This is a genomic window from Actinoplanes sp. NPDC049599 (assembly GCF_044465625.1).
Classification (GTDB): Bacteria; Actinomycetota; Actinomycetes; order Mycobacteriales; family Micromonosporaceae; genus Actinoplanes.
In genome coordinates this window covers 230687-285878 of record NZ_JBITLX010000006.1, presented here as the reverse complement: position 1 = coordinate 285878, position 55192 = coordinate 230687, and the positions used below count along the sequence as shown (strand labels likewise).

Below are 55192 nucleotides of genomic sequence, written 5' to 3'. Positions count from 1 at the left end.
ACAACACCGTCCAGCTGGCCCGCCGGCACGTCGCGGCCGGCCTGGACGCGGCCAACTTCTTCCTGGTGATGCCGTTGCCGGGCACGCCGCTGTACGACCTGGCTTGCGCCCGCGGCCACCTCGATCCCGACTTCGACCCGGACACGATGAACTGGACGCGGGCCAACATGCGCCGCACCGTCGTCCCGCCGGAGGAGCTCGAGGAGATCCGGGACCGGGCCTGGGAGGAGATCAACGACCCGGCCTTCAAGCGGTACAAGCGGACGATGGTGGTCAGGACCCCGACGGCGCGGGGCGCGCCGTGGTGAGCCGGGTCTTCGTCTCGGGCGTGGCCGGATTCCTGGGCAGCCACCTCGCCCGGCACTACCGGGACCGCGGCGCGGCGGTGGCGGGCATCGACAACATGCTGGGCGGCAACCTGGAGCACGTCCCGGCGGGCACCCGTTTCCGGGCCGTCGACTGTGTGGCCCCCGACGACTACCGCGACCTGCTGCGCGGCACGCAGGTCGTGTTCCACTGCGCGGCCGCGCCGTACGAGGGTCTGAGCATCTTCTCGCCGACCCTGGTCTACCAGCACACCCTGCAGTCGACGGTGGCCCTGGCGACCGCCGCCGTCGAGGCCGGCGTGACCCGGTTCGTCCTGTGCTCGTCGATGGCGCGGTACGGCAACGGCCCCGCCCCGTTCACCGAGGACCTCGAGCCCGCGCCGGTCGACCCGTACGGGCTGGCGAAGGTCGCCGCCGAGCAGCTGGTGGCGAACCTGGGCGACCGGCACGGCATGGAGTGGGCGATCGCGGCGCCGCTCGCGCAGCTGGCCGAGCGCCCGGCGGCGAAGGCCCGGCGGCTGCTCGGGTACGCGCCCCGCTGGTCGCTCGAGGACGGGCTGCGGCGGACCATCGCCTACATCCGGTCGCACGGCCCGAAGCCGTTCGAGTACCACCTGCCGATCGAGATCAGTTCCGAGCTGACGCCCGCCGTCTGGGCCGAACGGCTGATGTAGCCGTGGGGGCGGACATGCGACTCGTGATCATCGGCTGCGGCGGTTTCATCGGCAGCCACCTGCTCGACCGGCTGCTGGCCGACGAGACGGTGTCCGTCCGGGGCTGGGACCCGCAGGTCCGGAAGATCACCCGGCACCTGGACAACCCGCGGCTGCGGCTGCACCGGCACCCGGTGCACGAGCCGGGCCGGCAGGACGAGCTGCGCGACGCGGTCCGCTGGGCGGACGCGGTCATCAACCTGGCCGCGATCTGCAACCCGGCCGAGTACAACACCCACCCGATCGAGGTGATCCGGGCCGGCTTCCTGGACGTGCACCCGCTGGTGGAGCTGTGCGCCGCCGAACGCACGTGGCTGATCAGCTTCTCGACGAGCGAGGTGTACGGGCGCACGCTCGCCGGCTACCTGCCCGGCAACACCTACGACGACCCGGACCTGTACGAGCTCGACGAGGACGAGACCCCGCTGATCATGGGGCCGGTCCGCAACCAGCGGTGGACGTACGCCTGCGCCAAGCAGATGCTGGAGCGCTACATCTACGCGTACCACCACGAGCACGGCCTGCCGTTCACGATCGTGCGGCCGCTCAACTTCTTCGGCCCGCGGATGGACTACCTGCCCGGCCGCGACGGTGAGGGCGTGCCGCGGGTGCTGGCCTGCTTCATGAACGCGCTCATCGAGGGCCGCCCGCTGCAACTGGTCGACGGCGGCCGGCGGCACCGCACGATCGTCTCGATCCACGAGGCCGTCGACGCGCTGCTGCTCATGCTGGCCCGGCCGGAGCGGGCGCAGAACCAGTTCTTCAACATCGGCAACCGGGACAACGAGGTCACCATCGCCGAGCTGGCCGACCTGATGCGCCACTGCTACGCCGAGATCACCGGCGACCCCGGCTACCGCGACCACCCGATCGAGGTGATCGACGGCGAACGGTTCTACGGCGCGGGCTACGAGGACTGCGACCGCCGGATGCCCAAACTGGACCGGGCCCGGACGCTGCTCGGCTGGACGCCGCGGATCGGGCTGCGGGAGATCCTGCTGGAGACGATGAGCTCCTACCACGATCAGTACGCGAAGTCGCCCACCCGGCCGTGATCGCCGGCCGGCGCCCGCCAGCGCAGCAGATCCCGGACGGCGGCGTCGAGGGTCAGCTGCGGCCGCCAGCCGAGCTGCTGGCGGGCGAGGTGGCTCCGGGTGAAGCAGCCCGCGATGTCCCCCGGTCGCCGCGGGCCGGCGGTGACCGCCACCGGGCGGCCCAGGACGGCCTCGATGACGCGGATGAGCTCGGCGACGGTGGTGCCCGTACCGGTGCCGAGGTCCAGCGGCAGATAGCCGTCCGCGGTGGGTGCGGACGTCAGGGTGTCGAACTTCTGCAGCGTGAGCAGGTGCGCGCGGGCGAGGTCCCAGACGTGCACGTAGTCGCGCAGGGCCGTGCCGTCACGGGTGGGCCAGTCGGTGCCGGTGATGGTGAACGGCAGGCCGGCCACGGCGGCGTCCAGCAGGCAGTCGAGCACCCGCGCCGAGCCCGCGGGCGGTGGCCCGGTCCGCAGGTGCGGGTCGGCGCCGACGACGTTCTGGTAGCGCAGCGACACCCCGCGCAGCAGCCGGCTCCGGCAGCAGTCGTGCAGGATCCGCTCCAGCATGGCCTTGCTCCAGCCGTACGGGGTGGACGGCCCGATCGGGGACAGCTCGTCGACGCCGAAGTCGCGTGCGGGCTGGTAGACCGCGGCGCTGGAGCTGAAGATCAGCCGGCGGCAGCCGGCGTGCACCAGGGCCTCCACGAACGCCAGCGACTTCGCCACGTTCTCGCGGTAGTACCGCAGCGGATGCTGGACGGAATCGGGCGCGGCGAGCACGGCGGCGCAGTGCACCGTGACGGTGATGCCGGGATGGTCGTCGAAGATCCGCCGGACCAGGCCGTCGTCGTTGATGTCGCCGGAATAGAAGATCCGGTCGCGGACGAAGTCGGCGCGGCCCGTGCTGAGGTTGTCCAGGACGATCGGCGTGATGCCGTTGTCGAGGCAGATCGACGCGATGGTGCTGCCGATGTATCCGGCGCCCCCGGCGATGAGAACCTTCATCCGGTCGCTCCCCCAGCCCGACGCAGCCGATCTCCGCGCGTCTGGGCCGATCGTAGGACCGATCCGGCGGCAGCGCTGTCGGCCACCATCGGGATCAGCGGCTCCACCCGGGATTGCCGGATCGGAGCACACATGTTTCCCCGATCCTGGGCATCCGGTAACCGAGCCACCCGCCGCCCCGGCGGGCCCGCTCGATCGGAGGACCGGATGCGCATGATCGTGGACGGCGTCAGCATCTACTTCGACGTCGAGGGCGCCCAGCTCGCCGTCGAGGGGGACACCCTGGCCGAGCGCCCGACCGTCGTGGCCCTGCACGGCGGTCCCGGCTTCGACCAGGGCTACCTGCGGCCCGGCCTGGCCGGCCTGAGCGCGTACGCCCAGGTCGTCTTCGTCGACCTGCGGGGGCAGGGGCGTTCGGGGCGGCCGCCGGTGACCACCTGCACGCTCGAGCGGATGGCCGACGACGTGGCCGGGCTCTGTGACCGGCTGGGCATCACCGCGCCGGTGGTGTTCGGCCATTCCGGCGGCGGATTCGTTGCGCTGCACCTGGCCCTGCGCCACCCCGGCGCGGCGGGCGCCCTGATCCTCTGCGGCACCGCCGCCGCGCTGAGCCCGCTCGACGACGACGATCCCCCGCCGAGCCTGGCCGACCGGACCTCGCCGGAGGCCGCCGCGCTGGCCGCGCGGATGTTCGGCGGCGACTTCTCGGCGGCGACCATGCGGGCCTTCGAGCGGCACGTCGCACCCGCGTACGCGGGCCCGCGGCACGTCGACGTGCCCGGCCGGCTGTTCGCGCTCACCGACTTCAACGCCGAGGTCGCCCGGCACTTCTTCGGCACCCTCGCGCCCGGCTACGACGTGCGTCCCCGGCTGGCGGAGATCGGCGTGCCCGCGCTGGTCGCGGTCGGCCGGCACGACTGGGTGGGCCCGCCGGCCGCCGGGCGCGTCCTGGCCGCCGGCCTCCCGCGGGCCGAGCTGGTCGAGTTCACCGAATCCGGCCACTTCCCGTTCTCCGAGGAACCGGCGGCGTTCCAGGCCGCGGTCGGCAAGTTCCTGGCCCGGCTCGACAACGGCGGCACGGCCGGGTGACGGGAGGTCGCCATATGTCGATCCATGAAGGACGGGCCAGCCATTGACTATGACGAATCTGTGTACATTATTAACAGTGATCCCAAGTGCTTCCACCGCACGGAGGTGTCACGATGCGCCACCCCTGGATCGCCGCCCTCACCCTCACCCTCGCCGCCACCGCCACCGCCCTGCTCCAGGTCCAGTCCGTCGCCGCCGCCCGGGCAGCCACCGTCTGCAACCGGTACTGCGACGGCCGCGACCCGGCGCTCTCCCCCGGCGACCGGGTGGCCGCCACCGGCACCCTCTACGGCCGTACGTTCAAGGTGCACGTCAACGACGCCGACGCGATGAGCTGGGCGACCGTCGAGAACGGACAGCCCGGCGACCAGGTGTGGCTGGACCGCTCCTTCGACGGCGGGCGCACCTGGGCGGGTGACAGCCGGCTCGGCGACACCACGGTCCCGGCCGGCTCCGGTGGTGCCCGCACCGCCATGTTCAACGTCGACAACTGGGTCTCCCGCGGGGTCGGCGTGCTGCGCGCCTGCGGCAAGGCCGGCGACCGTCCCGAGCTCACCTGCACCGGCTGGGCCCGGAGCACCTGGAACGCCTGGGACCGGCGGACGGCCGCGGCCACCGCCCTGATGATGCGCTTCGACCAGGGCGCCGGCCGGTTCGACGGCAACGGCTGGTGGACCGGGGCGAACGCGCTCACCGCGCTGATCGACACCAGCCGGATCAGCGGCATGCGCAGCTACGACTACGTGATCGCCGCGACGTACGACAAGAACGTCAACGCCGCGCAGGGACAGTTCCGCAACGAGTACCTGGACGACACCGGCTGGTGGGCGCTCGCCTGGGTGGCCGCGTACGACCGGACCGGCGACAGCCGCTACCTGAACACCGCCCGGGCCGGCGCCGACCACATGTTCAGCTATTGGGACACACGCTGCGGCGGCGGGGTGTACTGGCGTACCGACCGGACGGTCAAGAACGCCATCGCCAACAGCCTCTACATCCAGCTCAACGCGGCCCTTTCGCAGCGCATCAGCGGCGACACCGTCTACCGCGGGCGGGCGCAGGCCGGCTGGGCCTGGTTCCAGGGCACCGGCCTGATCAACGGCGCGAACCTGGTCAACGACGGCGTCAACCTGGCGACCTGCCGGAACAACGGCGACGTCACCTGGACCTACAACCAGGGGGTGCTGATCAACGCGCTGGTCCAGCTGCACCGGCTGACCGGCGACGCCACCGCGCTGGCCGTGGCGCGCCGGGTCGGTGACGCGGCCACCACCAGCACGTACCTCAACAGCAACGGCATCCTGCGCGAGCCCAACGAGCCGGACCAGTGCGGCGGGGACGGGGTGTCGTTCAAGGGCGCGTTCGTCCGCGGGCTCGGGGTGCTCAACGCCGCGACCGGCCGGCCCTACGACGCGTATCTGCGGCGGCAGGCCGACTCGGCGTACGCCAAGGACCGGACCGGCTTCGACGCGTACGGCAGCCACTGGGCCGGGCCGTACGCCGGCACCAACCACTCCTGCCAGCACAGCGCCCTGGACCTGCTCAACGCCGCGCCTTAGGACCGGCCGCTCGCCGGGCTGTGCCATGATCACAACCATGCCCGTCGAAGTCATGGTGCTCGGCACCGTCGGACTCCGGGACGGCGGCGAGTGGCGCGCCCCGCCGACCGGGCTGATGCGGGCGCTGCTGGCCACCCTGGCCCTGGCGACCGAGGAGACCAGCGCCGCCGCCCTGATCGAGGCGGTGTGGCGGGGCGGCGAGGGTTCGGCCCGCGAGGCGACGGTGGCGGTGGCCATCCACCGGTTGCGCCGCTGGCTGGCGGCCACGGTGGCCGGCCCGGTCCAGGTGACCCGGCCGACCAGCGGATACCGGCTGGAGCTGCCGGGCGGCGGCACCGACGTGCAGCGGTTCCGGGCGCTGGCCGCCGGGGCGATGTGCCCGGACCTCGACGAGCGGGGCCGGGCCGAGGGGCTGGCCGGCGCGCTGGCCGTGTGGCGCGGGCCGGCGCTCGACGACGTGCCGTCCCGGTACGCCCAGGACGCCGTGGTGTCGCAGCTGGAGGGCGAGCGGCTGGCCTGCACGGTGGAGCTGGGCCGCACCCTGCTGCGGCTCGGTGAACCGGTCCGGGCGGTGGACCTGCTGGCCGTGGCGGCCCCCCGCCACCCGCTCGACGAGCTGCTCCAGGGTGTGTTCATCGAGGCCCTCGGCGCCGCCGGACGGCAGGCGGCCGCGCTCGACGCGTACCGGCTGCTGCGCGACCGGCTCGTCGAGGAACTCGGGGTGGAGCCCGGCCCGGCGCTGCGTGGGTCGTACCTCAAGGTGCTCCGCCAGGACGCCGTGACGCCGCCGGATCCGCCCGCGCCCGCGCCGCCGGTGCCGGTGCCGGCGCAGCTGCCGGCCGACGTCGGGCACTTCACCGGACGCGAGGACGCGCTGCGCCTGCTGGACCTGCACACCGGGCGGCACGGCGGCACCCCGGCCGGGGTCTCGATCGTGACCGGCACCGCGGGGGTCGGCAAGACGGCGCTGGTCCGGCACTGGGCGCACCGGGCCCGGGACCGCTACCCCGACGGGCAGCTCTTCGTGGACCTGCGCGGCTACGCCGACGACGAGCCGCAGCAGCCGCTCGACGTCCTCGGCACGTTCCTGCGGGCGCTGGGCGTGGCCGCGGACCGGGTGCCGGCCGCGCTGGAGGAGGCCGCGGCCGCCTACCGGACCCGGCTGGCCGAGCGGCGGATGCTGATCGTGCTCGACAACGCCCGCTCGGCCGCCCAGGTGCGCCCGCTGCTGCCCGGCGGCCCGCACTGCCACGTCGTGGTGACCAGCCGGGACAGCCTGACCGGGCTGGTGGCGGTCGACGGCGCCCGGCAGGTCGTCCTCGAGCCGCTCACCGCCGCGCAGGCCGGCCGGCTGCTCACCGGCCTGCTCGGCGAGCGCCGGGTGCGTGCCGACGCCGCGGCGGCCCGGGCGCTCGCCGAGTCCTGCGCCTACCTGCCGCTGGCGCTGCGGATCGTCTGCGCCGAGCTGAGTTCCCGGCCGGGCGCGAGCATCGCCGGCAAGGTCGCGGCGCTGGGCGCGGGTGACCGGCTCGCCGCGTTGGCGCTGCCCGGCGACGACCGGCCGGGGGTGGCCGCGGCGCTGCGGCACTCGTACGAGGCGTTGCCTGCCGGCGCCCGGCGCCTGTTCCGGCTGCTCGGCGTCGCCCCGGTGCGGGACGTGACCGCGCCGGCGGCCGCCGCGCTGGCCGGTCTCGACCCGGACGACGGCCGGCGACTGCTGGCGATCCTCGCGGACGCCTGCCTGCTGGAGGAGCAGCGGCCGGGCCGCTACTCCTTCCACGACCTGCTCCGCGAGTACGCGGCCCGGCTGCCGGACCCCGAGCGGGATCAGGCGCGCACGAGGCTGCTCGACTGGTACCTGGCCCGGGCCGGCGCCGCCACCCGGCTGCTGTACCCGCACGTGTGGCGGATGGAGCCGGCACCGTCCACCAAGGAGTGGACCGACCGGGAGGCGGCGCTGCGCTGGCTGGACGACGAACGGCCCAACCTGGTCGCCTGCGCCGGGCACGGGCCGTACGCCTGGCGCATCGCCGACACCGTCCGGGGCTACCTGTGGCACGGCGCCCACCTCGCCGAGTGGCGGGTCCTCGCGGAGGCCGGCCGGGACGCGGCGGTCCGCCTCGGTGACCGGCACGCCCAGGCGGCGATGGCGCAGAGCCTCGCCCTGCTGGCCACCACCCGGCACGCCCCCGACGCGGTCGAGCGGTATCACGTCGCCCGGGACCTGTCCCGGCGGGCGGGCTGGCCCGAGGGCGAGGCGCTGGCCCTGGGCAACCTCGGCCGCACCTACAACGACCTGGGCCGGCTCACCCGCGCGGTGGAGTGCCTCGAGGAGTCGCTGGCGATCGCCGGCGAGGACGGCAGCACGTCGCGGCGGGCCGCCGTCACCGGCAACCTCGGCATCGTGCTGGCGGAGCTGGGCCAGCTGCACCGGGCCGCGCAACTGCACACCCGGGCGCTGGAGTTGTTCCGGGCGATGGGTGCCCGCCCGGCCAGCGCCACCGCGCTGAACAACCTCGCCATGGCGCACTGGGCGATGGGCCGGCCTGCCGAGGCGTTGCCGCTGGTCGAGGAGTCGATCGCGCTGCACCGGGAGGCGGGCGCCCGGGTCGGTGAGGCGTACGGTCTCGGCCTGCTCGCCACCGTCACCCGCGACCTCGGCGACCCGGAGCAGGCGCTCGGGCACGCGCGGGCCGCCCTGGTGCTCATCCGGGCCGCCGGCGACGACCGCAACCAGGCGGAGATCCTCAACGTGCTCGGCTCGCTGCACCTGGCCCGGCACGACGACCGGACCGCGCTGGACTGCTACCGGCAGGCCGAACAGTGCGCGGCGCACGCGGTCAGCCCGCTGCCCGGGGTGCAGGCGCTGGTCGGGCTGGCCGCCGCCGAGCACCGGCTGGGCCGCTGGGCCGAGGCGGAGGGGCTGGTCCGCCGGGCGCTGGCGGTCAGCGAGGAACACGGGTACCGCCTGGTGACCGGGCACGCCTGGACGGTGCTGGCCGAGCTGGAGCTCAGCCGGGGCCGGCCGGCCGAGTCCCGCGCCGCCGCGGACCGGGCGCTGGCCGTACGCCGGGAGACCGGGCACCGGATCGCGGACGCCGACCCGGACCGGATCCTGCGCCGGCTGAACCGGGTGCAGCCGCAGGCAGTTGCCGGCTGACCTGCGATTCTGGAACCGGCGCGGCTCGACCGGGGCGCGCCGGAAGGAGTCCGACGGCGCCCGGGGCGCAGACCGCCGAGCAGCGGCGCCAACGCTGGGAACAGGGGCTGCGGGACTTCGCGGACCGACCGGCCGGGCGGGGCTGTCCCCCGTGCGAGCTACCCGGCATTGTCCACCGCACGGTGACGACTCCGGGCCGGCGCGTCCCTAGCGTCTTGACCAGGCCGTGGCGCTCCCGCCGCGAGCCCTCGTCAAGGGAGTCGTCATGCGCTTGTTGAAGCAGTTCCTGGCCGTTGCGGCGGTCACCTTCGCCGGTGGCCAGGCCGTCGCCGCGGTGTCGGGTAACCCCTGGCTCACGCTGGTGCTCGGCATCACCACGGCCGTGCTCGCGGTGCTCGTGTACGCGTGGGTGGTCCGGCGCACCGAACGCCGCGCGCCCACCGAGGTGGCCCGGGCCGGCGCCGGCGGCCGGCTCGTCCGCGGGGCGCTGATCGGCGCCGCGATGTTCGCCGCGGTCATCCTGAACATCGCCCTGCTCGGCGGCTACCACGTGCACGGCCTGGGCTCGGTGACCGGCGCGGTCGGGCTGGTCGGCTTCATGGCCGCCGCCGCGACGACCGAGGAGCTGCTGTTCCGCGGCGTGCTGTTCCGCGTCATCGAGGAGCGGACCGGCACCTGGATCGCGCTGCTGCTCACCGGCGTGGTGTTCGGCCTGATGCACCTGGCCAACCCGGACGCCACCCTGTGGGGTGCGACCGCCATCGCGATCGAGGCCGGCTTCATGCTCGCTGCCTGCTACGCCGCCACCCGCAACCTGTGGGTGCCGATCGGCCTGCACTTCGGCTGGAACTTCGTCGCGGGCGGCGTGTTCAGCGCCGTGGTCTCCGGCAACGGCGACTCCCGGGGCCTGCTCGACGCCACGACCTCGGGCCCGGCCCTGCTCACCGGCGGCGCCTTCGGCCCGGAGGGCAGCCTCTACACGGTGGCGGCGGGCCTGGCGCTGACCGTGGTGTTCCTCTGGCTGGCCCACCGCCGCGGCCACCTCGTCCCGCGGCGCCGACGCGCGGCCGACCCCGCGGCGACCGCTACAGTTTCCCGATGATCGACCTCCGGCGGGTCCCGGACCCGTGGCGGCGGTGGGACGTCACGGTCCGGGACCTCCCGATCGCTCTGCTGCTCGTGCTCGCGTCGGCGGTGCCGGCCCTGCACAACAAGGGTACGCAGCTCGGCGACCTGCCGGGCCGGCCGTTCGACGCGCTGACCGTCGGGGTGGTCGCGCTGGAGTGCCTGCCGCTGGCCGTCCGCCGGCGCTGGCCGGCCCTCTGCCTCGCGCTGGTGTCGCTCGGCTTCGCGATCGACCAGCTCCGCGGCTACCACCTGGTCGCGGGCACCGCGCTGCCGATCGCGCTGCTGAGCGCGGGGGCGCACCTGGAACGCCACCGGCGCACCACCATGGTCCTGGCCTCCGCCGCGTACGTGCCGCTGGCCGTCGCCCTGGACCGCGGCGGCTCGGGCGAGGGCGTCGCCGGGTTCGTGACGTTCTACCTCGTGCTGGCACTGGCCTGGGGCACCGGGGCGTGGCTGCGGACGTCCCGGGCCGCCGAGGCCGAGCGGCGTCACCACATCGCCGCGGCAACCCGCGCCGCCGAACGCACCCGGATCGCCCGCGAGCTGCACGACGTCGTGACCCACCACGTGACGGCGATGGTCGTGCAGGCCGAGGCGGCGCGCTACCTGACCGCCGCGCCGGACCGCCTCGACCAGACCCTGACCGCCATCACCGACACCGGCCGGCGGGCCGTCGGCGACCTGCGCCACCTGCTGGACCTGCTCAACCCCGACCACAGCACCGCGCACCTCACCCCGTCCGCCGGCGAGCTCCGGGCGCTGGTCGAGCAGACCCGGCTGGCCGGCCAGCCGGTGGAGTTCACCGAGGACGGCAGCCCGGCGGAGACCACCGGCAGCGCCGAGGTCGCGGCCTACCGGGTCGTGCAGGAGGCGCTGACCAACGCCCTCAAGTACGCCCACGGCAGCCGCACCACCGTGCACGTGCGCCACGGCGAACGGGAGACCACTGTGGAGGTCAGCACCGACGGCTCGGCCCCGCACCCCGCGTCGCCCGGCGGCGGCGGGCGGGGCCTGGCCGGGCTCCGCGAGCGGGTCGGCGTGCTCGGCGGCGAGTTCAGCGCGGGACGGCGCGCGGGCGGCGACTTCGTGGTGCGGGCCCGCATCCCGTCCGGGAGCCCGGTGTGACCGCGCCGGTGCGGGTGCTGGTCTGCGACGACCAGGCGCTGATCCGTACCGGATTCGCCACGATCATCGACGCCCAGCCGGACCTGGCGGTGGTGGGCGAGTGCGGCGACGGCCGCGCCGCGGTCGACCTGGCCGGCCGGCTGCGCCCGGACGTCGTGGTGATGGACGTCCGGATGCCGGTGCTCGACGGCATCGCGGCGACCCGTCTGCTGGCCGGCGCCGGCGTGGCCGAACCGGTCAAGGTGCTGGTGGTGACGACCTTCAACCTCGACGAGTACGTGTACGAGGCGCTGCGCGCGGGCGCCAGCGGCTTCCTGCTCAAGGACGCCCCACCGGCCCAGCTGCTGAACGGCATCCGCACCGTCGCGACCGGCGCCGCGCTGCTGGCGCCCGAGGTGACCCGCCAGCTGGTCGGCCGGTACGCGGCCCGGATCCGCCCCGCCGACCAGGGGCCGGCCGACAGCACGCTGACCCCGCGCGAGCTGGAGGTGCTGCGCCTGATCGCCGACGGCCGCTCCAACAGCGAGATCGCCGCGACGCTGGTGCTCAGCCAGGAGACCGTGAAGACGTACGTGTCCCGCATCCTGACCAAGCTCAACCTGCGCGACCGGGTGCAGGCGGTGGTCTACGCCTACCGCCGCGGCCTGGTGACCTGACCGGCCCACCAGGTGCGGAAGTCCGGGCTCTTGACGGTCAGCTCCCCCACCAGCTCGGCGCCCTTGCCTAAAGCTATTAGGTTATTGCATAGTTGCTTTAGGAAGAGGGAGGCGGCCGTGTCACGAGCAGGTCTGACGCCGGAGCGGCTGGTCCGGGCCGGCGCCGAGCTGGCCGACGAGGTCGGTTTCGACCAGGTCACCGTCTCCGCGCTGGCCCGGCACTTCCACGTCAAGGTGCCGAGCCTGTACTCGCACGTCCGCAACTCGGGCGACCTCAAGACCCGGATCGCCCTGCTCGCCCTCGACGAGCTCGCCGACCGCGGCGCCGCGGCCCTGGCCGGCCGGGCCGGCAAGGATGCCCTGACCGCCCTGGGCTCGGTCTACCGCGACTACGCCCGCGCCCACCCCGGCCGGTACACCGCCACCCGCATGCGGCTCGACCCCGAGACCGCCGCCGCCGGCGCCGGGCCCCGGCACGCCGAGCTGACCCGGGCCATCCTGCGCGGCTACCGGCTGGGCGAGCCGGACCAGACGCACGCCGTACGGCTGATCGGCAGCACCTTCCACGGCTTCATCAGCCTGGAGCTCGCCGGCAGTTTCGACCACAGCAGCCCCGGCCCGCAGCAGTCCTGGTCCCGCATCATGGCCGGCCTGGACGCGCTGCTGCGCCACTGGCCCGCCGAGTGAACCCCGCCCCTGGAAGCCGAGGTGCCGTCATCACCGCCTGGATCACCACCCCGATCACCGCCGCCCTCGTCCGTGGCGCGCCCGAGCTGGAACCCACCGCGCACGGCCTGCGGCCGCACCGGCTGCCCGCCCGGGCGCGGGCGCAGACCCCCGATCCGCAACTGGCCATGGTGGAGGCTCAGCCCTCCGGCGTACGGCTGTGCTTCCGCACCACCGCCACGGCAATCGAGCTGGACGCCCTGGCCACCCGGCGGGCGTACGCGGGTGTCCCGTCCCGGCCGCCCGGCGTCTACGACCTGCTCGTCGACGGCCACCTCACCGGCCGGCAGAGCGTGCCGGGCGGCGACACGCTGACCATCACCATGGCCACCGGCGCGGTCGAGCACCGGGCGGGTCCGGTCGGCACGGTGTCGTTCACGGGCCTGCCGGGCACCGCCAAGGACGTCGAGATCTGGCTGCCGTACGACGAGATCACCGACCTCGTCGCGTTGCGCACCGACGCCCCGGTCGTGCCAGTGACCGGCGACGGGCGGCCGGTGTGGCTGCACCACGGCAGCTCGATCAGCCACGGCTCCAACGCCGCGAGCCCGTCCACCACCTGGCCGGCGCTCGCCGCCGCGCGCGGCGGGGTGGAGCTGGTCAACCTGGGGCTCGGCGGGAGCGCGCTGCTCGACCCGTTCACCGCCCGGACCCTGCGGGACACCCCGGCCGACCTGATCAGCGTCAAGATCGGCATCAACCTGGTGAACGCCGACCTGATGCGGCTGCGCGCGTTCATCCCGGCGGTGCACGGCTTCCTCGACACGATCCGGGACGGGCATCCGGACACCCCGCTGCTGGTCGTCTCGCCGATCCACTGTCCGATCCACGAGGACACCCCGGGTCCCGGCGCGTTCGACCTGGCGGCGCTGCGGGAGGGGCAGGTCCGGTTCACCGCCACCGGCGACCCGGCCGAGCGGGCCGCGGGGAAGCTGACGCTGCGGGTGATCCGCGACGAGCTGGCCCGGATCGTGACGCAGCGCGCCCCGGACGATCCGCATCTGCACTACCTGGACGGGCCGGCGCTCTACGGCGCGGCCGACTTCGCCGAGCTGCCGCTGCCGGACCGGCTGCACCCGGACGCCGCCACCCACCGCCGGATGGGCGACCGCTTCGCCGACCTGGTCTTCGCCGGCGACGGCGCCTTCGCCCGCGTCGGGGCCTGACGGTCCTTCTCGGCGCGCTCAGCAGATCCGGTCGAGCAGTTCCTGCAGCAGCAGCCCGCGGCGCACGTCCAGCTCGTGCGGCACCCCGGAGCGGACGGCGGCGGCGAACTCGGCGCGCAGCACCGGCCAGCACTGCGCGTGGTCGACCGTGCCGAAGTCGAGCACCAGCGTGCCGGCCGGGCCGTACAGGGTGATGCCCGCGTCCGAGGACGGCAGCGCGACCGCGCCGGACAGCGACAGCTGGCTGACCGCGCCGCCGCGGTGGGTGCAGGTCAGTTCGATCCATCGGCGGCTGTCACCGGCCGCGCGCAGCTCCTCCACCGGACCGAGCGCGGCGTCGACCAGGTCCAGCAGGTGCGGGCCGAGGTCGTCCAGCGCGCCGCGGGTCAGCCGCCAGCCGGTGGCCATCGCGCCACCCAGGAACGCGCCGTGCAGATACCGGGCCCGGGCGCCGGACGGCTCGAACGCCGCCGCCGCGGCGAGGAAGGCCCGGGTGCTCGGGTGGTAGCGCTTGGTCAGCACGAGCTGGGTGACCACGCCGTGCTCCGCGGCGGTGTCGGCGAGCGCGCGGGCGCTGTCCAGGTCGAGGGCGAGGGGCTTCTCCAGCAGCAGCGCCTTGCCGAGCCGGGCGGCACGGGGCGCCAGCGTGGCCTGGATGTCCGGCGGCACCGCGAACGCGACGGCCTCGCAGCGGTCGAGCAGCTCCTCGTACGAGCCGGCCGCGTGCGTGCCCAGCTGAGCGGCGAGCCGCTCGGCGGCCTCGGGGCGGCGCGCCCAGACGGCCGCGAGCCGGGTCTCCGGGCCGGCGGCGAGCACCGGTCCGTGCATCGCCGACGCCCACGGCCCGGCGCCCACCAGCCCGACCGCGACCGGCGCCCCGGCGTTCGTCGATTCCATCGTGGTCCCTTCTCAGCAGGTGGCGGCGGCGGGCATCGTGCGGGCCAGGTCGGCGTCCACCTCGGCCGGGGCGTACACCTGGTCGACGACCATCGCGTAGCCGCCGATCACCGCCGACTGGGGTCCCAGCCGGCTGGCGCTGACCTCCAGGTGACGGGTCGAGCGCGGCAGCGCGCTCTGGTAGAGCACCTCGCGCACGCCGGTGACGAAGTGGATGTCGGCCAGGTCGCCGGCGACGATCAGCACCCCCGGGTTGAGCATGCAGACCACCGTGGACAGCACCTCGCCGACCAGCTTGCCCGCCGTCCGGGCCAGGTGCACCGCCTCGGCGTGCCCGGACCGGATCCGCTCGACCAGCTCGGAGCCCGACGAGGTGGGCGTGCCCGCGGCGGTGAGCCGCTGGGCCAGCGCGAGGCCGCTGGCCACCGCCGCCAGGCAGCCGTAGAGCCCGCACTCGCAGCGGGCCTCGGGATAGTCGTGCAGCCGGATGTGGCCGATGTCGCCGGCGCCGCCGTCGATGCCGCGGTACACCTGGCCGTCGATGACCACGCCCGCGCCGATGCCGGTCGCCACCTTCACCAGCACCAGCGTCGGGCAGCCGGGATAGTGCACGGTCTGCTCGCCCAGCGCCATCAGGTTGGCGTCGTTGTCCACGAACACCGGCCGGTCCCAGGTGCGGCGCAGCCGCTCGGCGATCGGGTACCCGTCCCAGCCCGGCATGATCGGCGGCTGGGTCACCACCCCGTCGAACTCGACCGGGCCGGGCACGCCGACGCCGATGCCGCGGACCCGGGCGGCGTCCCACCCGGTCCGGGCCAGCACCCGCCGGAACGCGCCGTCCACCCAGCCCAGCACCGACTCCGGCCCGGTGCCGATCTTGATCGGCTCGTGCTCCTCGGCCAGCGGCCGCCCGCCGAGGTCGACGACCGCGGCCCGGGCGTGGTTGCCACCGAGGTCGGCCACCAGCACCACGCCGTGCCCGGTGTCGACCTCCAGCAGCTCGGCCGGCCGGCCGCCGGTCGAACCCTCCACCCCGGACGCCCGCAGGTAGCCGGTCGCGCGCAGCAGGTCCAGGCGCTGGGTGATGGTCGACCGGGACAGGCCCGTGTAGCTCTGCAGCTCACCCCGCGTACGGGCGCGCCCGGTGCGCACCAGCCACAGCAGGTGACCCGCCGAGTTCTGGTTGCCTTTCGCGGCGATCATGAACGGGTCAACGCGCAGGCCGCCCCGCAGGCGCGGCCGACGGGACCGGTTCGTCCGCACGAGGTGCCGCACTAATGCCCGGCGGTCACGCATAAGGGGGTCAATGATCGGGCGAAAGATCGCGCGTTCTGCCACATTCCCCGCGAACCTGGGGTGAAATGTCGGGGTGCCGCAGACAGTGCAGATCACCTCCCCGCACCGGGTCGAGGTCATCGACCAGCCCACCGCGAAGCTCGGCCCCGGCCACCTCCGCGTCCGCACCAGCTACTCCGGGATATCCGCCGGCACCGAGCTGACCGCCTACCGCGGGACCAACCCGTACCTGAACAGGTCGTGGGATCCCGACCTGCGGCTGTTCGTCGACCGGAGCAGCGGCGTCAGCTACCCGCTGGCCGGGCTGGGCTACTCGGAGGTCGGCGAGGTCGTCGAGGTCGCGCCGGACGTCGCCGACGACCCGGGCCTGCCGGCGGTCGGCACGCAGGTGTGGGGCATCTGGGGGCACCGCGGCGAGGCCGTCCTGCCCGCCGAGAAGCTGCGCGGCTGCACGGTCCCGGACACCCTCGACCCGGTCGCGGCGACCTTCGCCCGGGTGGGCGCGGTCGCGCTCAACGCGGTCCTCGCCGCGGACGTGCACCTCGGCGAGACCGTCGCGGTGTTCGGCCAGGGCGTGCTCGGCCTGCTCACCACCCGCCTCGTGCGGCTCTCCGGCGGCACGGTGGTGGCGGTCGACGCGGTGCCCGGCCGCCTCGAGAAGGCCCTGGAGTACGGCGCCGGCGCCGTGGTCGACGCCCGCGCGGGCACGGTGGGCCCGCAGATCCGGCAGCTCACCGAGGGCCGGGGCGCCGACGTGGCGATCGAGATCAGCGGCTCCTACCCGGCGCTGCACGAGGCGATCCGCGCGGTCGCGGTCAACGGGCGGGTGGTCGCCGCCGGCTTCTACCAGGGCGACGGCGTCGGGCTGCGGCTCGGCGACGAGTTCCACCACAACCGGGTACGGCTGATCTGCTCGCAGATCGGCGGGGTGCCGCCGGACGTCGCCGGCCGGTGGGACCAGACCCGGCTCAACCAGACGTTCCTGCGGCTGGCCGTCGACCGCCAGATCGACCCGGCCGGGCTCGTCACCCACGTCATTCCGGTGGAGGAGGCGGCGGCCGCGTACCGCATGCTCGACCACCGTCCCCACGAGGCCCTCCAGGTGGTGTTGAAGTTCCCGTGATCAGGATTTCCTGCCAGGAGCAGTTGCTGCCCGGCCAGACGCTGCAGGAGAAGTTCGAGTTCGCCCGGGAGGCCGGTTACGACGCCATCGAGCTGCGCGGCCGCGGCGGCTTCGCGTTCCGCGACCGGCTGCCCGAGCTGCGCCGCGCCGCCCGCGACGGGGTGCCGATGCCGTCGGTGTGCGTGGACATGGCGCACTTCCTCGGCGCCTTCGACGCCGGCCTGCGCCGCGACGCCGTCGACCAGCTCAAGTCCCAGCTGTCGGTGATCGCCGAGGTGGGCGGCCCCGGCGCGGTGGCCTGCACCCCGGCCTCGTACGGGATGTTCTCCCGCCGGCTGCCCCCGTTCGAGCCGCCGCGCAGCGAGGAGCAGGACCGTGCGGTGCTGCTCGACGGCCTCGCCGAGCTGGGTGAGCATGCCGCCCGCGAGGGCGCGACGCTGGTCCTGGAGCCGCTCAACCGCTACGAGGACCACATGGTCAACCGGCTGGAGCAGGCGGTGGAGCTGGTCGCTCGGGTCGGCCTGCCGTCGGTGCGGGTGCTGGCCGACACCTACCACATGAACATCGAGGAGGACGAGCCCACCTCGGCCCTGGTCGGCGCCGCGGCGTGGCTGGGCCACGTGCAGGTCAGCGACTCCAACCGGTTCCAGCCCGGCGCCGGGCACCTGGACTGGGCGGCGCTGCTGAGCACCCTGGACGCGGTGGGCTACGACGGCTACCTGGCGCTGGAATGCCGGCTGCGCGGCGAACCGGCCGCGGCTGTGGCGGCCGTGCCCGGTTTCCTGCGCCGCCACGACCTGACCGTCCTGGCATGACCGCCCGCACCGGGACGCGCCCGTCGGCACCGGGCACCGTCCTGACCGGACGGGACGGTGAACTGGACCGGGCGGCGCGGCGGGCACTGGCCGGCAACTGGCGGTTGTGCGCCACCGTGCCGGCCGCCGGGCTCTATCCGCACCAGTGGAGCTGGGACTCGGCCTTCATCGCGATCGGCCTGCGCCACCTGTCCCCGGTCCGGGCCCAGCGCGAGCTGGAGTCGCTGTTCGGCGCGCAGTGGCGGGACGGGCGGGTGCCGCACATCGTCTTCGACCCGCACGTGCCCGCCGACGCCTACTTCCCCGGCCCCGCGTTCTGGCAGTCCGCGACGGCGCCCGGCGCGCCGGGCGTGCCGACCTCCGGCATCGTCCAGCCGCCGGCGCACGCCCTCGCCGCCTGGGCCACCTTCCGCGCCGATCCGGAGGCGGCCCGCGCCCGCGGCTTCCTGCCCCGGATCTACCCGCGGCTGGTCGCGTGGCACCGCTACCTCACCACCCGGCGGGACCTGACCGGCAGCGGCCTGATGGCGATCGGGCACCCGTGGGAGTCCGGCATGGACAACAGCCCGGCCTGGGACCTGCCGCTGTCCCGGGTCACGCCGGTGCCGATCGGCGAGTTCGCCCGGCGCGACCTGAACCACGCCGCGGCAGCCGAACGGCCGACCGACGAGGACTACGGGCGCTACGTCCGGCTGGCCCGGGACTACCGGGACTCCGGCTACGCCGATGCGCTGCGGGTGCACGGGTTCGCGGTCGAGGACCCGATGTGCAACGCGCTGCTGGCGGCCGGCGAGGAGGCGCTGGCGGCGATGGCGGCGGAACTCGGCCAGGACCCGCGGCCCCACCTGGCCGCGGCCGAGCGGGTCACCGAGGCGCTGATGTCCACCCTGTACGACCCGGAGGCGGGCATCTTCTTCCCGCGGGACGCGCACACCGGCGCGCTCATCCGGTCGTACTCCGTCGGCGGTCTCCTGCCGCTGATCGTGCCGGGCCTGCCGGTCGCCGCCGCGCTGGTCAGCACGGCGCTGGGTGAGCGGTTCCGGCTGCGTGAGGCGTGCCCGCTGCCGTCGTACGACCTGACCGCCGCCGACCACGACGCGAGCCGCTACTGGCGCGGGCCGGGCTGGGTGAACACCAGCTGGCTGTTCTGGCACGGGCTGCGGCTGCACGGCGAGACCACGCTCGCCGACGACCTGCGCGGCCGCCTGCTGGAGCGGGTGCGCACCGCGGGCTTCCGGGAGTACCTCGACCCGCTGACCGGCGCCGGGCACGGCACCGACGGGTTCAGCTGGACCGCCGCGCTGACCCTCGACCTGCTCCGGGCGGCGTGAGCGGGCACTCGACGGTCGCGGGCACCACCTGCCTGCTCACCGTCACCGCCGGCGCCGACCTCACCGGCTCCACTATGGACGGCTTTTTCGTGGACGACTGCCGGCACCTGTCGCGGCTGGTGCTGCACGTGTCCGGGCTGCCGCTGCGGGTGCTGAGCAGCGGCGCCGGCTCGACGACGTGCACGCCGGACACCGGCCGCCACGACGATCCGCCGTACCTGCTGGTCCGCCGCCGGCGGGTGGAGCCGGGGCGCCTGGTCGAGTCGCTGGAGCTGACCAGCTTCGTCGCCGACGCGCAGACCCTGGAGGTGGGCTATCGGGTGGCGGCCGACTTCGCCGACCAGTTCGAGCTGCGCTCGGCGCGGGCCTTCGACAAGTCCGACGCGGTCCGGCATGCCGAGATGGGCGCGGACGAGCTGGTCTTCTCGTACGCCCGGCGCGGGTTCGCCCGCACCACGACCATCCGCCCCTCGCCGGGCGCCCGGCTGACCACCAACGGCCCCCAGTGGCGGGTGGCGCTGCCGCCGCGGGGCACGGTGACCCTGGAGATCACGGTGTCCGCCGCGCCGCCGGTCGACGCGGCACGCCGTTCCCCGGTGGTGCGCGACGACCTGGCTCAGTGCGTACGGCAGGGGCTCGCCGACCTGGACGCCCTGCGGATGCCGGCGCCCGGCGTGCCGGGGTCGGTGGTGCCGGCCGCCGGCGCGCCCTGGTTCCTCACGGTCTTCGGCCGCGACAGCCTGCTCACCTCGCTGTTCGCCCTGTCCCACCGGCCGGAGCTGGCCGCCGGCACGCTGCGGGTGCTGGCCGCCACCCAGGGCCGCACGGTGGACGACTCCCGGGTGGAGCAGCCGGGCAAGGTGCTGCACGAGCTGCGCCGCGGCGAGCTCGCCAGCACCGGCGAGGTGCCGTACGCCCGCTACTACGGCTCGGTCGACGCGACGCCGCTGTTCCTCATGCTGCTCGCCGCCCACCACGAGCTGACCGGCGACGACGTGCTCGCCAAGGAGCTGGAGGGTGCGGCCCGGGCGGCGGCCGGCTGGATGGCCGGGCCGGGCGGGCTGGCGACCGGCTACCTGCGCTACCGCACCGACCTGCCGGGCCTGGTGCACCACTGCTGGAAGGACTCCGCCGACTCGATCGTCTTCCGGGACGGCACCCGGGCCGCGGGCCCGATCGCGGTCGCCGAGGCCCAGGGGTACGCCTACCGCGCGCTCCTGGGCACCGCGCGGCTCGCCACCCGGGTGTGGGACGACCCGGCGTGGGCGGCGGAACTCACCGCGGCGGCGGCCGGCCTGCGCGAGCGGTTCGCCGCCGACTTCCGGCTGCCGGACGGCTTCGTGGCGCTGGCCCTCGACGGTACGGGCACCGCGGTCGACGCGGCGGCCTCGAACGCGGGACACCTGCTGTGGTGCGGGCTGCTCGACGACGACTGGGCGGCCACGGTGGCGGACCGGCTGGCCGGCGAGGACTTCTTCTCCGGCTGGGGCGTGCGGACGCTGGCCGCGGGACAGGCCCCGTACCACCCGCTGTCGTACCACCGCGGCGGGGTGTGGCCGCACGACACGGCGATCGCGGTGGCCGGGCTGGCCGCCGCCGGGCGCCCGGCCGAGGCGGCGCGGATCGCCGACGGGCTGCTCGCCGCGGCGTCCTTCGGCGCCGGCCGGCTGCCCGAGGTGATGACCGGCCTGGCCCGCGAGCCGGGCAGCGGCCCGGTGCCCTACCCGCACTCCTGTTCCCCGCAGGCGTGGGCGGCCGCCGCTCCCCTGCTGCTGACGGCGGTCACAGGTGGTGGCTGAGCTCAGGGGCCGGGCGGGGCCGGCGGCGCGAATCGTCGCGTTCGCGGCGGTACAGCCAGCACTACCGGCACCGGGTAGTTGGCGGGATCGATCGCGGCCACCGCGGTAAATAGCGTTTCCGCCATGACGACGACGAAGAAATTCCGGAACCTGACGGTCGCTCTCGGCGCCGCCGCGGTGCTCGCCGTTGGTGGCGGTGTCGCCGACGCGGCCGTGCCGCAGGGTGCGGCCTCCGCCGGCCGGCAGCCGACCGGCTGGCAGGGCGTGACCCGCGAGGCGGTCCAGATCGACTTCGGCGCGGGCTGGGTCACCCAGGGCGAGCTCACCTATCCGAGCCGGGCCAAGGGCCGGCTGCCGGTGGTCGTGCTGCTGCACGGCAGCGGGCACAACGACATGAACCAGACCCTGCCCGAGGGCAAGGGGTCGACGTTCGTCCCGCTCGCCCAGGCCGCCGCCCGCGAGGGCTTCGCGACGCTGCGCTTCAACAAGCGCGGCGTGACCGGCATCGGCCCGGTGGAGAGCACCGACCCGGCGCAGCTGGCCCCGGAGCGGCCGTACGACCGGATCCAGCGGGACGTGGCCGCGGCGATCCGGTTCGCGGCGGCGGCGCCGCGGGTCGACCCGTCGAGGATCTTCCTGCTCGGGCACAGCGAGGGCACCAACGTGGCCGCCAACCTCGCCGCCGACCCGAAGAAGTACGGCATCCCGAAGCCGGCCGGCGTGATCGAGATGGGCGTCGTCGGCCTGGACGTCAAGCAGCTGCTGACCCTGCAGATCTACGGCCGGCTGCTGCTCCAGCTGCACGACGAGTTCGACGTGGACGCGGACGGGCAGCTGACCGCGACCGAGGCGGTCAACGGCCTGACCGGCCAGCCCGAGGAGCTCGCCGAGCAGTTCCGGACGGTCCTGCTGGACGGCGGCAAGCTGCGGGCCGGCACCGACACCGACCACGACGGCCGGGTGGCGATCGACGCCGAGGCCGGCCCGGTGCTGCGCGAGTCCACCGGCATCGACGCCTACCCGCACGTGCCGGGCCTGGACCAGCCGGTGGTCGACTACCTGACCGACATCGCCCGCTTCCCGACGGTGTCCGAGGCCCTGCCCCGGTTCGCCGGCCCGACGTTGCTGCTCAACGGCGAGAACGACCTGCAGACCCCGGCCCGCGCCGCGCTGGTCGCCGACGCCGCGGTCGCCGCGGCCGGCAACAAGGACCACAAGATCGTCATCTACCCGGGCATGGCGCACACCATGAACATCACCCCGAAGTTCACCCCGGAGTTCGGCGAGCCGGACCGGCAGGTCGTCACCGAGATCCAGCGCTGGCTCCGGGCCCACCGCTGACGCTGACCGGCAACGAGGGGTGGCCGCCGACCCGGCGGCCACCCCGACGGCCCCTGCCCGCGGGTCACTGCGCGGGGTCACCGACGTAGTCGCACCAGTCGAAGTGGACGGTGCCCGCGGCGGCGTACAGCCCGATCACCCGGCCGGTGAAGCCGCCGGGGGTGAGCGTGACGGCGTCCGCGGCCGGTGAGGAACCCGCGGCTGAGCTGGTCCTGGTCGCGGGTCCACAGCGAGTACTCCGGCCGCAGCGCGGTGACCGGGACTCAGCGGCAGCCTCCCCGCAGATCTTGATGAGCTAAAACGTTCCAGCCATCGCACACCGCCTGAGATGAACCTCGCCACACACTCCACGGCCAATCCCGCATACCGGACGAACCTGGCAACGGGCTGGATCACCGGGGGGCCGTGATCCAGAAATGGCGGAAATCGGCGACCAGCTCCGCGAGCACACCCATGGTGTCCTCGATCGGGGTGGTCGGTGCCCAGCCGCCGCAGGGAACCCTCGACCGCGGCGCGGACGTTGGCCGGGCTGCTGTCCGGGCGACGGTCAGCTTGCCGAGGGCTGCGGTCTGCGCGGTGTCTCCGTTCAGGCTTCGGGGATCGCGCGGCCGAACGCCTCGAGGGTGACGGCGTCCGGCTCGGGGCCGCCGCGCTTGCCGGTGTCCAGGGCGTCGATCGCGGCGAGCTGCTCGGCGGTGAGGGCGAAGTCGGTCACCGCGAGATTCTCCGCGATCCGCGCCGGGTTCGTCGACTTCGGAATCGCCGAGCGGCCCTGCTGCAGGTGCCAGCGCAGCATGACCTGCGCCGGGGTCCTGCCGTACGCCCGGGCGATCTCCCCGATCACCGGGTCCTGCAGCGTGCTGGTGTGCCCGCTGTCGCGGTAGAAGGTGATGCCGCCGATCGGCGACCACGCCTGGGTCAGGATGCCGTGCTCGGCGCCGAAGTCCTGGACCTCGCGCTGGGCGAAGTACGGGTGCACCTCGATCTGGTTGACCGCGGGCACGACCGTGGCCCGGTCCAGCAGCGCGGTGAGGTGGTCGACCATGAAGTTGCTGACCCCGATGGCGCGGACCTTGCCGTCGGCCAGCAGCCTCTCCAGCGCCCGGTAGGCCTCCCGGGTCCTGGCGAAGTCCGACGGCAGAGCCTGGTGCAGGAGCAGCAGGTCGATCTGCTCGACCCCGAGCTTGGCGGCGCTCTTGTCGAAGCCGTGCAGCGTCTGGTCGTAGCCGTAGTCGCTGATCCAGATCTTCGTCTCCAGGAACACGTCGAGCCCGGACTTGGCGACGGCCTCGCCGACCTCACGTTCGTTGCCGTACGCGGCGGCGGTGTCGATGTGCCGGTAGCCGGCGTCCAGCGCGGCCTCGACGGCGGTGCGGGTCTCCTCCGGCGGGGTCTGGAAGACACCGAAGCCGAGGGCGGGCATCTCGACACCGTTGTTCAGCGTCAGGTGCGGGATGGTGGGCATGATGCGTTCCCTTCGTGTGCCGTGGCGTCCGGCGACCATGTTCCCAGCCAACACCCTGGGCCGCCCGGGAGGGAGACCTCAGGCAAAGGGGTACCGGCAGTGACCCCCTCAGCCCGGTCGCCGGGCTGCGCCGCGGACCCCCTCGGGCGACGGCCCGCAGCTGCTCGCCGCCTGGGCCGCGACGTCGCGGAGCGCGGGCCGGGAGTGACGCGAGGTCATCCGCCGACCGGCGTGGGCGCCGGCGCCGTCCAGGTCACGCTCAGGCCGGCGTCGGCGCGGTGGTCGACGATCACCGTGGACCCGTCGGCGCGTCGGTGACCTTCTCGCCGAGGTGCTTGGCAGCGTCGTCGGCGAGCTTGCGGGCCAGCTGGCCGACGAGCCGCTCGCCGGCGTCGGTGAACGCGACCACCGACGGCGTCGTCCGTGCACCCTCGGCGTTGGCGATCACCTGCGGCTGACCGCCCTCGTAGACCGCGATCACGGAGTTGGTGGTGCCGAGGTCGATACCTACGGCGCGTCCCATGGTCAGCCTCCTTCAGTTGCGGGGAATCGCCGAAGCTCTTTCCTTCCACTGATAGAACTTGAGTCCCCCACTGTCAACTCTTACGTGGTGACACAAGTCACAACGGCGGCCGTCCACGCAAAGCGTCGAGCTGCGCGCGCAACGACGCGATCTCCGCCTCCAGGGCCAGGATCCGGCGACTGCCGGCCAGGTTCACACCCTGCCGCGACAGGTCGGCGACCCGGCGGATGACGGCCAGGTCATTGGTGCTGTACCGGCGCATCCCGCCCTCGCTGCGCGCCGGGGTGAGCAGTCCCGCACGCTCGTAACCGCGCAGCGCGGGTGCGCCGACGCCGGTCAGCTCGGTGACCACGGAGATCGGGTAGAGGCCCTCCGCCGGCCCACCCAGAACATTCGCGCCTGCCCCGAAACGGGGACTTGACAAAGACATGATTTCGTTGTATCGGTTGAGGTAAGTTGAGTCAAGGGCACTCAATAACTGATGCAGTGAAGGAACACCGAGGAGGAGAGGACCATGTTGATGCGTACTGACCCCTTCCGGGAGATCGACCGCATGTTCGAGCAGTTCGCCGGCACCACGAGCCGGCCGGCGGTGATGCACATCGACGCCGAACGCGACGGCGACTGGTTCAACGTCTACTTCGACCTGCCCGGCGTCGACCCCGACTCGATCGACCTGACAGTCGAGCGCAACGTGCTCCAGGTCCGGGCGCAGCGGCACCGCCAGACCAAGGAGGGCGTGGAGAGCGTGATCGCCGAACGGCCGATGGGCGTGTTCAGCCGCCAGCTGTTCCTCGGCGACACCCTCGACACCGAAGCGCTCCAGGCCACGTACGACAACGGCGTGCTGACGCTGCGCATCCCGGTGTCCGAGCAGGCCAAGCCCCGCAAGATCAGCGTGGGCGCCGGCAGCAGCGGCAGCCGGCAGATCAAGAGCTGACCGGCACAGTCCGGTTCCCGTGCGCCGGCTTGTTCCTGGTCACCTCCGAAGCGACCCGGCGCTCCCACCCGGAGCGCCGGGCCGTGACCCGATATCGCAGCGAGGGAGACACTCCGATGTCCGACCGCAACGCCACCGCGCTGGAGCCGCTGCGCGAACTCGCGCAGCTGCATCAGCGCATGAGCGAGCTGATGAGCACCGCGCTCGGCGGGGACCTGCGCCCCGCGACGGTGCACGGCTGGACGCCGCTGGCCGACGTCACCGAGACCGACGACGCCTACCTGGTCGAGATCGAGGTGCCCGGCGTGCACCGCAAGGACCTGACCGTCGAGGTGGCCGGCGGTGAGCTGCGGGTCAGCGGCGAGATCGTCGAGAAGGAGAAGGTCGGCTGGCTGCGCCACCGCACCCGCCGGGCCGGCCGGTTCGCCTTCCGCACCACCCTGCTCGGCGACATCAGCAGCGAGCACATCAGCGCCGATCTGGCCGACGGCGTGCTGACCGTGCGGGCGCCCAAGACCGAGGCCGCCAAGCCGCGCCGGATCACCGTCAACACCGGCTGACCCCGTTCCCGCCGGCGGGTCGGCGCTCGCGGGCGGCTCGCCCGCCCAGCTCGACCATCGACCCCGGTGCCGCGCGCTCCTCACCTTCTCCGGCCGATGTTGCCCGCCGCCGGTCAGATGCTCCACAGGGCGGCGGTCGCGTCGGCGCCGCCGGTGGCCAGGAACTGCCCGTCCGGGCTGATCGCGACCGCCGGCACGGCGCCGGGCCGGGCGAACGTGGCAGTCGGCCGGGGGTGTGCCGGGTCGGTGACCTCCCAGAACAGGGCGGTGCCGTCCGCGCCGCCGCTGACCATCGACCGCCCGTCCGGGCCGAACGCGACAGCCCGGACCGTTCCCCGGTGGCCGGTGAGCGTCGTCGGGTCTGCCCGCGCCGTCCGTTGCCGGCTCCGGGTCCGGCCGCGATACCCGGTGCGGTCGACGAGGGACGCCGTCCTGGCCGGACGGGCCGGGTCGGTGAGGTCCCACAACAGCACGGCGCTCTGCTGCGACGACCCGTACGGGGTGGAGTTCTGGGAGTAGCCGGCGACGGCCAGCAGCCGGCCGGCCGGGCCGAACGCCAGCGAGGTGGCCGCCGCCATGGTGGACGCCGATTTCGGAAACATCCGGCAGCGGGCGACCTGCGCCGCACGCGCCGGCTCCGTGACGTCGAAGACGACGAGGTCGGGCCCGCCGTCAACGACCAGCAGCCGCCCGTCCGGGCTGAACGTCACGGCGTTGACGGGCGTCAGGGACAGCCGCCGGTGAGTGCGCAGGCGGCCGGCCGGTGCCGGCCGCGCCGGGTCGGTCACGTCCCAGAGGACGACGATGTCCATGCTCCCGACCGCCAGCAGGCGCCCGTCCGGGCTGAAGCAGACCGCGTGACCCGCCATCCTGGACCGGCCCGGCTCGGGCAGGATCGCGATCGGCGCCGGCTGCGCCGGGTCGGTGAGGTCCCACATCCCCACCGTCTCACCGCCGACGGCCAGCAGCCGGCCGCGCAGGCCGAGGCCGACCTCCGGGCCGGCTCGGCGGCGCCACCGCCGACGCGCGGCGGGCACGGCGACCGAGGCGACGGGCACCGGGCGCGCCGGGTCCGCGATCTCCCACAGGATGGCCGTCCCGTCCCGAGCGCCGGTGACGAGCAGCCCGCCGGCGGGGCTGAACACGAGCGCCGTGACGGCGGCTGCGTGTCCGGTGAGGACGGTGTGCGGCTCCCGTACCGGAAGTGGCTGCCCGATCCCGGGCGGGTCGGCGCCCGACACCGGCAGGCCCGGCGGCAGCGCCGCCGCGGCCGCCTCCTCGGCGGCGACTTCCCGGAACGACCAGAAGAGCACGGCGGCAAGGCCGAGCAGGCATCCGGCCAGCACCCACCACCGGTCGCCGCGCCACAGCAGCAGGCACAGCAGGGCCACCATGGTCGTCACCTGGACCGCGGTGCTCCACCTGCTGCGCACGCGGATCATTCTGCTCCGGTCGCCGCGGCGGAGATAGGGCCGGAGACTCAGGCGATCGAGCGCGCGGGCGAGAAGGCTGAGCCGATGCAGACCAACACGCGTATCGCCATCGGCACCCTTGTCGCCGCGGTGACCTGCGTCTTCGTCACGGCGGCGCTGTGCATCTTCGCCTTGACGCTGTCGGGCGGCGGCGGTCCCGATCCGTCCGGCTGGGGCGTCCTGGCTGTCATGTTCTCCATCGTCCCCGCGGGGCTGGCCGCCGTCCTGTTCCTCGTCTCCTTGGTCTACTTCGTCCGGTCCGGCCGTCGTCCGCGACGCTGACCGGGCGGCCGGGCGCCCCGGCAGCCGGTACGCCGGCAGCCGGAGCACCCGCCCGTGCCTACGACAGCGTGATCGCGTCCAGCTCGGCGTAGCCGGTGCCGCCGGCGAAGTTCGGGGCTCCCTTCGCCAGCCGGATCATGTTCCAGCCGGCGTTCAGGTTCACCGGCACGGTCACCGAGGCGCCGAACGCGCCCCACGCCCCGGTGGCCGGATAGCTCACCGTCGAGAAGGCCCCGCCGTTGTACGCCAGCCCGTGCGTCGCCGTCGCGCCGGTGCCGTTGGCGTAGCCGATGGCCATCGTGTAAGCCCGCGTCTGCGGCACGTTGACGAGGAAGTCCACGAACGACTGGCCGCGGGAGGTGGCCGTGCCGTCGATCTGCCCGACGTAGCCGCCGTTGGAGGCCGACGACGAGGAGAACCGGTTGGCGTTCACGACCGTGGCGTTCTCCGCCTCGTAGCGCTGCTGCCAGGTGGCGACCCCGCTGGTCGGGGTGATCAGCAGCTGGTAGGCGGCCAGCGCGTCCATGCCGGTGACCGGCACGCTGATGCTGCCGTTGCTCACGGTGTAGGTGGCCGTCGAGACGGTGGTCGGCGCGGCCTGGTTGGTGAAGCGGCCGGTCGTGCCGGTCCGCGACAGCGTCACCCGGACCTGCGAGCCGAGAGCGCCCAGGCCGTTGACCCGGACGGTGTTGTTGCCGCTGTCGCCGCCGAGCACCACGTTGACGATCCGGCGGGTGCTGTCGTAGGAGGCGACCCCCTCCAGCCACGAGCCGGGCACGGTCTGCACGATGTTGCCGGCCTGGTCGCCGTACCACTTGTACGCCCAGTAGGAGGCGGTCGGGGCGTTGTTGTACAGCAGGCCGTTCAGGGTGCCGGCCTCGTACCAGTAGGCGCGCTCGGCCGAGCGGATGCCGTGCCGCTCGAAGACCGCCATGTAGTGCACCGCGACGCTGGGGATGTCCACCTGCGACGGTGACGCGTACTCGTTGATGGAGATCGGCCGCGGGCTGATGCCCAGCGACTGCTCGATCGCCCGGTAGTCGCTGACGTGCGCGGCGACGTTCAGGTAGCTGTCGTTGTCCAGCTCGTGCCAGACGATGACGTCGGGCAGCGTGCCGGTGTCGCGGGCGTTGGTCAGGAACGAGACCATCCAGCTGTGGTTGTAGATCGAGTGGCTGGGCCCGACGATCGGGGTGATCGTGTCCAGCGTGCGGATCAGCCGGTGGGTGCGGGTCCAGCCGGCGTTGAACGTGCCGGCCGCCGAGGTGTTCCAGGTCCAGTCGGGCTCGTTCCACAGCTCGTAGCCGTCGATGTTGGTGCCGGCGGTGGCGTTGACCCGGGCCTGCACCATGGTGCGGACCTTCGCCTCCCAGTCCGCCCAGCTCACCCAGCGGTACGGGAAGTTCGGGTAGATGTCGGGCAGCCGGAAGAACTGCTGGGCGCCTACGCCGGTCACCTTGCCGGCGATCTGCAGGCCGTCGCAGCAGGGGGTGGTCGCGCCGTTGCCGAGCTGCTGGCCGCCGGGGGGCGGCTGGGTGAGGTGGTTCAGCCGCAGCGGGTACATCTGCGCCGGCGGGGGCTTGGTGCCGGTGTCCACGGCGTACAGGCCGCCGGCCGCCACGTGCGTGACCGGGCGTACCGCGGTGCCGACGTTGACGGTGAGGGTGTTGCCGGCGGCCCGGGCCGGGCTCGGGAGCGCGCCGGCGGCGACGAGGGTGAGGACGGTCAGGATCGCCGCGGACGCGGCGGTTCTTCGGTTTCGCATAGCGACACCTCTGTGGGAGCGGGGGTGGAGGACGGACTTACGCCTCCCGTGCGGCCAGCGGGATCCAGACGCGCATGGCGCCCGGGGTCCGGTTGGCCCACAGGAAGTAGGGGACGGCGGTGACGGTGGTCGCGGTCGTCGGCGGCGTCACCGGGGTGTCGTGCAGGTCCCGGTACAGCGGCGCCGGGGTCGCGCCGCGGAGGCGTACCGGCACCCGTACGGTGGCCGGGGCGAGGTCGCCGGGCGTCCGGGTCACCGTCAGCGGCGCGGCCGGGTCGAGCTCCAGGTCCTCCAGCACGGCGCCGGCGAACGGGCCGCCGGTGGGCAGGTCCGCCTGCTCCAGGCAGTACACGACCGGGCCGCGCACGACGGCGGCGGTGCCACGGACGGCGTCGACCCGCGGATGGGCCGCCACCAGCCGCGCGGGCATCGGCAGCTCCAGCTCGACCCGGTCGCCGGGCTGCCAGGCGCGGTGGATGCGCAGGTAGCCCTCCTGCTCGGCGGCGTGCCCGGGGGCGCCGTTGACCGTGAGCCGGGCGGCGGTGCACCAGCGGGGCACGCGCAGCGCCAGCGTCCACGGCGCCGCCTCGCTGTCCATGATGGACACAGAGATCCGGGCGTCCCACGGGTAGTCGGTGTCCACCCGCAGCGTACGGCCGCCGGCGGTGACGGTGCCGCTGCCGTACAGGTGCAGTTGCAGTCCGGTGTGGTCGCCGGTGGCCGCGTAGCTGTGCAGCGACGCCATCAGCCGGGCCAGGTTGGGCGGGCAGCAGGCGCAGGAGTACCAGCCGAGCCGTTGCGCCGGGGCGTCCTCGTGGGACCCGTCGTGGCCGGTGCGCAGGTGCAGCGGGTTGGAGTAGAAGAAGGCGGTGCCGCCGAGCGCGGTGCTGCCGGCGATGCCGTTGTGCAGCACCCGCTCCATCTCGTCGGCGTAGCCCACCTTGCCGGTGGCCAGCAGCAGGCGCCAGGCCAGCTGGAAGCCGGCGATCGCGGCGCAGGTCTCGGCGTACGCGCGGTCCGGCGGCAGCTCGTACGGGTCGCCGAACGCCTCGTCGCGGTGCCGGGAGCCCTGCCCGCCGGTGAGGTAGGTGCGGCTGTCCAGGGCCGAGTCCCACAGCCGCTCGGCGGCGGCCAGCAGGTCGGTGTCGCCGGTCTCCACAGCCACGTCCACGGCACCGGCCAGCAGGTAGAGCTGGCGCACCACGTGCCCGGCGACCTCGGTGGCCTGCCGCAGGGGCTCGTGGTCCTGCAGGTAGCGGGGCCCGAAACGGCCCTCGCCGAGCACCCCGTGGCCCCGGTTCGCCACGAACCGGGCGGCCAGCTCCAGGTACGGCCGGTGCCCGGTGACCCGGTACAGCTCGGCGAGCGCGGTCTCGACCTCCGGGTGGCCGTCCACTTCGGGCGACTGCCCGTACCGCTGGACCAGCAGGTCGGCGAACCGGCGCGCGACCGTCAGCACCTGCTGGGCGGCGGGGTGTTCCGGCGCGCTGCGCGCCGCGGCGACCGCCGCCTGGAGCAGGTGGCCGGCGGTGTACATCTCGTGGCTGAGGTGCAGCTCGGTCCACTGCTTGTCGCGGTGGTCGGTCTGGTAGTAGGAGTCCAGGTAGCCGTCCGGGTCCTGGGCCTTCTCCAGCAGCGCGGCCGCGTCGGCCAGGAACGGCGCCGCCGTGCCGGAGCGGCCCAGTTCCCAGAACGCCGCCTCCAGGGTCTTGTGCACGTCGGTGTCGGCGAACCACATGCCGGCGAACGCACCCTCGGCGTCGCCGGTGACCCGGCGCAGGTTGGCCAGGTTGCCGTGCGCCTCGAGCTGCGCGACGCAGTGCGGCAGGGTCGCGCCGGCGTTGCGCTCCTGCCAGCCGCCGAGCAACCCGTCCGGCGCGAGCCGCACCGCGCTGGCGGGCAGCGGCCGGAGCACGCCGAGCGCCTGCGCGGAGGGGACGACAGGGCCGTGGAGAAGTGTCATGCGCGTCCTCAGTCCTTGACGGCGCCGGCGGTCACGCCGGCGGCCACGTAACGCTGGGCGATGATGAGCAGCAGCGTTGCCGGGATGGAGGCGATCACGGCGGTGGCCATGATGGCGTTCCACTGCTGGTTGTTGTTGCCGATGTAGTGGTAGATGCCGAGCGTGATGGGCTGGTGGTCGGCGCCGCCGGCGAGCGTGGTGGCGAAGACGAAGTCCGACCAGGCCCACAGGAACGCGAACAGCGAGACGGTGACCAGCGCGTTGCGGGAGACCGGCAGGATCACCGACCGGAACGTGCGCCACCGGGAGGCGCCGTCGATCAGCGCCGCGTGGATCAGCTCGTCGGGCACGCCGGACATGAACGCCGTGAAGATCAGCACGCCGAACGGCACGGCGATGGTCGAGTCCGCCAGGATCAGCCCGGGGACCGTGTTGAGCACGCCGGCCCGCAGGTAGATGGCGTAGAAACCCATCGCCATGATGATCCCGGGGATCATCTGGGCGATCAGCAGCACGAAGCTGAGCGCTCCCCCGCCCCTCGGGCGCAGCTTGGCCAGCGAGTAGCCGGCCGGCGCGGAGATCACCAAGGTGAGCAGCACGGTGCCCAGGCCGACGATCAGGCTGGTGCCCAGGTACGGCAGCTGCTGGTCGAACACCGCCCGGTAGCCCTCCAGGGTCCCGTTGACCGGGAACAGGTGCGGCGGGTCGGCGCGCATGTCGGTGTCCCGGGTGAAGGACACGTTGATCATCCAGTAGATCGGGAAGAGCATGATCGCGGTCAGGATCAGCCCGATGCCGGTCTTGACGCGCCGCCTCACGACGGCCGCCGCTGCTGGAACCGGATGTAGAGCAGCCCGAAGAAGAGCGCCATGATGATCAGCAGGTTGCCGACCGCCGCACCGGGCCCGAACTCGGGCAGCAGATTGCCGAAGCTCAGCCGGTACGACCAGGTGGCGAACGTGGTGGAGGAGTCCGTCGGCCCGCCCTTCGTCATGATCCAAATGATGTCGAAGACCTTGAGCGTGTAGACCAGCCCGAGCAGCAGCGTGATCGCCGAGACCGGCCGCAGCAGCGGGAACGTGACGCGCCAGAACCGCTGCCAGTTCGTCGCCCCGTCCAGCGCCGCGGCCTCGTACACCTCGGCCGGGATGGCCTGCAACCCGCTGTAGAGCACGACCAGGTTGAACGGGATGCCGATCCAGATGTTCGCGATGATCACGCTGGTCAGCGCCCAGTCCGGCGAGGTGAGCCAGTTGACCGGGTCCACGCCGGCGATCCCGAGCGCCCAGTTGACGATGCCGGAGTCGCTGTTGAGCATCCACGACCAGGTCGACGCGCTCACGATCAACGGCAACAGCCACGGTACGAGGAACAGCGCCCGCAGCGTGGCCGACAACCGGAAGTTCTGGGCGAAGAAGACGGCCAGCGCCAGCCCGATGGCGAACTGGAAGGCGATGGAGACGAAGGTGAACACCATCGTGTGCCACAGCGCCGGCCCGAACGTGGGGTCGGCGAAGATGGTCCGGTAGTTGTCGAGCCCGCTGAACGGCGCGTCGCCCCGCACGAACGAGCGGACCGTGTAGTGGCGCAGGCTCAGGTCCAGGTTGCGGTAGAGCGGGTAGGCGTAGAACGCCGCCAGGTAGACCACGATCGGCGCGAGGAAGGCCCAGGCCGTCCACTGGCCCCGGTTGCCGCGCCGGCCCCGCGCCCCCGCACCCACCTCGGCGGGAGCGGAAACGCGGGTCACCGTGTCCGGTGCCGTCGTCACTTGGTGGCGGCGGCGGCCGTGGCCTGTGCCGTCTTGAGAGCCTCCTGCGGCGCCGCCGAGCCGCTGAGCGCGGCCTGGAACGCGGTCCACAGCGGCTGGGAGATCTTCGGGTACTTGGTGCCGAGGTCGTCGCTGGTGCGGCCCTTGGCGGCCTGGACCGCGTCGACCCAGACCTTCAGCTCCGGGTTCTCGGCGACCTGCTTGCGCTGCACCGCCTCGGTGGCGGCGATGTAGGACAGCGTGGTGTCCGTGGTGAGCGCGTTGTCGGCGCTGGTCAGGCAGGTGATCAGCTTCTGGCTGGTGGCGTACCGGGCGGTCTTGGTCTGCACCGGGGCGGTGACGAACTCGCCGCCGGTCGGCGCCGGGGCGGTGCCGCCCGCCGACGACGGGATCGCGATGATGCCGTACTCGAAGCCGGTCTTCTTGGCGTTCGCGAGCTGCCAGGTGCCGTTCTCGCCGAACGCGAAGTCGCCGGCGGCGAACTCCTGCCAGCTGGTGGTCTGGGTGTTGTTGAGCACCGAGTTCGGCGCGTACCCCCGCTTGAGCCAGTCGGTCCACAGCGACAGCGCGGAGACCGCCTGCGGCGAGTCGAGCTGGGTCAGGCTCGCGCCGGAGCCCCAGAACCAGGGCAGGAACTGGAACGAGCCCTCCTCGGTGCCGATCGCGGAGAACGTGATGCCCTTCTTGCCGGCGGCCTTCACCTTCGCCAGCGCCGCGGTCAGCCCGGCCCAGTCCTTGATCGCGGCGGGGTCGACCTTCGCCGCGTCCAGGATCTTCTTGTTGTAGTAGAGCGCCAGGGTGTTCGCACCGATCGGCACGCCGTAGGTCTTGCCGCCGAGCTGCCCGGCGGCCAGCAGGTTCGGCGAGACCGCCGCGGTGTCCACCTTGACCTCGTCGGTGGCGGTCAGCACGCCGGCGTCGGCCAGGGTGGAGACCACCGGGTTGTCCACGATCAGCACGTCCGGCGAGTTGTCCTGCTGGGCGGCGAGCAGGGCCTTGTTCGTCAGGTCGGTGGTGTCGTAGCCGGTGCGCTCGACCGCCACGCCGGCGTCCGTGCCGCACTTGGTCAGCAGCTTCACCCAGTCCGAGCCGGTGTCGAACTGCGGGTACGGGTCCCAGATCCGATAGGCACCGCCGGCGTCCGCGGCGTCGCCGGCGGCGTCGTCGGACGATGAGCAGCCGACGACCAGGCCGGCCGCGAGGGCGAGCGCTGCGGCGGCGCCGAGCCGGCGTCGTACGGAGTCAGAAATCATGGTGTCCCTCAGTCATGGCGGAAACAAGGAAAACGATTGCCTAGAAGCTAGAGAGACGCTTGCTGGCATGTCAAGAGCGCGTTACGGTCGCATGACGAGGAAATGCAACGCCGGTCAGGAAACTCTGGAGGAAACACTGAGCACCGTCGAACGCGCCGTCACCATCAGCCAGGTCGCGGCCCTCGCAGGCGTCTCCACCGGCACCGCCTCCAAGGCGCTCAACGGCCGCGGCGCGCTCCGCCCGGAGACCCGGGTGCGCGTGCGGGAGGCCGCCGAGCAGCTGGGTTTCGTGGCCAACGCCGCCGCCCGCAGCCTGCAGACCGGCCGCACCTACACGGTCGGCATGATCACCACGGACACCATCGGCCGGTTCAGCATCCCGCTGCTCATCGGCGCCGAGGACGCCCTGGGCGCCGGGCAGATGTCGGTCTTCCTCTGCGACGCCCGCGACGACCCGATCCGCGAGCAGTACTACCTGCGTACGCTGCTCAGCCGCAAGGTCGACGGGATCATAGTGACCGGGCGGCGCACCCAGTCCCGCGCGCCGATCGGCACCGGCCTGCCGGTCCCGGTGGTGTACGCGTTCATCAGCTCGGCCGACCCGCGGGACTGCTCGGTGGTCCCCGACGAGGCCGACGGCGCCCGCCGCGCCGTGCGGCACCTGCTGGACACCGGCCGGCGCCGCATCGCCCACGTCACCGGCCCGGACCACCACCACTCGGCCACCGTGCGCGCCGCCGCCGCGACCGACACCCTGGCCGCCGAGGGCCTGCGCCTGGCCGCGCCCACCCTGTACGGCGAGTGGAGCGAGGCCTGGGGCCGGCAGGCCGCCGGCATCCTGCTGTCCGCCGGCACCCCGATCGACGCGGTCTTCTGCGGCAGCGACCAGATCGCCCGCGGGCTGGCCGAGGCGCTGCGCGAGGCCGGCCGCGCCATCGGTGGCGACGTCGCCCTCGTCGGCTTCGACAACTGGGACGTCATGGTCGACGGCTGCCGGCCGGCGCTGACCAGCATCGACATGGATCTGGAGGGAATCGGCCGGACGGCCGCCGAGCTGCTGCTCGGCGCCATCAACGGCGAGCCGGTGCACGGCCGGCGCACCCGGCCCTGCCGCCTGGTGCCCCGCGACTCCACCGCCGTGCGTGGCGGCTGACGCCCTGGCGGAGAATTCCCGGGCGGGCGATGTCGAGAACCCGGCCGCGGTTCCGTCCCCGGCGCCGACCCGGTCACAATGGGCCGTACCGCATCAAGGAGACCACCATGGCCAAGTACCTGCTGCTCAAGCACTACCGGGGCGCACCGGCGCCGATCAACGACGTGCCGATGGACAAGTGGACGCCGGAGGAGATCGCGGCGCACATGCAGTACATGCGGGACTTCGCCGCCCGGCTGGAGGACACCGGCGAGTTCGTGGACAGCCAGGCGCTGTCGCCGGAGGGCACGTTCGTCCGCTTCGACGGCACGGGCCGCCCGCCGGTGACCGACGGCCCGTTCGCCGAGACCAAGGATCTGATCGCCGGCTGGATGGCGATCGACGTGGAGAGCTACGAGCGGGCGCTGGAGCTGGCCGCCGAGCTGTCCGCGGCGCCGGGCGCGGGTGGCGAGCCGATCCACGAATGGCTCGAGCTGCGCCCGTTCCTGACCGAGCCCCCGACCATCACGGAGTGACGGCATGGCGGACGAGGCTCGGCTGCGGGACCTGACCCCCGCCGTGCTCGGGATCCTCGTCCGCCGCGGCGCCGACTTCGCCGGCGCCGAGGACGCCGTGCAGGACGCCCTGGTCGAGGCGGTCCGCCGGTGGCCGGACGATCCGCCGCGCGACCCCAAGGCCTGGCTGGTCGCCGTGGCCTGGCACAAGTTCCTCGACGCCGCCCGCGCCGAGGCCTCCCGGCGGCGGCGCGAGGTGCTCGTCGAGCTCGAGCCGCCGCCGGGCCCGGGCCGGGAGGTCGACGACACGCTGCAGCTGTACTTCCTGTGCGCGCACCCGTCGCTGACCCCGGCCTCGGCGGTCGCGCTGACGCTGCGCGCGGTCGGCGGGCTGACCACCCGGCAGATCGCCCGGGCCTACCTGGTGCCGGAGGCGACCATGGCGCAGCGGATCAGCCGGGCCAAGCGGACCGTCTCGGGCGTCCGGTTCGGCCGGCCCGGTGACCTCGGCACCGTGCTGCGCGTGCTCTACCTGGTCTTCAACGAGGGCTACTCCGGCGACGTCGACCTGGCCGGCGAGGCGATCCGGCTCACCCGCCGGCTGGCGGCCGGCACCCGGGACGAGGAGGTGGCGGGCCTGCTCGCGCTCATGCTGCTGCACCACGCCCGGCGCCCGGCCCGCACCGGCCCGGACGGCCGGCTCGTGCCGCTGGCCGAGCAGGACCGCAGCCGGTGGGACACCGGCCTGATCACCGAGGGCGTCGCGGTGCTCCAGGCCGCCCTCGCCCGCGACCGGCTGGGCGAGTTCCAGGCCCAGGCGGCCGTCGCCGCGCTGCACGCGGACGCCCGGACGGCCGAGGAGACCGACTGGGTGCAGATCGTCGAGTGGTACGACGAACTGGTGCGCCTCACCGGCAGCCCGGTGGCCCGCCTCAACCGCGCCGTGGCGGTGGGCGAGGCCGACGGTCCGCGCGCCGGCCTGGCCGCCCTGGCGGAGCTGGACCCCACCCTGCCGCGCTACCCCGCCGTCGCGGCATACCTGCACGAACGCGACGGCGACCCGGTGGCCGCGGCCCGGCTCTACGCCGAAGCCGCCCGCTCGGCGCCCAGCCTGCCCGAACGCGACCACCTCACCCGGCAGGCAGCCCGGCTCAACACCCGGCTGCGCGGGTGAACGGCACCCGGCCGCTCACTGCTCGCGCATCTTCCCCCAGCCGTGCCAGCGCTCGATCGCGACCTGGGCGCTCACCCGCGGGCTCTCCCGGTTCGGATAGGGGTTGCCGGTGTAGTGCCGGGACAGCCGGTCGATGTCCCGCAGCCCCTCGTCGTCAGCGATGGAGTCGACGCGGCCCTGCAGGCTGACGTGGGTGTACCAGTTGTCCTCGGCGAGCACGGTCAGCGAGATCCGCGGGTCCCGGCGCATGTGCTTGAGCCGGGCCCGGGTCGCGTCGAGCCCCAGCAGCACGCGGCCGTCGTCCTCGAGCAGATACCAGGTGGCCACGGTCACCGGGCGGCCGTCCGCGGCCAGGGTTGCCATGACCGCGGGGTTGGGCCGCCGGAGCAGCTCGAGGACGTGGTCGGGCATGGGCGTGGTCGGCATCCGATCAGCCTAGATCCTCCCCCGCCCCGGCGCCGGGCCGGTGCCGATACCCGCCCGCCAGGTGCGTTCAGCCGGAGATCGCTTTCCGGACCCCTGGCGTTCACCTGCGGCCCCGACCATCGGGGCATGACCTCACGGCTGTCGACGCTTCCGGGTGCTGCCGAGGAGCTGGCCTACGAACTGCTGGCCCCGCTGGGCAACCGCTGGCGGCACACCGTCGGCGTCGCCGCCCGGGCCGCCGAACTCGCCGCGCTGCTCGACGTGGACCGGGACGTGCTGGTCGCCGCCGCCTGGGTGCACGACATCGGCTACGCCGAGGCGGCCCGGGTGACGGGTTTCCATCCGCTCGACGGCGCCCGCCACCTGGACCGGCTGTCCTGGCCCGCGCCGATCGTGGGGCTGGTGGCGCACCACTCCGGCGCCCGGTTCATCGCGGCCGCCCGCGGGCTTGCCGAGGCGCTCGCCGCCTGTCCCGACGCCGCCGGCCCGATCTCCGACGCGCTGACCTACGCCGATCAGACCGTCGGTCCGGACGGCTGCCGGGTCACCCCGGCCGAGCGGTACGAGGAGATGCTGCGCCGGCACGGTCCGGCGTCCTGGAACGCCGTGGTGGATCCGGTGCGGCGGCCGCATCTGCTGGCCGTCGCCGCCCGGGTCGAGCGCCGCCTCGGTCACCGGGCGGCGTTCACGAATTTCTCATAGGCCGCCAGCACCAGGCCGTGGAAGTGGTGGACGCCGTGCTCCGACAGCCCGGAGCCGGCCGGGTCGGACACGATGCGGCCCTGGTCGAACGCCGGCGTCGCCATTCCCCGCTGCACGCTCTCGACGATCGTGATGTCCTGCTGCTGGAGAACCTCGTCGATGTACCGGACGGCCTCGGCCTCGGCCTCCTGCAGCTGGTCGGTCTCGAAGAAGAAGTCCCAGGTCTCCAGCGTGCGGTCCGGCCCGGCGGGGACCACCTGGAACACCATGAAGTTGCCCCGCCCGGGGTAGCGCAGCAGGCAGGTGTTCGGCCACAGCCACCACACGGCGTGCTGGGTGACCGAGGCGCCGGAGACGTCGTAGGCGGGGTTGTCCCGCGTGCCGGCCTCGGCGAAGTGGCTGGACCAGATGCCGTGGGTCCGCACCTGGTAGGTGTCCATGTCGACCAGCGCCACGAACTCGCGGTGCGCGACGTGGCAGTGTTGACATCCTCTCCGCCCTAAAGGACGGAGATTTCCTCCACGCTGCGCGGGGAACACGCGGCGTCCGGGTGGGTTACCGCTTCGCCGCGCGGTGCCGGGACAAGTCCCGGTCTTACCTGCGCTCCACGGTCGTTTGAGTTGTCCGCCTGTCCGGCGGCCAACACGTTCAGCGCCGCGTTGACGTCCCGGTCGTGAGCTGCTCCACAGGGGCAGTCCCACGACCGGACGTTCAGCGCCATCTTGTCGTTGATCCGTCCACATGCCGAGCACATGCGGGTGGACGGGAAGAACCGGTCCACCCGGCCGAAGGTCCGCCCGTACCGGGCGGCTTTGTACTCCAGCATGGCGGTGAAGCTGGCCCAGCCCGCGTCGTGCACGGACTTCGCGAGCCGGGTCCGGCCGAGACCGGCCACGCACAGGTCCTCGACGTACACCGCTTGGTTGTCGCGGATCAACGTCGTGGACAGCTTGTGCTGCCAGTCCCTGCGGGTGTCGGCCACCCGCGCATGAGCGCGAGCGACCTGAACAACCGCCTTCTTGCGGTTCTGACTCCCTCGCTGCTTGCGTGAGAGAGCCTGTTGCAGCCGCTTGAGCTTGCGGGCCGCACGCCGCAGGAACTTCGGGGCGGCCACCTTCGTGCCGTCCGAGAGCACGGCGAAGTGGGTCAGGCCCAGGTCGATGCCGACTTCCGAGTCCAGCTCGGGCAGCGGCTCGTCGGTGGTCTGCACGACGAACGAGGCGAAGTACCGTCCGGCCGCGTCCCGGATGATCGCCACGCTCGACGGGTCCGATGGCAGCGTCCGTGACCAGCGGACCGCGAGGTCGCCGATCTTCGGCAACCTGAGTCGGCCGTTGTCGAGGACCTTGAACCGGGAGTTCTTCGTGAAACGGATGGCCTGCCGGTTGTCCTTGCGGGACCGGTACCGGGGCGGGGCCAGCGTGCGGCCCTTGCGCTTGCCGGTGACCGAGGCGAAGAAGTTGCGGTACGCGGTGTTCAGATCGGCCAGGGCCTGCTGCAACACCACGGCGGACACCTCGCCCAGCCACGCCCGTTCCGGCGTGCGCTTCGCCTCGGTGATCAGACGGCGGGACAGCTCGGCGTCCGACACGTACGGCAAGCCCTGCTCCCGGGCCTGCCGGCGCAGGCGCAACCCGTCGTTGAACACCACCCGCGCGCACCCGAACGTCCGAGCCAGCTCGATCTGCTGGACGGGCGTCGGGTAGACGCGCACGTTGTACCGCAGCTGCACGAAAAGCACCGTACCATGTTGGTTTATGGCAGAACTTGCAGATATTCGCACTGGTAGACACTGTGTTTCTGCGATGCACGTCCACTTGGTTTTCGTGACGAAGTTCCGGCACAAGGTATTCGCGGACCGGCACCTGACCCGCATGGAACAGATCATGCGGGACGTCTGCGCAGACTTCGAGGCTGAGTTGATCGAGTTCAACGGCGAGAACAACCACGTCCACCTGCTCGTGAACTTCCCGCCCAAAGTGGCGGTGGCCCGGCTGGTCAACAGCCTCAAGGGCGTGTCCTCGCGCCGCCTGCGCCAGGAGTTTCCCGACCTCGTTCGCCACTACTACCGGGCCAACAAACTCTGGTCGGGTTCGTACTTCGCGGGCTCCGTCGGCGGGGCACCACCGAGTGTCGTACGTCAGTACATCGAGCAGCAGAACCGTCCCGGTCAAGGCACTGCTCGGGCCTAGCGGCCCTCCCAGCGCGGGCCCTCACCCCCGGCCTGAAGGCCGGAGCACTGGCCCGCATTCCGGTAGCCGCCGCGACGACCACGCCGGCACCGTCGACAGGAACCGAGCGGATTGCGGGTCCTGTCCGGTCGGCGGATCGGAGTCACCGACGGCTGCGGGACACCCCGCGGTCCACGCGCCTGCGACCGGATCAGCTAGCAGCAGGTGTCGGGGCCGCAGGTGCAGCCGGCCTCGGTGTCGTCGGCGGCGGGCAGGGTGCAGTCGTCGCACTGCTCGCCTCGCCAGGCCTCGATGCCTTCGCGGATCGCGACGGCGGCGATCACCAGTGCCGCGACCGGGTCGGCCCACCACCAGCCGAGGGTCGCCGTGAGCAGCAGCCCGACCAGCACGACAGCGGACAGGTACGTGCACAGCATGGTCTGCACGGAGTCGGCGACCACGGTGGCCGAGCCCAGTTCCCGGCCGGTCCGCCGTTTCGCCAGCACCAGCAGCGGCATCACCACGACCGAGGTGGCGGCGACGGCGATCCCGACCGGTGAGCTGTCGGGCTGCTCGGCGCCGAGCAGCGCGCGGGCGGCGTCGACCGCGACCCAGGCGGCGAGGGCGAAGAAGGAGACGGCGATCAGCCGCAGGGCCAGGCGTTCCCGGGCCTCGGGCACCCGGGAGCGGAACTGCCAGATCACCACCACGGCGCTGGAGACCTCGATGAAGGAGTCCAGGCCGAAGCCGAGCAGCGCGGTCGACGACGCCGCCGCGCCCGCGCCGACGGCGACGACGCCCTCCAGCAGGTTGTATCCGGCGGTCGCGTAGGCCAGGTGCAGGCTGCGCCGGTGCAGCTGCGCGCGCCGCCGCGGCGGCAGCCGGTCGAGGCCGATCGGGCTGCTCACTTCGCCGCCTCGGCGTCCGCAGTGTGCGCGAGGATCTCCAGGAGCTCCGCCGGCGCGGCACCCAGGTTCCGGTACGCGGTGGCCATGGTGATCACCAGCCGCTCGCGGCGCCCCCACCCGGCGTACACGTCGGGAAGCTTCACCGTGGCGGCGGCCTCCCAGTAGGGCAGGCCGGCCGCGTACGCCGTCGCGGCCTGCTCGGCGACCAGCACCAGGTAGTCGCGGAACAGCCGGACCCCGGCCGCGTCGGTCACCGGGCCGTGTCCCGCAACGATGTGCCGGGCACCGGACTCGATGATCCGGTCGCAGGCCGCGATCCAGTTCCGCACCGGGCCGGTCCACATGATCGGGTGATCGCCGATGAACAGGATGTCGCCGGCGAACAGCACCCCGGCATCCGGCACGGACACCAGCACGTCCCCGCCGGTGTGCGCGGGCCCGACCTCCCACAGCTCCACCGTACGGTCGCCGACCGGCACCTCCAGCCGGCCCGAGAAGGTCCGCGCCGGCGGGGTCACGGTGATCCCGGAGAAGTCGAAGTGGCCGAAGTGCCGCCGCATGTAGTCGCCCAGCGGCGAGTCCGGCGAGCCCGGGCCGCTCAGCGCGGCGAGCTGGGCCGGCTGCACCTCGTCGGCCATCCCGTGCGCCGCGGCGGCCGAGCCGATGATCTCGGCGTCGGGGAACAGCTGGTTGCCCCAGCAGTGGTCGCCGTTGGCGTGCGTGGTGACCACGGTCGTCACCCGCGCTTGCGGCACGGCCGCGGCGATCGCCGCCCGCAGCGTCGCGGTCATCGGCAGGTCGAACTGGGTGTCCACCAGCAGCGCCCGGTCGCCGGAGACCACCAGGCCGCAGTTGCTCCAGCCCCACGTGCCGGGCGGGCTGAGGTACGCGTACGTGCCGTCGCCGACCTCGTGCAGTCCCCGCGTGTACGGAACAGCCCCCATCCGCAGCATTCTTCGCGATGTCCCCGGCGGGCACAACGCCCGGCCTGCGATCAAGGACCGGCCGGTGTAGACCAAGGGGGGTCCGTCGTCAAGGAGGTCGAGATGGCACCGCTCCTGCCGGCCGTGTCCGTGCTGCTGGTGGCCACGCTCGCGGCCGCGCCCGCACCCGCCGCCCCGGCCACCGGCGCCGCGCCGGGCGCCCCCGGTGTTGATCAGCAGTACCTGCCGGCGGACAAGTCGGGGCTGCTGACCTCGCGCACCCGGCAGAGCCGGGTCTGGGCGACCGTGCAGCGTGCGGGCGGGCTGGGCGAGATCTTCTATCCGACCATCGGCGGGCCGAGCGCCCGGTCGCTCAGCTTCGTGGTGACCGCCCGGGGCGGCGTCGCCCGCGCCGAGGTCCGCACCGAGCAGCTCGACGGGCTGCGCTTCCGGCAGAGCTTCACCGGGGCCGGGTGGCGGCTCACCGCCGACTACAGCACCGACCCGGCCCGCGCCACGGTGCTGGTCGACCTCGCCTTCGTGGCGCCGCGCGGCCACGAACTGTTCGCGATCTACGACCCGGCGCTGGGCAACTCCCGCGGCGGCGACTCGGGGCGTACCGCCGACGGGGCGCTGCTGGCCACGGACGGCGCGGTGGCGAGCGCGCTGGCCGGCTCGTTCGCCGCCACCTCCAGCGGCTTCGCCGGGGTCAGCGACGGGCTCACCGACCTGCGCGACGGCCGGATGGACTGGCGCTACTCCTCGGCCCCGGCCGGCAGCCTGGTGCAGACGGCGGCGCTGCGCGGGCCGCACACCACCCTGGCGCTGGGCTTCGCCGGCTCGGCCGCCGAGGCGCTGGGCACCGCGCGGCAGTCGCTGCGGGCGGGCTTCGGGAGCGTCGCGCGCTCGTACGCGTACGGCTGGCAGCGGTATCTGGCCGGGCTGAGCGACCCACCGCGGGTGTTGCGCGGCGCCGCGCAGCGGCAGCTCTACCGCACCTCGGCGCTGATCCTCGCGGCCTCGGAGGACAAGACCCACCCCGGCGCGTACGTCGCGGCGCCGGCCTCGCCGTGGGCGTTCGGCACCGACGACCCGTCCGGGCCCTACCACCTGGTCTGGTCCCGGGACCTCTACCAGATCGCCACCGGCCTGATCGCCGCCGGTGACCGGGCCGGTGCGAACCGCGCGCTGGACTTCCTCTTCGGCGTGCAGCAGAAGCCGGACGGCTCGTTCCCACAGAATTCCCAGGTCGACGGCACTCCGGTGTGGGGCGGCCTGCAGCTCGACGAGGTGGCGCTGCCGCTGGTGCTGGCCTACCAGCTGGGTCGTGCGGACACCTGGCCGGACGTCCGGCGGGCGGCCGACTTCCTGGCCGGGTATCCCGGTGCGCCGTTCACGCCGCAGGAGCGCTGGGAGAACCAGTCGGGCTACTCCCCCAACACCATCGCCACCGCGATCGCCGGCCTGGTGTGTGCCGCCGCGATCGCGCGTACCCACGGTGAGCAGGCCCCGGCCGAGCGGTATCTGGCCACGGCCGACTCGTGGCGGGCGCGGGTGAAGTCCTGGACGGTGACGAGCACCGGGCCGTACTCGGCCGAGCCGTACTTCCTGCGGCTGACCAAGGACGGCAACCCGGACGCCGGCACGACCTACTCCATCGGCGACGGCGGTCCGGCCGGCGTGGACCAGCGCCGCGTGGTCGATCCCAGCTTCCTCGACCTGGTGCGCCTCGGTGTGCTGCCGCCCGCCGACCCCGACGTGGTCAACACCCTGGCGGTCGTCGACGACCAGCTCGGCGTGGCCACCCCGCGGGGCTTGTTCTGGCACCGGGCGTCGTTCGACGGCTTCGGCGAGCAGCTCGACGGCAGCCAGTGGGAGTTCAACGAGCCCGACGGCTCGCTGGTCTCGCGCGGCCGGGCCTGGCCGCTGCTCAGCGGCGAACGCGGCGAGTACGAGATCGCCGCCGGCGACCTGCGCGCCGCGGCCGGCCGGCTGGCCGCGATGGCCCGCGCCACCGGACCGGGCGGCATGCTGCCCGAGCAGGTCTGGGACCACACGCCGCCGGCCGGGCAGCCCGGCTTCGCGCCCGGCACGCCCACCTTCTCGGCGACGCCGCTGGCCTGGACGCACGCGCAGTACCTGCGGCTGGCCCGCGACCTGGCGGCGGGGCCGGGTCGTCGAGCAGCCCGCCGTGGTCGCCGAGCGCTACCTGGGGCCGCCAAACGCCTGACCTTTACCGATGACCAGCACGTCCGGAGAACGCGTTCTTTGTCACGCGGAACAGTTCTCACGGTGAGCCCGGGAATGCCAATCGTAGGCCCACGACATCCCGCGTCATCACCATCGGAAGTTGAGTCATGAAACGTGGTCTGCGCAACATCCGGATCAGCACCCGCCTGGTCGCCGCGATGGTCGTTCTGCTGGGCTTCCTGGTCACGGCCATCGTCATCGGCCTGACGGCGATCTCGGGCCAGGCGAACGCGACCCGGCGGCTCGCCGACTACTCCGCCACGAGCCGGCTGGCCGAGCAGGTGAAGTTCCGCTCGGCCGATTTCAACGGCTGGCAGACCGCGTACGCGTTCGACATCGTCCGCGGCGTCCCCGGCGCGGCCGCCGACACCGCCGACGCCCGCAGCGCCTTCCTCACCTCGGCGGCCGCGTTCCGCCGGGAACTCGAGGCCCTGCGCGGCGGGCGCCTCACCGCCGCCGAACGCCGCCACATCGACAGCATCACCGCGCGGTTCGACGACTTCATGGCTCTCGACCGGACCATCGCCGAGGACTACCGGGGCGGCACGGCCGCGGGCCTGGGCCGGGCGAACACGCTGGTGGCGGTCGACGAGATCAAGATCTTCAACGAGATCACCGTCGACGTCGACGCCCTCACCACCGCGATCGACGCCGAGGCGACCGCGGCGGTGGACGACGCCACCGCGGCCGCCGGCCGCTCCGCGCAGGTGATGGTGGCGGTCGGCATCCTGACCGTGCTGTTCGGCGCCGTCCTCGCGTTCCTGCTGATCCGCTCGGTGGTCCGGCCGCTCGGCGTGCTCAACCACCGGCTCGCGGAGATCGCCGACGGCGACGGCGACCTGACCCAGCGCATCCAGGACCACGGCCGGGACGAGATCACCCAGGCCGCCGGCGGGTTCAACCGCTTCGCCGACCGGATGCAGCAGCTCATCGTCGCCGTCGCCGCCGGCGCCCGGCAGGTCTCCGAGGCCGCCGGCGAGCTCAGCACGGTCAGCACGCAGCTGGCCGGCGGCGCGCAGGAGACCAGCGCCCAGGCGGGCGTGGTCAGCACCGCCGCCGAGGAGGTCTCCGCCATCGTCTCGACCCTGGCGGCCTCGGCCGAGGAGATGAACGCCTCCATCTCGGAGATCTCCCGCAGCGCCACCCGGGCCGGCGCGATCGCCGCGTCCGGGGTCCGGGCCACCGACGAGGCCGGCGAGACCGTGGCCCGGCTGGGCGTCGCGTCCGCCGAGATCCAGACCGTGGTCAAGCTGATCACCGACATCGCCGCACAGACCAACCTGCTGGCCCTCAACGCCACCATCGAGGCCGCCCGCGCCGGCGAGCTCGGCAAGGGGTTCGCCGTGGTCGCCGGCGAGGTCAAGGAGCTGGCGGGGCAGACCGCCCGGGCCACCCAGGAGATCGCCGGCAAGGTCGGCGCGATCCAGCTGGGCAGCGAGGCGGCCGCCGCGGCCATCACCCACATCGCCGGGGTGGTGGCCGAGATCAACGACACCCAGCTGACCATCGCCTCGGCCATCGAGGAACAGACCGCCACCACCGAGGAGATGGCCCGCAACGTCGCCGAGACGGCGGTCGGGGCGGGCGAGATCGCCACCACCATCGTCGGTGTCGCCGGGGCCGCGCAGGAGGCCAGCGCCGGGGCGCAGACCACCCAGGCCACCGCCCGCAGCCTGGTGGGGGCCGCGACCACGCTCGATCAGCTGGTCGCCGGCTTCCGCTACTGACCGGCGCGGTGCTCGAACAGGCCCCGCACCTGGGCGTCCACCTTGGTGAACGTGGTGTCGAGGGCGTCGGTGAGCAGCCGGCCGACCTCGCGGAAGTCATCGCGGACGGCGTCGTCGTGCATCGCGTTGCCGGCCGCCTGGAAGGCGTCGTCGACCTCGGCGCGCAGCCGGCCGATCGCGTCCGCGACCTCCCGGTCGGTACTCGCCTGCTCGACGTGCAGCTTCAGCTTCAGGGCCAGCGCCTCGACCCGGTCGGCCAGGTCGTGCCACTGGGAGGACTGCTCGGACATCGCCATCTCCTTCTCCGTTCCGGCCACCGCCCCGGCGGCGGTGGCCCGCTGTCACGGCGAGCGACGCCGCAGCGTCACCGCGCCCAGCATCAGCGCGATCACCGCCGCCGCCAGGATGATCGCCAGGTCCCGCCACATCCGCGGGGTGGCCGCGGCGTGCGTGCCCACCTCGGTCAGCGCCTCGACCGCGTACGACATCGGCAGCACGTCGCTGATCGCCTGGAGCCAGCCCACCATCTGCTCGCGGGGCACGAACAGCCCGCACAACAGCACCTGGGGCAGCACCACCGCGGGCATGAACTGCACGGCCTGGAACTCGCTGCGCGCGAACGCGCTGACGAACAGCCCCAGCGCCATGCCCAGGACCGCGTTGCCGATCACGATCAGCGCGACCAGCCAGGGGTTGCCCACGGTGTCCAGGCCGAGCAGCCCGTACGCCAGCGCCGAGGCCACCGCCGCCTGCACCGCGGCGGCGCCGGCGAACGCGACGCCGTAGCCGAGCAGGATGTCCAGCTTGCCGATCGGCGTGGTGAGCAGCCGCTCCAGCGTGCCGGTGGTCCGCTCCCGCAGCATCGCCACGCTGGTCAGCAGGAACATCATGGTGAACGGGAAGACGCCCAGCAGCACCAGCGCGACCCGGTCGAAGGTGGCGGGCTGCGCGTCGAACATGAACCGCAGCAACGTCAGCAGCAACGTCGGCACCACCAGGATCAGCGCGATCGTCCGGCGGTCGTGGCGCAGCTGGCGCAGGATCCGGCCCGCGGTGGCGAAGGTGGCCCGTCCGGACATCGTCACACCGCCCCCTTCATCCGCGGCTCGCGCGCCTCGCCGTCCAGGACCATGCTCAGGAACGCCGTCTCCAGGTCGCTGGTGCCGGCCCGGCGGCGGACGGCGTCCGGGGTGTCGTCGGCGATCAGCCGGCCGTCGCGGATCAGCAGCAGCCGGTCGCACCGGCCCGCCTCGTCGAGCACGTGACTGGAGACCAGCAGCGTGGTGCCGGCCTCGGCCAGGGCGTGGAACCGCAGCCACAGGTCCCGGCGGACCACCGGGTCCTGCCCGACGGTGGGCTCGTCCAGCACCAGCACCTCGGGGCGGCTCAGCAGGGCGCAGGCCAGCGACGCCCGGGCCCGCTCCCCACCGGACAGCGCGGCCACCAGCCGGCCCGCGACCGGGTCCAGCCCGACGTCGTGCACCGACTCGTCCGCGGTGGTCCGGGGCAGGCGGTGCAGGGCGGCGAAGTAGCGGGCGTTCTCCCGGACGGTCAGGTCGGCGTAGACGCTGGGCGCCTGCGTGACGTAGCCGATCCGGCGGCGCAGCCCCGGCGTGCCCGCCGGCCGGCCGAGCACCGTGACGGTGCCGGCGCGCACCTTCTGCACGCCCACGAGGCAGCGCATCAACGTGGTCTTGCCGCTGCCGTTGGGGCCGAGCAGACCCGTCACGCTGCCGCGCCGCACGGCGAAGTCCAGGCCGTGCAGCACCTGCCGCCCGCCCCGGTCGACCACGAGCCCGTCAACCTCGATCGCGGTGTCCATCGCTGCTCCCGTCGCCCCCGGCGAGCCGGTGGCGCGCCGCGACGCGCCCGTCCGGATGCTCTGCAGGCGATCGTGCCTCGCGCGCGCCGGGATGCGCAGGGCCGAAGGTCCCGGACCGGAGGCGCGGGCCGGCAAGGCCGTTCGACCCTGGTCGCCGCGCGCGCCGGCGACCGACGATGGGGGACGAGCGGAGGAGGCCACGCATGCATCCGATCCGGACCTTGAGCGTCACGCTGACGGCCACCGCACTGGTGGTCGTTGTTTCGGCCGCCCCGGTGACACCCGCTGCCGCGGCCGCGCCCCCGCCCGCCGGCACCGGACGGCTCATCGCGCTGGGCTCGCTGGGCGGCGGGCAGTCCTGGGCCGAACGGATGAACGCGCGCGGCGACCTGATCGGCGGCACGACCGACGCCGCCGACACCTGGCACGCCGCGGTGTGGTGGCACGGCCGGTCCGCCCCCACCGCGCTGGGCGTGGACCGTGCCTCCCCCACCGCGATCAACGACCGCGGCCACATCGCCGGGCAGCTCTGGGACGGCGGGCTGTTCCTGTGGCGCCGCGGCGCCGTCACCCGCCAGTCGTCACCCGCGGGCACCAGTCTCGAGGCGGTCGCCGTCAACAACCGCGACCAGGTCGTCGGCACCGCCTACGACCAGGACGGCGCCACCCGCGCCTTCCTGTGGCAGCGCGGGCAGCTGACGATGCTGTCCACGCCGGCCGCCGCGGACAGCTCCGCGGTGGGCATCAACAACCACGGCCAGATCGTCGGCGTGGTGACCCCGCGTGAGACCGCCGCCGAGCAGGCCGTCCTGTGGCAGCGCGGCCGGCTGACCGGGCTCGGGACCCTCGGCGGCCCGGCCAGCACCCCGGTGGCGATCAACGACCGCGGCCAGGTGGCCGGCAACAGCACCGTCCAGGGCTCGGCCGCCGACCACCCGTTCCGGTGGCAGCGGGGCCGGATGACCGACCTGCTGGCGGGCACCACCGCCACCTCCGGCCGGGCGTACGCGCTCAGCGGCACCGGGCTGGTCGCCGGCTCCGCGAGCGGGAGCACCGGTGAGTCGCGGCCCGTGCTGTGGCGGGCCGGCCGGATGACCGACGTCGGCCTGCCCGGCCACGTCGGCCTGGCCACCGCCGTGAACGACCGCGGTGACGTGGCCGGCCCCACCTGGGCGGACCCGCAGGGCCTGGCCGTGCCGTTCCGCCGGCAGGACGGCCGGACCACGCTGTTCCCCGAGCCCACCGGCGACATCGCGATCCGGGTCGTCGGCATCGATCAGCACGGCACGATCGCGGTGGCGCTGGAGACCACAAGCTCCGGGCTGACCCTGCTGCGATCGGCCCCGAAGGGAGAACCAGTCCGATGACGAGGAAACAGAATCTCGCCAAGTCGCGCCGGTGTTACGCGCTGGCCATCGCCAACCTGAACAACCGCGCCGAGTACCACTTCTGGCTGGCCCGGGCCAACACCTTCGGGGAGCTGGCCCGGCACTGACGCGCCACCCTCAGTCATTGACTGTCATCCATGCGTACCGTAGCTTTCGCCTGAGGAAAGCGCATTCCTGGCGCCCGACGGAGGAGGACGGTGCGATGACACGAAGCCCCGGACGGCGGTACGGCCCCGGGCTGGTGGCCGTCGGCGGCGCCGCCGCGCTGCTGGCCGCGGCCGTGCTGACGCCCACCCTCGCCGCGGCCGCCGCCGCGACGACGTACTACGTCGCGACCACCGGCAACGACGGCAACGCCGGCACCCAGGCGGCGCCGCTGGCCACCATCCAGCGGGCGGTCAGCCTGGTGCCGGCCAGCGGGACGATCGCGGTCCGCGGCGGCACCTACGCGCTGACCACGAACATCCAGATCACCAGGAGCGGCACGGCCGCCGCCCCGATCACGCTCACCGCCTACCAGGGCGAGAAGGTGACCATCGACGGCGAGGCACTGCCGTACACGCCGGGTGCGGTGGGCTCGACCATCCCCAGCGCCGGCCGGGGCGCCATCCACATGGAGGCGTCCTACTGGCGGCTCACCGGGCTGGAGATCGTGCACGGCCCGTACGGCGTCTACTGCCACAACTGCACCGGCAACACCTTCGAGCGGCTGGTCACCCACGACAACTACGAGACCGGGTTCCAGTTGCAGGGCAGCTCGGCGAACAACACCATCCTCAACCTGGACAGCTACCACAACCGCGACCCCCGCAAGAACGGCGAGAGCGCCGACGGCCTGGGCATCAAGGAGGGCAGCGGCACCGGCAACGTGGTGCGCGGCGCCCGGCTGTGGAACAACATCGACGACGGCTTCGACGCCTGGAGCTTCAGCTCGCCGATCACGGTGCAGGGCAGCATCGCCTACGGCAACGGCTACAACCGCTGGAACATCCCGAGCTTCTCCGGCGACGGCAACGGCTTCAAGCTCGGCGGCAGCAGCGGCACCGGGCCGGCTGCCGGCCACACCGTCAGCAACAGCATGTCGTTCAGCAACGCGGCGCACGGCTTCACCGACAACGGCAACACCGGCGCCATCGTGATCAGCCGCAGCACCGCGTACCGCAACACCAAGACCGGTTTTGACGTCGACGGCGGCTCCACCTCGCGGCTGACCGCCAACCTGGCCGTCGGCAACGCCACCGCGGTCGCGCTGGGCGGCTCGACGGCGTCCGGCAACTCCTGGAACCTCGGCGGCACCTGGACCCTGCTGAGCACCGACCCGGCGACGATCACCGGCCCGCGTACCGCCGACGGCGCGATCCCCTCGTCGAGCTTCCTGGTGCCGGCGAACGGCGCCGCCGTGGGCGCGAAGATCTGACCCCGGGCCGGTACAGGTCCTGACTACCCGGGCCTTTGGTCCCGACCTGGTCCGCGAACGCCCGGCTGAGCTCAACCGCACCGTAGAAAGGACGACGTACAGCAGGACAGGGGCCGAATCGGATCGGCGCCGGGCGGAGCGGAGCAGCACTCATGAAGGTCGTTCTCAGACGTGGGGCCGCCGTCGCCGGCGCCTCGGCCGCCGGTGTCGCGGGGGTCCTGCTGACCGGGTCGCCGGCCGCGGCGCACGAGAAGTGGTTCGTCGACGAGCCGGGCTCCTACCCGACCGACTGGGCGTTCGTGCTGCGTCCGGTCACCCTCGGCCTGATCATCGCCGTCGTGCTGGTGACGGCGCTCTGGCGGTACGTGGCGGTGCGCTACCTGCCCACGCCGGAGCTGCCGCAGCTGAGCTTCATCGGCCGCATCGTCCCGTACGTGCCCCGGCTGCTCGCCATCCACCTCGGCGTCTCGCTGCTGGCCGCCGCGGTCTCCGGGCACTTCCTCACCCACGACCTCGAGGTCGAGCACCTCGGCGGCGGCGCGGCCCTGCTGCTCGCCGAGGGCGCGCTCGGCATCTGGTTCATCACCGGCATCCGGCTGCGGCCGGCCGCGCTGCTGCTGGCCGTCGCCGGCCCGCTGGCGCTGCTGGTCACCGGGCCGGTCGGGCTGCTGTCGGCGATGGACCTGCTCGGCGTCGCGGTGTTCCTGGCCTTCGTGCCGCCCTCGGACGCCGCCTTCGGCCGGGTGGAGCCGGACCCCGCGCTGCTGCGCCGGGCCCTGTTCGGCCTGCGGCTGGGCGCCGGCGGGGCCCTCATCACCCTGGCCTTCGCGGAGAAGCTCGCCAACCCGGCCCTGGCCCGGGAGACCGTGCACCTGTACCCGCAGCTCGACGTCTTCGCCCTGGTCGGCATCCACCTGCCGGTGGACACCTTCGTCGCCGTCGCCGGCGTGACCGAGCTGCTCTTCGGCCTGCTGGTGATCTCCGGCGCGCTGCCCCAGGTCGCCGTGCTGGTGGCCGGCATCCCGTTCAACGCGACCCTGCTGCTGTTCGGCGGCACCGAACTGCTCGGCCACCTGCCCGTCTACGGCGTCTTCCTCACGCTGCTGGCGTACGGGTCGAACCCGCGGACCGCGGCGCTGGTGCGCTGGCTGCCGGCGGTCCGGACCCGGCTGCTGCGCCGCCCGGCACTGGTGAGCTGAACCCCGCGGTGCGGCGCAGCAACAGGACGGCGCCGAGCACGTACAGCAGCACGACGGCCGGCTCTCCCGGGTCGTGGGCTACCGCGCCCGGGACGCCGGCCGCGACCTGGGCCGGCATCGCGACCACGTAACCCACCTGGTGCAGGATCCCGGCGAGCAGCGCGAGCACGCCGAGCGGATACCCCCACGCGGCACGCCGCCACAACAGCACCGCCGCGGCGGCGTAGAGCGGCACCAGCAGGCTCAGGTCCAGCGCCATCCCCAGGTGCACGACGGTGTCGGTCTCGACCAGCCGGCTGCCGGCCGGCACGTCCCCGGTGACGGCGTTGACGACGGCCACCGCCACCCACATGCCGCCGAGCGCGACCGCGAGCGTGCCGAGCACCACGGCGGCGCCGCGCACCCCCGGCCCGGCGCCGACCCGCTCGGCGAACACGGCCCCGTCGGCGGCGGCCAGGTGCAGCACCAGCGCGATCAGCGCGCCCGCGAGCACGGCGGCGTGCAGCAGGAACAGGTCGTTGAACCCGGTGCCGAACAGGTGGTAGCAGTACGTGTAGACCAGGTACGCGAGCAGGCTGATGGTGACCAGCCACGCTCGCACCGAACCACGCCGGACGGCCCGGTCCGCGACCGCGAGCCCCGGCACGGCCACGGCCGCGGTGACCAGATCGTCAGCCCGCAGCATCGCCGCGGTGGACGCCGGGCCGGCGTACACCCCGTCGATCAGCAACCCCGCCAGCGCCGCCGCCAGTGCCGGCACCGCGGCGGCCACGGTGAATCCCTGCGCTCTGCGAACCGCGGTGCTCATCGGGCACGCTCCCCTTCACGAGGGCGCCGGCCCGCGCGGGACAGCTCCGGCGGCACCACCGCCCGCCTTCCCGGCCACCGTAGGACCGGCCCCGCGCCCCGGCCAGAGCCGGAGGTCCCGGCCCGGGCAGCCCTTTCCGGCACCGCACCCGACGGGTGGGTGGAAGGCTGCCGGGCGAGGGCAACGGGAATCCTCCCGGTGCCGCCCGGCGGTCAGGCCGGCCCGGACAGGGGCTCCTGCGGCCAGTTGAGGACCTTGGCGCCGAGCACCGCCGCCTGCAGCGTGAAGCGGTGCGCGGGATCGGCGGGGTCGTAGCCGGTCAGCGTCCGGACCCGGGCCAGGCGGTAGGTGACGGTCCGCACCGACACGTGCAGCCGCTTGGCCGACTCGGTGGCCACCGCCCCGGTGGCGAAGTACGCCTCCAGGGTGTCGAGCAGCGGCCCGGCGCCGCCGCGGGTCCCGGTGAGCGGGCTCAGCACGGCCTGCACCAGGTCCACGATGGCCGGCTGGTCGCGCAGCAGCACCCGGTAGATGAGCAGGTCGTGCGCGTTGATGACCGCGGTCTCGCTGTGCAGCCGGCCGGCCATGGTGAGCGCCTCCCGGGCCTCCTCGTAGGAGCGGGCGATGCCGTACAGGCCGGGGTGGGCGCGGCCGACGGCGACCCGCCAGGGCCGGCCGCGGGGCAGCCGGCTCAGCTCCTGGTGCATGAGCCGGCCCAGCTCGTTGCTCGCGTCCAGCGCGGGCGACAACCGGCCCGCCGGCCCGGCGTCCGCCGGCGCCAGCACGACCAGCAGACCGTCCTTGGTGGCGACCAGGACGTCGCGGTCGCCGAGCCGGTCGAACACGACCGTCTCCAGGGCGCTGATCGCCGCGTCGGCGTCCGGCAGCCGCCGGCTCGGCGCGGCCAGCGCCACCTGGTGCACCCGGGCCAGGTCGAGCCCGAACGGCTCGGCCCGTTCCACCAGCGTGCCCAGGTCGGAGTCGCCGCGCAGCAGGTCGTCGATCAGCTCCCGGCGCAGCGACTCCTCGCGGCGCACCAGATCCCGGCGGGCGACCGCGTAGCCCTCGGCGAGCGTCGCCACCGCGGCGTCGACGACCTGCAGGACGGCGGACGCGGCGGCCCGCACCGCCTCCCGGTCGCGCGACCGGACCACCATCGGCAGGTCCTGCCACAGCCGGCGCGCGGCGGACAGGTAAAGCTGCACCACGCGTCCGGCGGAGATGCCCTGCTCGGCGGCGCGCCGGCCGAGCAGCCCGACCGCGTCCAGCTCACGGCGCTTGGCCCGGCGGCCGTGGGTGGCCGCGTCGGCGAGCAGCGGCAGGTAGTCACCGAGCAGCTCCACCGGCACGCCGCCGGCGTCGCGGCTGGCTCCCTCGGCGACCTCGACCAGCCACGCCTCCGCCGGCTCCGGCGCGGCCGGCTTGCGCCCCGCGCCTCGTCGTCTGCTGTCGGACACATCCGCCTCGCTCCCGCCGAGGGCCCGGCGCCTCATCAGCCGTCGTTGCCGACAGTCGGCAGTCTAGACCCGCGAAGTCCGGCCGTCGTGGCCCTGCGGGCATCGGCCGGGCATCGGCCGGGCATCGGCCGGGCATCGGCCGGGCATCGGCCGGGCACCGCGATGATGGAGGCCACCCGCCGACCACCCGCCCCGCACGAGCCGGGGCGTCGCCGGGTCGCGCCCGTCGACCAGGAAAAGGAGCCCGCCATGACCGCGATGCGCGTCCAGGACGTGATGACCACCGAGGTGATCACCGTGCCCGGCCACGCGACGGTCGCGGACGTCGTCACCCTGCTCACCGAGCGGCAGATCAGCGCCGTGTCCGTCACCGACCGGCACGACGTCGTGCTCGGCGTGGTCTCCTGGACCGACCTGCGCGACAAGGTCACGCGCGGCCGGCGGGCGCGAGCGCTGCGGGAGTGCCCGCAGGGCACCACGGTGGAGGTGATGAGCGGCCCGGCGCTGACGATCGGCGCGGAGGCGTCGCCGGCGGCCGCCACCCCGGATGATGCACCGGCGCGGCGTGGGCCGGCTGCTGGTCGTCGACGCCGACCGCGAGCCGCGGGGCATCGTCACCCGGTCGGACCTGCCCAAGATGCCCGGCTGCGCGGCCGGTGGACCGGGCCTCCCGCCGCCCGCCCGGCGCGCCGGCGGACCGGGCCTCCCGCCGCCCGCCGGCGCGCCGGTTGCCGACGACCGGCAAGCAAGGACGCGATTCCTCGCCGTCGCCGGCCGTGGTCGGCGGCGCGTGATGCGGCGAAGGTGGAGACGGACAGTTCATCCGGAACGGACCAGGGCCGCGGAGCCCGGGAAGGTGCCGACCATGCAGTGGCAAGTGGATGACGTGAT

Annotated in this window: 52 protein-coding genes and 3 pseudogenes (2 of these 55 cut by a window edge); 33 read left to right on the top strand and 22 right to left on the bottom strand. The window is 73.6% G+C overall.

Annotated features, from left to right (window positions below):
* The 3 genes in view from ACIBQZ_RS14150 to ACIBQZ_RS14140 are tightly spaced (at most 14 nt apart) and all read left to right on the top strand, a layout consistent with a single transcriptional unit that may run on beyond the window.
* Window positions 1–308 carry the 3' end of a B12-binding domain-containing radical SAM protein gene (locus ACIBQZ_RS14150; protein WP_396088990.1) on the top strand. It extends 1219 nt beyond the left edge of the window, so only the last 308 of its 1527 coding nucleotides appear in the window; its start codon lies beyond the left edge, outside the window; its stop codon occupies window positions 306–308.
* Window positions 302–1000: an NAD-dependent epimerase/dehydratase family protein gene (locus ACIBQZ_RS14145; RefSeq protein ID WP_396088989.1), complete on the top strand. Its 699-nt coding sequence runs from the start codon at window positions 302–304 to the stop codon at window positions 998–1000. The genes ACIBQZ_RS14150 and ACIBQZ_RS14145 overlap by 7 nt, the downstream gene beginning before the upstream one ends.
* Before the next feature lie 14 nt (window positions 1001–1014).
* Entirely contained in the window at window positions 1015–2094 is a 1080-nt protein-coding gene (locus ACIBQZ_RS14140; protein WP_396088988.1) for an NAD-dependent epimerase/dehydratase family protein, read from the top strand.
* Here the strand turns inward: ACIBQZ_RS14140 and galE are convergent.
* Window positions 2064–3080, bottom strand: coding sequence for a UDP-glucose 4-epimerase GalE (gene galE / locus ACIBQZ_RS14135; protein WP_396088987.1), 1017 nt, complete (start codon window positions 3078–3080; stop codon window positions 2064–2066). The two genes, ACIBQZ_RS14140 and galE, sit on opposite strands and share 31 nt — an antisense overlap.
* A gap of 207 nt (window positions 3081–3287) precedes the next feature.
* On the opposite strand from galE, the gene ACIBQZ_RS14130 reads away from it, so the two are divergent.
* From ACIBQZ_RS14130 to ACIBQZ_RS14095, 8 genes are all read left to right on the top strand, one after another.
* Window positions 3288–4169: an alpha/beta fold hydrolase gene (locus tag ACIBQZ_RS14130; protein ID WP_396088986.1), complete on the top strand. Its 882-nt coding sequence runs from the start codon at window positions 3288–3290 to the stop codon at window positions 4167–4169.
* A gap of 113 nt (window positions 4170–4282) precedes the next feature.
* Complete coding sequence (locus ACIBQZ_RS14125; protein ID WP_396088985.1) at window positions 4283–5728, top strand: glycoside hydrolase family 76 protein; 1446 nt, start codon at window positions 4283–4285, stop codon at window positions 5726–5728.
* A gap of 37 nt (window positions 5729–5765) precedes the next feature.
* Entirely contained in the window at window positions 5766–8888 is a 3123-nt protein-coding gene (locus ACIBQZ_RS14120) for a tetratricopeptide repeat protein (protein WP_396088984.1), read from the top strand.
* 265 nt (window positions 8889–9153) lie between these two features.
* Complete coding sequence (locus ACIBQZ_RS14115) at window positions 9154–9990, top strand: lysostaphin resistance A-like protein (protein ID WP_396088983.1); 837 nt, start codon at window positions 9154–9156, stop codon at window positions 9988–9990.
* Entirely contained in the window at window positions 9987–11141 is a 1155-nt protein-coding gene (locus tag ACIBQZ_RS14110) for a sensor histidine kinase (RefSeq protein WP_396088982.1), read from the top strand. The genes ACIBQZ_RS14115 and ACIBQZ_RS14110 overlap by 4 nt, the downstream gene beginning before the upstream one ends.
* A complete protein-coding gene (locus tag ACIBQZ_RS14105) occupies window positions 11138–11797 on the top strand; it encodes a response regulator (RefSeq protein WP_396088981.1) in 660 nt (219 codons plus the stop codon). The genes ACIBQZ_RS14110 and ACIBQZ_RS14105 overlap by 4 nt, the downstream gene beginning before the upstream one ends.
* 117 nt (window positions 11798–11914) lie before the next feature.
* Window positions 11915–12484: a TetR/AcrR family transcriptional regulator gene (locus tag ACIBQZ_RS14100; protein WP_396088980.1), complete on the top strand. Its 570-nt coding sequence runs from the start codon at window positions 11915–11917 to the stop codon at window positions 12482–12484.
* Window positions 12481–13689 (top strand): GDSL-type esterase/lipase family protein, encoded by a 1209-nt coding sequence (locus ACIBQZ_RS14095; RefSeq protein WP_396088979.1) that lies wholly within the window; start codon window positions 12481–12483, stop codon window positions 13687–13689. The genes ACIBQZ_RS14100 and ACIBQZ_RS14095 overlap by 4 nt, the downstream gene beginning before the upstream one ends.
* A gap of 18 nt (window positions 13690–13707) precedes the next feature.
* Here the strand turns inward: ACIBQZ_RS14095 and ACIBQZ_RS14090 are convergent, their stop codons facing one another.
* Together ACIBQZ_RS14090 and ACIBQZ_RS14085 are read right to left on the bottom strand one after the other, a co-directional pair.
* Entirely contained in the window at window positions 13708–14586 is an 879-nt protein-coding gene (locus tag ACIBQZ_RS14090) for a Gfo/Idh/MocA family protein (RefSeq protein WP_396088978.1), read from the bottom strand.
* A gap of 12 nt (window positions 14587–14598) precedes the next feature.
* Window positions 14599–15789: an ROK family protein gene (locus ACIBQZ_RS14085; RefSeq protein WP_396088977.1), complete on the bottom strand. Its 1191-nt coding sequence runs from the start codon at window positions 15787–15789 to the stop codon at window positions 14599–14601.
* Between the two features lie 166 nt (window positions 15790–15955).
* Here ACIBQZ_RS14085 and ACIBQZ_RS14080 point away from each other — a divergent pair, with 166 nt between their 5' ends.
* From ACIBQZ_RS14080 to ACIBQZ_RS14060, 5 genes are all read left to right on the top strand, one after another.
* Window positions 15956–17005 (top strand): zinc-binding alcohol dehydrogenase, encoded by a 1050-nt coding sequence (locus tag ACIBQZ_RS14080; protein ID WP_396088976.1) that lies wholly within the window; start codon window positions 15956–15958, stop codon window positions 17003–17005.
* Window positions 17002–17820: a TIM barrel protein gene (locus ACIBQZ_RS14075; RefSeq protein ID WP_396088975.1), complete on the top strand. Its 819-nt coding sequence runs from the start codon at window positions 17002–17004 to the stop codon at window positions 17818–17820. The genes ACIBQZ_RS14080 and ACIBQZ_RS14075 overlap by 4 nt, the downstream gene beginning before the upstream one ends.
* On the top strand, window positions 17817–19151 hold the full coding sequence (locus ACIBQZ_RS14070) for an MGH1-like glycoside hydrolase domain-containing protein (protein WP_396088974.1): 1335 nt from the start codon (window positions 17817–17819) through the stop codon (window positions 19149–19151). The genes ACIBQZ_RS14075 and ACIBQZ_RS14070 overlap by 4 nt, the downstream gene beginning before the upstream one ends.
* On the top strand, window positions 19148–20950 hold the full coding sequence (locus ACIBQZ_RS14065) for a glycogen debranching N-terminal domain-containing protein (protein WP_396088973.1): 1803 nt from the start codon (window positions 19148–19150) through the stop codon (window positions 20948–20950). Before ACIBQZ_RS14070 ends, ACIBQZ_RS14065 begins: the two co-directional genes overlap by 4 nt.
* A 123-nt stretch (window positions 20951–21073) precedes the next feature.
* Window positions 21074–22291: an alpha/beta fold hydrolase gene (locus tag ACIBQZ_RS14060; RefSeq protein WP_396088972.1), complete on the top strand. Its 1218-nt coding sequence runs from the start codon at window positions 21074–21076 to the stop codon at window positions 22289–22291.
* 586 nt (window positions 22292–22877) lie between these two features.
* Here ACIBQZ_RS14060 and ACIBQZ_RS14055 read toward each other — a convergent pair.
* The 3 genes and pseudogenes from ACIBQZ_RS14055 to ACIBQZ_RS14045 all read right to left on the bottom strand — a co-directional run bounded on the left by ACIBQZ_RS14055 (window position 22878) and on the right by ACIBQZ_RS14045 (window position 24709).
* Window positions 22878–23756, bottom strand: a complete 879-nt coding sequence (locus ACIBQZ_RS14055) for an aldo/keto reductase (RefSeq protein WP_396088971.1) — start codon at window positions 23754–23756, stop codon at window positions 22878–22880.
* A gap of 349 nt (window positions 23757–24105) precedes the next feature.
* A pseudogene (locus tag ACIBQZ_RS14050) lies at window positions 24106–24279 on the bottom strand (Hsp70 family protein); the annotation flags it as partial.
* Window positions 24280–24376: 97 nt separating this feature from the next.
* Window positions 24377–24709, bottom strand: a complete 333-nt coding sequence (locus tag ACIBQZ_RS14045; protein WP_396088970.1) for a MerR family transcriptional regulator — start codon at window positions 24707–24709, stop codon at window positions 24377–24379.
* A gap of 84 nt (window positions 24710–24793) precedes the next feature.
* Between ACIBQZ_RS14045 and ACIBQZ_RS14040 the strand changes: the two genes are divergently transcribed.
* A complete protein-coding gene (locus tag ACIBQZ_RS14040; RefSeq protein ID WP_396088969.1) occupies window positions 24794–25219 on the top strand; it encodes an Hsp20/alpha crystallin family protein in 426 nt (141 codons plus the stop codon).
* A 116-nt stretch (window positions 25220–25335) separates the two neighbouring features.
* On the top strand, window positions 25336–25779 hold the full coding sequence (locus ACIBQZ_RS14035) for an Hsp20/alpha crystallin family protein (protein ID WP_396088968.1): 444 nt from the start codon (window positions 25336–25338) through the stop codon (window positions 25777–25779).
* Window positions 25780–25892: 113 nt separating this feature from the next.
* On the opposite strand, the gene ACIBQZ_RS14030 is transcribed toward ACIBQZ_RS14035, so the two are convergent.
* A complete protein-coding gene (locus tag ACIBQZ_RS14030) occupies window positions 25893–27212 on the bottom strand; it encodes a WD40 repeat domain-containing protein (RefSeq protein ID WP_396088967.1) in 1320 nt (439 codons plus the stop codon).
* Window positions 27213–27296: 84 nt separating this feature from the next.
* On the opposite strand from ACIBQZ_RS14030, the gene ACIBQZ_RS14025 reads away from it, so the two are divergent.
* A complete protein-coding gene (locus ACIBQZ_RS14025) occupies window positions 27297–27533 on the top strand; it encodes a hypothetical protein (RefSeq protein ID WP_396088966.1) in 237 nt (78 codons plus the stop codon).
* A gap of 58 nt (window positions 27534–27591) precedes the next feature.
* Here the strand turns inward: ACIBQZ_RS14025 and ACIBQZ_RS14020 are convergent, their stop codons facing one another.
* From ACIBQZ_RS14020 to ACIBQZ_RS14000, 5 genes are read right to left on the bottom strand one after another with little or no spacing between them, the layout of a single operon-like run.
* Entirely contained in the window at window positions 27592–29298 is a 1707-nt protein-coding gene (locus ACIBQZ_RS14020; RefSeq protein WP_396088965.1) for a hypothetical protein, read from the bottom strand.
* 37 nt (window positions 29299–29335) lie between these two features.
* On the bottom strand, window positions 29336–31261 hold the full coding sequence (locus ACIBQZ_RS14015; RefSeq protein WP_396088964.1) for a glycoside hydrolase family 127 protein: 1926 nt from the start codon (window positions 31259–31261) through the stop codon (window positions 29336–29338).
* 8 nt (window positions 31262–31269) lie between these two features.
* Window positions 31270–32079, bottom strand: a complete 810-nt coding sequence (locus ACIBQZ_RS14010; protein ID WP_396088963.1) for a carbohydrate ABC transporter permease — start codon at window positions 32077–32079, stop codon at window positions 31270–31272.
* Complete coding sequence (locus ACIBQZ_RS14005; RefSeq protein ID WP_396088962.1) at window positions 32076–33008, bottom strand: carbohydrate ABC transporter permease; 933 nt, start codon at window positions 33006–33008, stop codon at window positions 32076–32078. Before ACIBQZ_RS14005 ends, ACIBQZ_RS14010 begins: the two co-directional genes overlap by 4 nt.
* Before the next feature lie 17 nt (window positions 33009–33025).
* A complete protein-coding gene (locus ACIBQZ_RS14000) occupies window positions 33026–34282 on the bottom strand; it encodes an extracellular solute-binding protein (protein WP_396088961.1) in 1257 nt (418 codons plus the stop codon).
* A 91-nt stretch (window positions 34283–34373) separates the two neighbouring features.
* Between ACIBQZ_RS14000 and ACIBQZ_RS13995 the strand changes: the two genes are divergently transcribed.
* The 3 genes from ACIBQZ_RS13995 (at window position 34374) to ACIBQZ_RS13985 (ending at window position 37103) form a co-directional block, all read left to right on the top strand.
* The gene (locus ACIBQZ_RS13995) at window positions 34374–35435 is read left to right on the top strand and encodes a LacI family DNA-binding transcriptional regulator (RefSeq protein WP_396088960.1); all 1062 of its coding nucleotides are present in this window, start codon (window positions 34374–34376) and stop codon (window positions 35433–35435) included.
* 107 nt (window positions 35436–35542) lie between these two features.
* On the top strand, window positions 35543–35950 hold the full coding sequence (locus tag ACIBQZ_RS13990) for a YciI family protein (RefSeq protein WP_396088959.1): 408 nt from the start codon (window positions 35543–35545) through the stop codon (window positions 35948–35950).
* A 4-nt stretch (window positions 35951–35954) separates the two neighbouring features.
* Window positions 35955–37103, top strand: a complete 1149-nt coding sequence (locus ACIBQZ_RS13985; protein ID WP_396088958.1) for an RNA polymerase sigma factor — start codon at window positions 35955–35957, stop codon at window positions 37101–37103.
* Window positions 37104–37118: 15 nt separating this feature from the next.
* Here ACIBQZ_RS13985 and ACIBQZ_RS13980 read toward each other — a convergent pair whose 3' ends face one another.
* Window positions 37119–37529 (bottom strand): PPOX class F420-dependent oxidoreductase, encoded by a 411-nt coding sequence (locus ACIBQZ_RS13980; RefSeq protein ID WP_396088957.1) that lies wholly within the window; start codon window positions 37527–37529, stop codon window positions 37119–37121.
* Between the two features lie 126 nt (window positions 37530–37655).
* Between ACIBQZ_RS13980 and ACIBQZ_RS13975 the strand changes: the two genes are divergently transcribed.
* Complete coding sequence (locus ACIBQZ_RS13975; RefSeq protein WP_396088956.1) at window positions 37656–38231, top strand: HDIG domain-containing metalloprotein; 576 nt, start codon at window positions 37656–37658, stop codon at window positions 38229–38231.
* Here ACIBQZ_RS13975 and ACIBQZ_RS13970 read toward each other — a convergent pair.
* Together ACIBQZ_RS13970 and ACIBQZ_RS13965 are read right to left on the bottom strand one after the other, a co-directional pair.
* The gene (locus ACIBQZ_RS13970; RefSeq protein ID WP_396088955.1) at window positions 38201–38686 is read right to left on the bottom strand and encodes an SRPBCC family protein; all 486 of its coding nucleotides are present in this window, start codon (window positions 38684–38686) and stop codon (window positions 38201–38203) included. The two genes, ACIBQZ_RS13975 and ACIBQZ_RS13970, sit on opposite strands and share 31 nt — an antisense overlap.
* 44 nt (window positions 38687–38730) lie before the next feature.
* The gene (locus ACIBQZ_RS13965; protein WP_396088954.1) at window positions 38731–39972 is read right to left on the bottom strand and encodes an RNA-guided endonuclease InsQ/TnpB family protein; all 1242 of its coding nucleotides are present in this window, start codon (window positions 39970–39972) and stop codon (window positions 38731–38733) included.
* Between the two features lie 16 nt (window positions 39973–39988).
* Between ACIBQZ_RS13965 and tnpA the strand changes: the two genes are divergently transcribed.
* Window positions 39989–40423, top strand: a complete 435-nt coding sequence (tnpA, locus tag ACIBQZ_RS13960; protein WP_396088953.1) for an IS200/IS605 family transposase — start codon at window positions 39989–39991, stop codon at window positions 40421–40423.
* A 194-nt stretch (window positions 40424–40617) separates the two neighbouring features.
* Here the strand turns inward: tnpA and ACIBQZ_RS13955 are convergent, their stop codons facing one another.
* Together ACIBQZ_RS13955 and ACIBQZ_RS13950 are read right to left on the bottom strand one after the other, a co-directional pair.
* A complete protein-coding gene (locus ACIBQZ_RS13955) occupies window positions 40618–41310 on the bottom strand; it encodes a cation transporter (RefSeq protein ID WP_396088952.1) in 693 nt (230 codons plus the stop codon).
* Window positions 41307–42254 carry an MBL fold metallo-hydrolase gene (locus tag ACIBQZ_RS13950; protein WP_396088951.1) on the bottom strand — a complete coding sequence of 316 codons (948 nt, stop codon included), beginning with the start codon at window positions 42252–42254 and terminating at the stop codon, window positions 41307–41309. Before ACIBQZ_RS13950 ends, ACIBQZ_RS13955 begins: the two co-directional genes overlap by 4 nt.
* Window positions 42255–42356: 102 nt before the next feature.
* Between ACIBQZ_RS13950 and ACIBQZ_RS13945 the strand changes: the two genes are divergently transcribed.
* Together ACIBQZ_RS13945 and ACIBQZ_RS13940 are read left to right on the top strand one after the other, a co-directional pair.
* On the top strand, window positions 42357–44594 hold the full coding sequence (locus ACIBQZ_RS13945) for a glycoside hydrolase family 15 protein (protein ID WP_396088950.1): 2238 nt from the start codon (window positions 42357–42359) through the stop codon (window positions 44592–44594).
* A complete protein-coding gene (locus tag ACIBQZ_RS13940; RefSeq protein ID WP_396088949.1) occupies window positions 44591–46210 on the top strand; it encodes a methyl-accepting chemotaxis protein in 1620 nt (539 codons plus the stop codon). Before ACIBQZ_RS13945 ends, ACIBQZ_RS13940 begins: the two co-directional genes overlap by 4 nt.
* On the opposite strand, the gene ACIBQZ_RS13935 is transcribed toward ACIBQZ_RS13940, so the two are convergent.
* The 3 genes from ACIBQZ_RS13935 to ACIBQZ_RS13925 are packed head-to-tail and all read right to left on the bottom strand — an operon-like array spanning window position 46204 to window position 48032.
* Window positions 46204–46500: a hypothetical protein gene (locus tag ACIBQZ_RS13935; RefSeq protein WP_396088948.1), complete on the bottom strand. Its 297-nt coding sequence runs from the start codon at window positions 46498–46500 to the stop codon at window positions 46204–46206. The two genes, ACIBQZ_RS13940 and ACIBQZ_RS13935, sit on opposite strands and share 7 nt — an antisense overlap.
* A gap of 51 nt (window positions 46501–46551) precedes the next feature.
* The gene (locus ACIBQZ_RS13930; protein WP_396089137.1) at window positions 46552–47289 is read right to left on the bottom strand and encodes an ABC transporter permease; all 738 of its coding nucleotides are present in this window, start codon (window positions 47287–47289) and stop codon (window positions 46552–46554) included.
* A gap of 2 nt (window positions 47290–47291) precedes the next feature.
* Window positions 47292–48032, bottom strand: coding sequence for an ABC transporter ATP-binding protein (locus tag ACIBQZ_RS13925; protein WP_396088947.1), 741 nt, complete (start codon window positions 48030–48032; stop codon window positions 47292–47294).
* A gap of 203 nt (window positions 48033–48235) precedes the next feature.
* Between ACIBQZ_RS13925 and ACIBQZ_RS13920 the strand changes: the two genes are divergently transcribed.
* The 4 genes from ACIBQZ_RS13920 (at window position 48236) to ACIBQZ_RS13905 (ending at window position 52036) form a co-directional block, all read left to right on the top strand.
* Window positions 48236–49399, top strand: a complete 1164-nt coding sequence (locus ACIBQZ_RS13920; RefSeq protein WP_396088946.1) for a hypothetical protein — start codon at window positions 48236–48238, stop codon at window positions 49397–49399.
* Window positions 49396–49527, top strand: a complete 132-nt coding sequence (locus tag ACIBQZ_RS13915) for a hypothetical protein (protein WP_396088945.1) — start codon at window positions 49396–49398, stop codon at window positions 49525–49527. The genes ACIBQZ_RS13920 and ACIBQZ_RS13915 overlap by 4 nt, the downstream gene beginning before the upstream one ends.
* Before the next feature lie 95 nt (window positions 49528–49622).
* Window positions 49623–50837, top strand: a complete 1215-nt coding sequence (locus tag ACIBQZ_RS13910) for a right-handed parallel beta-helix repeat-containing protein (RefSeq protein WP_396088944.1) — start codon at window positions 49623–49625, stop codon at window positions 50835–50837.
* A 152-nt stretch (window positions 50838–50989) separates the two neighbouring features.
* A complete protein-coding gene (locus ACIBQZ_RS13905) occupies window positions 50990–52036 on the top strand; it encodes a hypothetical protein (protein WP_396088943.1) in 1047 nt (348 codons plus the stop codon).
* Here ACIBQZ_RS13905 and ACIBQZ_RS13900 read toward each other — a convergent pair.
* Together ACIBQZ_RS13900 and ACIBQZ_RS13895 are read right to left on the bottom strand one after the other, a co-directional pair.
* The gene (locus ACIBQZ_RS13900) at window positions 51933–52844 is read right to left on the bottom strand and encodes a hypothetical protein (RefSeq protein ID WP_396088942.1); all 912 of its coding nucleotides are present in this window, start codon (window positions 52842–52844) and stop codon (window positions 51933–51935) included. The two genes, ACIBQZ_RS13905 and ACIBQZ_RS13900, sit on opposite strands and share 104 nt — an antisense overlap.
* A gap of 212 nt (window positions 52845–53056) precedes the next feature.
* The gene (locus ACIBQZ_RS13895) at window positions 53057–54337 is read right to left on the bottom strand and encodes a PucR family transcriptional regulator (protein ID WP_396088941.1); all 1281 of its coding nucleotides are present in this window, start codon (window positions 54335–54337) and stop codon (window positions 53057–53059) included.
* 126 nt (window positions 54338–54463) lie between these two features.
* Here ACIBQZ_RS13895 and ACIBQZ_RS13890 point away from each other — a divergent pair.
* From ACIBQZ_RS13890 to ACIBQZ_RS13880, 3 genes and pseudogenes are all read left to right on the top strand, one after another.
* Window positions 54464–54715 (top strand): annotated as a pseudogene (locus tag ACIBQZ_RS13890) (CBS domain-containing protein); the annotation flags it as partial.
* 133 nt (window positions 54716–54848) lie between these two features.
* Window positions 54849–54893: pseudogene (locus ACIBQZ_RS13885) on the top strand (hypothetical protein); the annotation flags it as partial.
* A 273-nt stretch (window positions 54894–55166) separates the two neighbouring features.
* A protein-coding gene (locus ACIBQZ_RS13880; protein WP_396089136.1) for a CBS domain-containing protein crosses the window boundary here: on the top strand, window positions 55167–55192 show its start. The gene runs 721 nt beyond the window's last position; only the first 26 of its 747 coding nucleotides appear in the window; it begins with the start codon at window positions 55167–55169; the stop codon falls past the right edge of the window.

What these genes read in the sequence shown, in the direction of transcription:
- ACIBQZ_RS14140 (WP_396088988.1), top strand. Translation starts at nt 1,015, where the DNA reads ATGCGACTCGTGATCATCGGCTGCGGCGGTTTCATCGGCAGCCACCTG.
- galE (WP_396088987.1), bottom strand. Translation starts at nt 3,080, where the DNA reads ATGAAGGTTCTCATCGCCGGGGGCGCCGGATACATCGGCAGCACCATC.
- ACIBQZ_RS14130 (WP_396088986.1), top strand. Translation starts at nt 3,288, where the DNA reads ATGCGCATGATCGTGGACGGCGTCAGCATCTACTTCGACGTCGAGGGC.
- ACIBQZ_RS14125 (WP_396088985.1), top strand. Translation starts at nt 4,283, where the DNA reads ATGCGCCACCCCTGGATCGCCGCCCTCACCCTCACCCTCGCCGCCACC.
- ACIBQZ_RS14120 (WP_396088984.1), top strand. Translation starts at nt 5,766, where the DNA reads ATGCCCGTCGAAGTCATGGTGCTCGGCACCGTCGGACTCCGGGACGGC.
- ACIBQZ_RS14115 (WP_396088983.1), top strand. Translation starts at nt 9,154, where the DNA reads ATGCGCTTGTTGAAGCAGTTCCTGGCCGTTGCGGCGGTCACCTTCGCC.
- ACIBQZ_RS14110 (WP_396088982.1), top strand. Translation starts at nt 9,987, where the DNA reads ATGATCGACCTCCGGCGGGTCCCGGACCCGTGGCGGCGGTGGGACGTC.
- ACIBQZ_RS14090 (WP_396088978.1), bottom strand. Translation starts at nt 14,586, where the DNA reads ATGGAATCGACGAACGCCGGGGCGCCGGTCGCGGTCGGGCTGGTGGGC.
- ACIBQZ_RS14085 (WP_396088977.1), bottom strand. Translation starts at nt 15,789, where the DNA reads ATGATCGCCGCGAAAGGCAACCAGAACTCGGCGGGTCACCTGCTGTGG.
- ACIBQZ_RS14070 (WP_396088974.1), top strand. Translation starts at nt 17,817, where the DNA reads ATGACCGCCCGCACCGGGACGCGCCCGTCGGCACCGGGCACCGTCCTG.
- ACIBQZ_RS14060 (WP_396088972.1), top strand. Translation starts at nt 21,074, where the DNA reads ATGACGACGACGAAGAAATTCCGGAACCTGACGGTCGCTCTCGGCGCC.
- ACIBQZ_RS14055 (WP_396088971.1), bottom strand. Translation starts at nt 23,756, where the DNA reads ATGCCCACCATCCCGCACCTGACGCTGAACAACGGTGTCGAGATGCCC.
- ACIBQZ_RS14045 (WP_396088970.1), bottom strand. Translation starts at nt 24,709, where the DNA reads ATGTCTTTGTCAAGTCCCCGTTTCGGGGCAGGCGCGAATGTTCTGGGT.
- ACIBQZ_RS14040 (WP_396088969.1), top strand. Translation starts at nt 24,794, where the DNA reads ATGTTGATGCGTACTGACCCCTTCCGGGAGATCGACCGCATGTTCGAG.
- ACIBQZ_RS14035 (WP_396088968.1), top strand. Translation starts at nt 25,336, where the DNA reads ATGTCCGACCGCAACGCCACCGCGCTGGAGCCGCTGCGCGAACTCGCG.
- ACIBQZ_RS14025 (WP_396088966.1), top strand. Translation starts at nt 27,297, where the DNA reads ATGCAGACCAACACGCGTATCGCCATCGGCACCCTTGTCGCCGCGGTG.
- ACIBQZ_RS14020 (WP_396088965.1), bottom strand. Translation starts at nt 29,298, where the DNA reads ATGCGAAACCGAAGAACCGCCGCGTCCGCGGCGATCCTGACCGTCCTC.
- ACIBQZ_RS14015 (WP_396088964.1), bottom strand. Translation starts at nt 31,261, where the DNA reads ATGACACTTCTCCACGGCCCTGTCGTCCCCTCCGCGCAGGCGCTCGGC.
- ACIBQZ_RS14000 (WP_396088961.1), bottom strand. Translation starts at nt 34,282, where the DNA reads ATGATTTCTGACTCCGTACGACGCCGGCTCGGCGCCGCCGCAGCGCTC.
- ACIBQZ_RS13995 (WP_396088960.1), top strand. Translation starts at nt 34,374, where the DNA reads ATGACGAGGAAATGCAACGCCGGTCAGGAAACTCTGGAGGAAACACTG.
- ACIBQZ_RS13990 (WP_396088959.1), top strand. Translation starts at nt 35,543, where the DNA reads ATGGCCAAGTACCTGCTGCTCAAGCACTACCGGGGCGCACCGGCGCCG.
- ACIBQZ_RS13985 (WP_396088958.1), top strand. Translation starts at nt 35,955, where the DNA reads ATGGCGGACGAGGCTCGGCTGCGGGACCTGACCCCCGCCGTGCTCGGG.
- ACIBQZ_RS13980 (WP_396088957.1), bottom strand. Translation starts at nt 37,529, where the DNA reads ATGCCGACCACGCCCATGCCCGACCACGTCCTCGAGCTGCTCCGGCGG.
- ACIBQZ_RS13975 (WP_396088956.1), top strand. Translation starts at nt 37,656, where the DNA reads ATGACCTCACGGCTGTCGACGCTTCCGGGTGCTGCCGAGGAGCTGGCC.
- tnpA (WP_396088953.1), top strand. Translation starts at nt 39,989, where the DNA reads ATGGCAGAACTTGCAGATATTCGCACTGGTAGACACTGTGTTTCTGCG.
- ACIBQZ_RS13950 (WP_396088951.1), bottom strand. Translation starts at nt 42,254, where the DNA reads ATGGGGGCTGTTCCGTACACGCGGGGACTGCACGAGGTCGGCGACGGC.
- ACIBQZ_RS13945 (WP_396088950.1), top strand. Translation starts at nt 42,357, where the DNA reads ATGGCACCGCTCCTGCCGGCCGTGTCCGTGCTGCTGGTGGCCACGCTC.
- ACIBQZ_RS13940 (WP_396088949.1), top strand. Translation starts at nt 44,591, where the DNA reads ATGAAACGTGGTCTGCGCAACATCCGGATCAGCACCCGCCTGGTCGCC.
- ACIBQZ_RS13935 (WP_396088948.1), bottom strand. Translation starts at nt 46,500, where the DNA reads ATGTCCGAGCAGTCCTCCCAGTGGCACGACCTGGCCGACCGGGTCGAG.
- ACIBQZ_RS13930 (WP_396089137.1), bottom strand. Translation starts at nt 47,289, where the DNA reads ATGTCCGGACGGGCCACCTTCGCCACCGCGGGCCGGATCCTGCGCCAG.
- ACIBQZ_RS13925 (WP_396088947.1), bottom strand. Translation starts at nt 48,032, where the DNA reads ATGGACACCGCGATCGAGGTTGACGGGCTCGTGGTCGACCGGGGCGGG.
- ACIBQZ_RS13920 (WP_396088946.1), top strand. Translation starts at nt 48,236, where the DNA reads ATGCATCCGATCCGGACCTTGAGCGTCACGCTGACGGCCACCGCACTG.
- ACIBQZ_RS13915 (WP_396088945.1), top strand. Translation starts at nt 49,396, where the DNA reads ATGACGAGGAAACAGAATCTCGCCAAGTCGCGCCGGTGTTACGCGCTG.
- ACIBQZ_RS13910 (WP_396088944.1), top strand. Translation starts at nt 49,623, where the DNA reads ATGACACGAAGCCCCGGACGGCGGTACGGCCCCGGGCTGGTGGCCGTC.
- ACIBQZ_RS13905 (WP_396088943.1), top strand. Translation starts at nt 50,990, where the DNA reads ATGAAGGTCGTTCTCAGACGTGGGGCCGCCGTCGCCGGCGCCTCGGCC.
- ACIBQZ_RS13900 (WP_396088942.1), bottom strand. Translation starts at nt 52,844, where the DNA reads ATGAGCACCGCGGTTCGCAGAGCGCAGGGATTCACCGTGGCCGCCGCG.
- ACIBQZ_RS13895 (WP_396088941.1), bottom strand. Translation starts at nt 54,337, where the DNA reads ATGAGGCGCCGGGCCCTCGGCGGGAGCGAGGCGGATGTGTCCGACAGC.